57 protein-coding genes (1 of these 57 only partly in view) are annotated in these 55,948 nt (G+C 70.8%); 26 read left to right on the forward strand and 31 right to left on the reverse strand.

Features of this window, described 5'->3' with window-relative positions:
* Positions 1-117 precede the first annotated feature (117 nt).
* Positions 118-375, reverse strand: coding sequence for a hypothetical protein (locus AB0H43_RS23710; protein WP_360002424.1), 258 nt, complete (start codon positions 373-375; stop codon positions 118-120).
* A gap of 156 nt (positions 376-531) precedes the next feature.
* On the opposite strand from AB0H43_RS23710, the gene AB0H43_RS23715 reads away from it, so the two are divergent.
* Entirely contained in the window at positions 532-3,966 is a 3,435-nt protein-coding gene (locus tag AB0H43_RS23715) for an AAA family ATPase (protein ID WP_360003119.1), read from the forward strand.
* A gap of 8 nt (positions 3,967-3,974) precedes the next feature.
* Here the strand turns inward: AB0H43_RS23715 and AB0H43_RS23720 are convergent, their stop codons facing one another.
* Positions 3,975-4,679, reverse strand: coding sequence for a lysophospholipid acyltransferase family protein (locus tag AB0H43_RS23720; RefSeq protein ID WP_360002426.1), 705 nt, complete (start codon positions 4,677-4,679; stop codon positions 3,975-3,977).
* A 262-nt stretch (positions 4,680-4,941) separates the two neighbouring features.
* Here AB0H43_RS23720 and AB0H43_RS23725 point away from each other — a divergent pair, with 262 nt between their 5' ends.
* On the forward strand, positions 4,942-5,469 hold the full coding sequence (locus AB0H43_RS23725; protein WP_360002428.1) for a hypothetical protein: 528 nt from the start codon (positions 4,942-4,944) through the stop codon (positions 5,467-5,469).
* A gap of 90 nt (positions 5,470-5,559) precedes the next feature.
* On the opposite strand, the gene AB0H43_RS23730 is transcribed toward AB0H43_RS23725, so the two are convergent.
* The 10 genes from AB0H43_RS23730 to AB0H43_RS23775 form a co-directional block, all read right to left on the reverse strand.
* A complete protein-coding gene (locus AB0H43_RS23730; RefSeq protein WP_360003121.1) occupies positions 5,560-6,354 on the reverse strand; it encodes an alpha/beta fold hydrolase in 795 nt (264 codons plus the stop codon).
* Positions 6,345-7,742, reverse strand: coding sequence for an NAD(P)-binding domain-containing protein (locus tag AB0H43_RS23735; RefSeq protein WP_360003123.1), 1,398 nt, complete (start codon positions 7,740-7,742; stop codon positions 6,345-6,347). Before AB0H43_RS23735 ends, AB0H43_RS23730 begins: the two co-directional genes overlap by 10 nt.
* Positions 7,743-7,859: 117 nt before the next feature.
* On the reverse strand, positions 7,860-8,579 hold the full coding sequence (gene yidC, locus AB0H43_RS23740; RefSeq protein ID WP_360002430.1) for a membrane protein insertase YidC: 720 nt from the start codon (positions 8,577-8,579) through the stop codon (positions 7,860-7,862).
* Positions 8,580-8,642: 63 nt separating this feature from the next.
* On the reverse strand, positions 8,643-8,921 hold the full coding sequence (locus tag AB0H43_RS23745) for a DUF6412 domain-containing protein (RefSeq protein ID WP_360002432.1): 279 nt from the start codon (positions 8,919-8,921) through the stop codon (positions 8,643-8,645).
* A 32-nt stretch (positions 8,922-8,953) separates the two neighbouring features.
* Positions 8,954-9,841, reverse strand: a complete 888-nt coding sequence (locus tag AB0H43_RS23750) for a DUF2785 domain-containing protein (RefSeq protein WP_360002434.1) — start codon at positions 9,839-9,841, stop codon at positions 8,954-8,956.
* Between the two features lie 124 nt (positions 9,842-9,965).
* The gene (locus AB0H43_RS23755; RefSeq protein ID WP_360002436.1) at positions 9,966-11,399 is read right to left on the reverse strand and encodes a hypothetical protein; all 1,434 of its coding nucleotides are present in this window, start codon (positions 11,397-11,399) and stop codon (positions 9,966-9,968) included.
* 259 nt (positions 11,400-11,658) lie between these two features.
* A complete protein-coding gene (locus AB0H43_RS23760) occupies positions 11,659-12,327 on the reverse strand; it encodes an endonuclease/exonuclease/phosphatase family protein (protein ID WP_360002438.1) in 669 nt (222 codons plus the stop codon).
* A gap of 21 nt (positions 12,328-12,348) precedes the next feature.
* The gene (locus AB0H43_RS23765) at positions 12,349-13,293 is read right to left on the reverse strand and encodes an ROK family glucokinase (protein ID WP_360002440.1); all 945 of its coding nucleotides are present in this window, start codon (positions 13,291-13,293) and stop codon (positions 12,349-12,351) included.
* A 37-nt stretch (positions 13,294-13,330) separates the two neighbouring features.
* Positions 13,331-13,861, reverse strand: a complete 531-nt coding sequence (locus tag AB0H43_RS23770) for a hypothetical protein (protein WP_360002441.1) — start codon at positions 13,859-13,861, stop codon at positions 13,331-13,333.
* Positions 13,862-13,865: 4 nt separating this feature from the next.
* A complete protein-coding gene (locus tag AB0H43_RS23775; RefSeq protein WP_360002444.1) occupies positions 13,866-14,312 on the reverse strand; it encodes an SRPBCC family protein in 447 nt (148 codons plus the stop codon).
* A gap of 109 nt (positions 14,313-14,421) precedes the next feature.
* Here AB0H43_RS23775 and AB0H43_RS23780 point away from each other — a divergent pair, with 109 nt between their 5' ends.
* The 4 genes from AB0H43_RS23780 to AB0H43_RS23795 all read left to right on the forward strand — a co-directional run bounded on the left by AB0H43_RS23780 (position 14,422) and on the right by AB0H43_RS23795 (position 19,168).
* The gene (locus AB0H43_RS23780; protein ID WP_360002447.1) at positions 14,422-16,188 is read left to right on the forward strand and encodes an AMP-dependent synthetase/ligase; all 1,767 of its coding nucleotides are present in this window, start codon (positions 14,422-14,424) and stop codon (positions 16,186-16,188) included.
* 85 nt (positions 16,189-16,273) lie between these two features.
* A complete protein-coding gene (locus AB0H43_RS23785; RefSeq protein WP_360002449.1) occupies positions 16,274-17,908 on the forward strand; it encodes a GAF domain-containing sensor histidine kinase in 1,635 nt (544 codons plus the stop codon).
* Positions 17,909-17,952: 44 nt separating this feature from the next.
* Positions 17,953-18,621, forward strand: coding sequence for a response regulator transcription factor (locus AB0H43_RS23790; RefSeq protein WP_253761516.1), 669 nt, complete (start codon positions 17,953-17,955; stop codon positions 18,619-18,621).
* A 19-nt stretch (positions 18,622-18,640) separates the two neighbouring features.
* Positions 18,641-19,168 carry a diadenosine tetraphosphate hydrolase gene (locus tag AB0H43_RS23795; protein ID WP_360002451.1) on the forward strand — a complete coding sequence of 176 codons (528 nt, stop codon included), beginning with the start codon at positions 18,641-18,643 and terminating at the stop codon, positions 19,166-19,168.
* 2 nt (positions 19,169-19,170) lie between these two features.
* Here AB0H43_RS23795 and AB0H43_RS23800 read toward each other — a convergent pair whose 3' ends face one another.
* The 4 genes from AB0H43_RS23800 to AB0H43_RS23815 form a co-directional block, all read right to left on the reverse strand.
* Complete coding sequence (locus tag AB0H43_RS23800) at positions 19,171-19,854, reverse strand: hypothetical protein (protein WP_360002453.1); 684 nt, start codon at positions 19,852-19,854, stop codon at positions 19,171-19,173.
* Positions 19,851-20,573, reverse strand: coding sequence for an ABC transporter ATP-binding protein (locus AB0H43_RS23805; protein ID WP_360002455.1), 723 nt, complete (start codon positions 20,571-20,573; stop codon positions 19,851-19,853). Before AB0H43_RS23805 ends, AB0H43_RS23800 begins: the two co-directional genes overlap by 4 nt.
* Before the next feature lie 41 nt (positions 20,574-20,614).
* Positions 20,615-21,730, reverse strand: a complete 1,116-nt coding sequence (locus tag AB0H43_RS23810) for a glycosyltransferase family 4 protein (protein WP_360002457.1) — start codon at positions 21,728-21,730, stop codon at positions 20,615-20,617.
* A 187-nt stretch (positions 21,731-21,917) separates the two neighbouring features.
* Positions 21,918-23,162, reverse strand: coding sequence for a M48 family metallopeptidase (locus AB0H43_RS23815; protein WP_360002459.1), 1,245 nt, complete (start codon positions 23,160-23,162; stop codon positions 21,918-21,920).
* 146 nt (positions 23,163-23,308) lie between these two features.
* Between AB0H43_RS23815 and AB0H43_RS23820 the strand changes: the two genes are divergently transcribed.
* Positions 23,309-24,034, forward strand: coding sequence for an SDR family oxidoreductase (locus AB0H43_RS23820; protein ID WP_360002461.1), 726 nt, complete (start codon positions 23,309-23,311; stop codon positions 24,032-24,034).
* Between the two features lie 173 nt (positions 24,035-24,207).
* A complete protein-coding gene (locus AB0H43_RS23825; protein ID WP_360002463.1) occupies positions 24,208-24,447 on the forward strand; it encodes a hypothetical protein in 240 nt (79 codons plus the stop codon).
* Positions 24,448-24,449: 2 nt separating this feature from the next.
* On the opposite strand, the gene AB0H43_RS23830 is transcribed toward AB0H43_RS23825, so the two are convergent.
* Positions 24,450-25,853, reverse strand: coding sequence for an NYN domain-containing protein (locus AB0H43_RS23830; protein ID WP_360002464.1), 1,404 nt, complete (start codon positions 25,851-25,853; stop codon positions 24,450-24,452).
* A gap of 152 nt (positions 25,854-26,005) precedes the next feature.
* On the opposite strand from AB0H43_RS23830, the gene AB0H43_RS23835 reads away from it, so the two are divergent.
* The 6 genes from AB0H43_RS23835 (at position 26,006) to AB0H43_RS23860 (ending at position 32,376) form a co-directional block, all read left to right on the forward strand.
* The gene (locus AB0H43_RS23835) at positions 26,006-27,712 is read left to right on the forward strand and encodes a DEDD exonuclease domain-containing protein (protein ID WP_360003125.1); all 1,707 of its coding nucleotides are present in this window, start codon (positions 26,006-26,008) and stop codon (positions 27,710-27,712) included.
* Positions 27,713-27,845: 133 nt separating this feature from the next.
* Positions 27,846-29,765, forward strand: a complete 1,920-nt coding sequence (locus AB0H43_RS23840) for an HD domain-containing protein (protein WP_360002466.1) — start codon at positions 27,846-27,848, stop codon at positions 29,763-29,765.
* Positions 29,766-29,797: 32 nt separating this feature from the next.
* A complete protein-coding gene (locus AB0H43_RS23845) occupies positions 29,798-30,367 on the forward strand; it encodes an NUDIX hydrolase (protein ID WP_360002468.1) in 570 nt (189 codons plus the stop codon).
* Entirely contained in the window at positions 30,360-31,178 is an 819-nt protein-coding gene (locus AB0H43_RS23850) for an NTP transferase domain-containing protein (protein WP_360002470.1), read from the forward strand. Before AB0H43_RS23845 ends, AB0H43_RS23850 begins: the two co-directional genes overlap by 8 nt.
* Positions 31,175-31,456, forward strand: coding sequence for an Lrp/AsnC ligand binding domain-containing protein (locus tag AB0H43_RS23855; protein ID WP_360002472.1), 282 nt, complete (start codon positions 31,175-31,177; stop codon positions 31,454-31,456). Before AB0H43_RS23850 ends, AB0H43_RS23855 begins: the two co-directional genes overlap by 4 nt.
* An 80-nt stretch (positions 31,457-31,536) precedes the next feature.
* Positions 31,537-32,376 carry an alpha/beta fold hydrolase gene (locus tag AB0H43_RS23860; RefSeq protein WP_360002474.1) on the forward strand — a complete coding sequence of 280 codons (840 nt, stop codon included), beginning with the start codon at positions 31,537-31,539 and terminating at the stop codon, positions 32,374-32,376.
* A gap of 226 nt (positions 32,377-32,602) precedes the next feature.
* Here AB0H43_RS23860 and AB0H43_RS23865 read toward each other — a convergent pair whose 3' ends face one another.
* From AB0H43_RS23865 to AB0H43_RS23880, 4 genes are read right to left on the reverse strand one after another with little or no spacing between them, the layout of a single operon-like run.
* Entirely contained in the window at positions 32,603-34,204 is a 1,602-nt protein-coding gene (locus tag AB0H43_RS23865; RefSeq protein ID WP_360002475.1) for a ubiquinol-cytochrome c reductase cytochrome b subunit, read from the reverse strand.
* Positions 34,201-35,340 (reverse strand): Rieske 2Fe-2S domain-containing protein, encoded by a 1,140-nt coding sequence (locus AB0H43_RS23870; protein ID WP_360002477.1) that lies wholly within the window; start codon positions 35,338-35,340, stop codon positions 34,201-34,203. Before AB0H43_RS23870 ends, AB0H43_RS23865 begins: the two co-directional genes overlap by 4 nt.
* Positions 35,337-36,185, reverse strand: coding sequence for a cytochrome c (locus tag AB0H43_RS23875; protein WP_360002479.1), 849 nt, complete (start codon positions 36,183-36,185; stop codon positions 35,337-35,339). Before AB0H43_RS23875 ends, AB0H43_RS23870 begins: the two co-directional genes overlap by 4 nt.
* A gap of 38 nt (positions 36,186-36,223) precedes the next feature.
* Positions 36,224-36,841, reverse strand: coding sequence for a heme-copper oxidase subunit III (locus AB0H43_RS23880; RefSeq protein ID WP_360002481.1), 618 nt, complete (start codon positions 36,839-36,841; stop codon positions 36,224-36,226).
* Positions 36,842-36,972: 131 nt separating this feature from the next.
* Between AB0H43_RS23880 and AB0H43_RS23885 the strand changes: the two genes are divergently transcribed.
* From AB0H43_RS23885 to trpD, 3 genes are all read left to right on the forward strand, one after another.
* A complete protein-coding gene (locus AB0H43_RS23885; protein ID WP_360002483.1) occupies positions 36,973-37,965 on the forward strand; it encodes a cytochrome c oxidase assembly protein in 993 nt (330 codons plus the stop codon).
* 47 nt (positions 37,966-38,012) lie between these two features.
* Entirely contained in the window at positions 38,013-38,423 is a 411-nt protein-coding gene (locus tag AB0H43_RS23890; protein ID WP_360002485.1) for a hypothetical protein, read from the forward strand.
* A gap of 62 nt (positions 38,424-38,485) precedes the next feature.
* Positions 38,486-39,556: an anthranilate phosphoribosyltransferase gene (gene trpD, locus AB0H43_RS23895; protein ID WP_360002487.1), complete on the forward strand. Its 1,071-nt coding sequence runs from the start codon at positions 38,486-38,488 to the stop codon at positions 39,554-39,556.
* 68 nt (positions 39,557-39,624) lie between these two features.
* Here the strand turns inward: trpD and AB0H43_RS23900 are convergent, their stop codons facing one another.
* Complete coding sequence (locus AB0H43_RS23900) at positions 39,625-40,050, reverse strand: cytochrome c oxidase subunit 4 (RefSeq protein ID WP_360002489.1); 426 nt, start codon at positions 40,048-40,050, stop codon at positions 39,625-39,627.
* Positions 40,051-40,062: 12 nt separating this feature from the next.
* Positions 40,063-40,935: a cytochrome c oxidase subunit II gene (gene coxB, locus AB0H43_RS23905; protein ID WP_360003127.1), complete on the reverse strand. Its 873-nt coding sequence runs from the start codon at positions 40,933-40,935 to the stop codon at positions 40,063-40,065.
* Between the two features lie 165 nt (positions 40,936-41,100).
* Here coxB and AB0H43_RS23910 point away from each other — a divergent pair, with 165 nt between their 5' ends.
* Both AB0H43_RS23910 and AB0H43_RS23915 read left to right on the forward strand, forming a co-directional pair.
* Complete coding sequence (locus tag AB0H43_RS23910) at positions 41,101-42,273, forward strand: aminotransferase class V-fold PLP-dependent enzyme (RefSeq protein WP_360002491.1); 1,173 nt, start codon at positions 41,101-41,103, stop codon at positions 42,271-42,273.
* Entirely contained in the window at positions 42,270-42,503 is a 234-nt protein-coding gene (locus AB0H43_RS23915) for a sulfurtransferase TusA family protein (RefSeq protein ID WP_360002492.1), read from the forward strand. The genes AB0H43_RS23910 and AB0H43_RS23915 overlap by 4 nt, the downstream gene beginning before the upstream one ends.
* A gap of 87 nt (positions 42,504-42,590) precedes the next feature.
* Here AB0H43_RS23915 and AB0H43_RS23920 read toward each other — a convergent pair whose 3' ends face one another.
* From AB0H43_RS23920 to AB0H43_RS23930, 3 genes are all read right to left on the reverse strand, one after another.
* Entirely contained in the window at positions 42,591-43,568 is a 978-nt protein-coding gene (locus tag AB0H43_RS23920) for a carbohydrate kinase family protein (RefSeq protein ID WP_360002494.1), read from the reverse strand.
* A gap of 156 nt (positions 43,569-43,724) precedes the next feature.
* A complete protein-coding gene (gene erpA / locus AB0H43_RS23925; RefSeq protein ID WP_360002496.1) occupies positions 43,725-44,084 on the reverse strand; it encodes an iron-sulfur cluster insertion protein ErpA in 360 nt (119 codons plus the stop codon).
* Between the two features lie 43 nt (positions 44,085-44,127).
* Positions 44,128-44,586, reverse strand: coding sequence for a MarR family transcriptional regulator (locus tag AB0H43_RS23930; RefSeq protein ID WP_360002498.1), 459 nt, complete (start codon positions 44,584-44,586; stop codon positions 44,128-44,130).
* Positions 44,587-44,673: 87 nt separating this feature from the next.
* Between AB0H43_RS23930 and AB0H43_RS23935 the strand changes: the two genes are divergently transcribed.
* Positions 44,674-46,182, forward strand: a complete 1,509-nt coding sequence (locus tag AB0H43_RS23935) for an MFS transporter (RefSeq protein WP_360002500.1) — start codon at positions 44,674-44,676, stop codon at positions 46,180-46,182.
* Here AB0H43_RS23935 and AB0H43_RS23940 read toward each other — a convergent pair.
* Positions 46,179-46,688: a hypothetical protein gene (locus AB0H43_RS23940; RefSeq protein WP_360002502.1), complete on the reverse strand. Its 510-nt coding sequence runs from the start codon at positions 46,686-46,688 to the stop codon at positions 46,179-46,181. The genes AB0H43_RS23935 and AB0H43_RS23940 overlap by 4 nt on opposite strands.
* 100 nt (positions 46,689-46,788) lie before the next feature.
* Positions 46,789-47,856 (reverse strand): glycerate kinase, encoded by a 1,068-nt coding sequence (locus tag AB0H43_RS23945; protein ID WP_360002504.1) that lies wholly within the window; start codon positions 47,854-47,856, stop codon positions 46,789-46,791.
* A gap of 64 nt (positions 47,857-47,920) precedes the next feature.
* Here AB0H43_RS23945 and nadA point away from each other — a divergent pair, with 64 nt between their 5' ends.
* The 6 genes from nadA (at position 47,921) to AB0H43_RS23975 (ending at position 53,031) form a co-directional block, all read left to right on the forward strand.
* On the forward strand, positions 47,921-49,090 hold the full coding sequence (nadA, locus tag AB0H43_RS23950) for a quinolinate synthase NadA (RefSeq protein ID WP_360002506.1): 1,170 nt from the start codon (positions 47,921-47,923) through the stop codon (positions 49,088-49,090).
* A gap of 430 nt (positions 49,091-49,520) precedes the next feature.
* Positions 49,521-50,867 carry a UDP-N-acetylglucosamine 1-carboxyvinyltransferase gene (gene murA / locus AB0H43_RS23955; RefSeq protein ID WP_360003129.1) on the forward strand — a complete coding sequence of 449 codons (1,347 nt, stop codon included), beginning with the start codon at positions 49,521-49,523 and terminating at the stop codon, positions 50,865-50,867.
* A 43-nt stretch (positions 50,868-50,910) separates the two neighbouring features.
* A complete protein-coding gene (locus AB0H43_RS23960; RefSeq protein ID WP_360002508.1) occupies positions 50,911-51,537 on the forward strand; it encodes a DUF3043 domain-containing protein in 627 nt (208 codons plus the stop codon).
* A 67-nt stretch (positions 51,538-51,604) separates the two neighbouring features.
* Positions 51,605-51,853: a helix-turn-helix domain-containing protein gene (locus AB0H43_RS23965; protein ID WP_360002510.1), complete on the forward strand. Its 249-nt coding sequence runs from the start codon at positions 51,605-51,607 to the stop codon at positions 51,851-51,853.
* A 2-nt stretch (positions 51,854-51,855) separates the two neighbouring features.
* Positions 51,856-52,368, forward strand: a complete 513-nt coding sequence (locus tag AB0H43_RS23970; protein WP_360002513.1) for a Clp protease N-terminal domain-containing protein — start codon at positions 51,856-51,858, stop codon at positions 52,366-52,368.
* Between the two features lie 9 nt (positions 52,369-52,377).
* Complete coding sequence (locus AB0H43_RS23975; RefSeq protein ID WP_360002514.1) at positions 52,378-53,031, forward strand: DUF2461 domain-containing protein; 654 nt, start codon at positions 52,378-52,380, stop codon at positions 53,029-53,031.
* An 81-nt stretch (positions 53,032-53,112) separates the two neighbouring features.
* Here the strand turns inward: AB0H43_RS23975 and AB0H43_RS23980 are convergent, their stop codons facing one another.
* The 3 genes from AB0H43_RS23980 to AB0H43_RS23990 form a co-directional block, all read right to left on the reverse strand.
* Positions 53,113-54,435, reverse strand: coding sequence for an MFS transporter (locus tag AB0H43_RS23980; RefSeq protein ID WP_360002516.1), 1,323 nt, complete (start codon positions 54,433-54,435; stop codon positions 53,113-53,115).
* 146 nt (positions 54,436-54,581) lie between these two features.
* Positions 54,582-55,556 (reverse strand): ATP-binding cassette domain-containing protein, encoded by a 975-nt coding sequence (locus tag AB0H43_RS23985; RefSeq protein ID WP_360002518.1) that lies wholly within the window; start codon positions 55,554-55,556, stop codon positions 54,582-54,584.
* A protein-coding gene (locus AB0H43_RS23990; RefSeq protein ID WP_360002520.1) for an ABC-2 family transporter protein crosses the window boundary here: on the reverse strand, positions 55,553-55,948 show its end. 402 nt of this gene lie beyond the right edge of the window; the window shows 396 of its 798 coding nt (coding positions 403-798); the start codon falls outside the window, past its right edge; the stop codon is at positions 55,553-55,555. The genes AB0H43_RS23985 and AB0H43_RS23990 overlap by 4 nt, the downstream gene beginning before the upstream one ends.

The raw sequence follows: 55,948 nt of genomic DNA on the forward strand, positions 1-55,948 counted from the left end.
GGGGCGGGTTGGCCCCCCCCCTTCCTCAACGCGCGGGGCCCCCCCCCACCGGCGTGCGACTCCACCCACACCCCGCGGGGGGGCGCCAGGCCGATCGGCCTGGCGCCCCGCTGTCAGTCACTCTTCCGCGGCATCCTCGGACTCGCCGGCGTCGCCGTCGGCTTCGTCCGCGCTGCCCGGGCCGTTCCACTGCGGCTCGGCCTGCTCTTCCTGCTCGCCTGGCCCGTTCCAGTCCTCCGGAACGCCGTCGACGTCCTCAACCACTCCCTGCTCCTCTAGCTCAGCGAGGGTGATTGCGTCGATGTCAACGACATCTCCGGCGTAATGAGCGATCCCGAACGGATCCGTCCACTCTGCCGCAAGTCGCACCAGCACCGCGCAGCCTCCCTCGCGCATGATTTGCCCATCGGGCTGGCAGAACTGTAACCATCACGGCGGATCTGTGCTGCACCTTGTCGTTTTACCTACACACCTGCTGGCTCGCGGCGGGGGTATCGCGGATACTGGACGCCCACCCCCTTGGAGTGAAAGATTTCCCTCACCTGCCCAAACTGCTCGCGAGTGGCCGGAGCGGAGGACGCCTTCTGCGGCGGCTGCGGATCGAGTCTGTCTGTTTCCTGCTACCAATGTGGCCGCAAGCTCTCGCCCGGCGGCGCGTTCTGCACCGGCTGTGGCGCCCGGATCGGGGTCGCCCTGACGGTCCCCCGGGAGGACCGTCGGCAGGTCACGATCCTGTTCGTCGACATGGTGGACTTCACGCCCTATGCCGAGCATCTCGACCCCGAGCAGGTGCGGGGCACCCAGAACGAGTATTTCGCCGCGGTGCGCAAGGTGGTGCGGCAGTATGGCGGCGTCCTGGAGAAGTACATCGGCGACGCCGTGATGGCCGTTTTCGGAGCGCCGGTCGCCACTGAGAACGACGCGCTCCGCGCCGTGCGCGCCGGCCTGGAGGTCCAGCGGGTGCTGGGCGGCCGCGAGGGCGCGGTCGCCGACCTCACCTTCCGCGTCGGCGTCGCCTCCGGCCAGGCCCTGGTCGACCTCGACGCGGCCCGGGAGGGCGGGCAGGGCTTCGTCGCCGGCGACGTCGTCAACACCGCCTCGCGGCTGCAGGCGGTCTGCCCGGTCGGCGGCGTGGTCGTCGACTCGCCGACCTTCGACGCGACGCGGAACGAGATCGACTACCAGCAGCAGCCGCCCGCTCTGCTGAAGGGCAAACGCGAGGCGAGCCAACTCTGGCTGGCGAAGGCGGCGCGGCGGGTGCGGCTCGGCGAACGCGACGAGTCGACGCCGATGATCGACCGCGACCACGAACGCGGCATCCTGACGACCGCGCTGCACCGCATGCTGAGCGACTGCTCGCTGCAGTTGGTCACGGTCTTCGGCAACGCGGGCATCGGCAAGAGCCGCCTGCTCCGCGAGTTGTCGCGCTACGCGCGGCGACTGCCCGGCCCGCCGGTGCGCTGGCTCACTGGTCATTGCCCGCCGTTCGGTGAGAACGTCACCTACGCGGCCCTCGCGGAGATCGTCAAGTCTCAGGTGAGCATCCTGGACACCGACGACGACACGACGGTACGCGTCAAGCTGTCCGCCGCTCTGCACGCTCTGGCCGAGCCACTCGAAGCGGCCCGGCTGGCCGAGGCGATGGGTCCATTGCTGGGTCTGCCCGCGGCTCGGCTCGCACCCGCGGAGACGGAGTCGGCCTGGCGCCGATTCCTGCAACTGCTCGCCGCCCAGGGTCCCACCGTCGTGGTCTTCGAGGACATGCACTGGGCCGACGAGGCGATGCTGCGCTTCGTCGAGATGCTCTGTGGAGCGGGCAAGGACCTGCCGCTCATGGTGATCACCACCGCCCGCCCCGAACTGCGTGAACGCAATCCCGCCTGGACCAGCGCGATCACGGGCTCGTTCTCCATCTCGCTGGGCCCGATGCGCGACAGCGACATCTCCACCATGTACGCGCAGATGTTCGGCCAGGCGGTGTTCCCCTCGACCGGGCTCGAACCCCTGGTGGAACTCGCCGGCGGCAATCCCCTCTACGCCCACGAGTACGCGCGGATGCTGGTGGACCGCGGTGACCTCCAGCCGGAGAAGTCCACTTTCCCGCTGGAGCCCGGCGCGGCGAATCCGATGCCGCAGACCGTCCAGGCCGTCATCGCCAACCGGCTGGACCTGCTCGATCCCCACGACCGCACGGTCCTGCAGGCGGCCGCGGTCGTCGGTACGCAGTTCTGGCCCGGCGCGATCGCGGCCGCGGTCGGGGTGACGGCGGAGGCGGCGGCCCGCTCACTGCATCGCCTGGAGCAGCGCGATCTCGTTCAGGAGCGGCCAGTCTCCAGCATGTCCGGCGAGCAGGAGTTCGCCTTCCGGCACATCCTCGTCCGCGACGTCTGCTACCAACGGCTGCCCCGGGCGGAGCGGGTGGTGCGCCATCAACGCGCCGCCGACTGGCTGCAGTCCATGAGCGACGGTCGCACCGACGAACTGGCCGAGGTGCTGGCGAACCATCGGTGGACGGCGCACGAGATCGCCCGGACCATCGGCCTCGATCCGTCTCCGTACGCACCGACCGCACGCGACGCACTGCATCTGGCCGCCCGTCGGGCGTACGCGCTGCACGCCCTGGATCACGCCCGCACGATCGTCAACCGGGCGTTGAGCCTGAAGCTGGACCCGGATCTGGCCGTCGAGCTGTTGTCCCTCGAGCTGGAGCTGTTCGCGGACCGCGACGCCTTCCTGGACACCGGCGGCCCGCAGCGCCTGAGCGACCTGTTGACGCGACTGGAGGCGACGGGCGACGTCGGCGGCATGGCACGGGCCTGCACGCTGCTCGGGACGGCCGCCTGGTTCCGCGCGGACCGCGACGAGACGCTGCGCTGGCTCGACCGGGCCGCGGCCTATTCCGAGGTGCTGCCGGACAGCCCGGAGAAGGCCGAAGCGCTGCTCGAACTCGCCCGCGTCCGGATGATGGACTACGAGTCGGCCGACGCCCTGGCCGCCGCCGATCGCGCGCTGGGCATCGCCGACCGGCTCGGGCTGGTCGAGGCGCAGGCCAACGCGCGCATCACGATCGGCCTGGCCAAGTATCTGAAGGGCGAGGACGACGGGCTCATCGAGCTGACGGACGTCACCGGCTTCTGCCGGGAGAACCGGCTGAGCAGTTTCCGCCGGGCGGCCGGCAACCTCGCGTGGGCGCTGACCGAGGAAGGCGACGTCGCCGGCGGCGACCGGTTGCTGGCCGAGAGCCGGGGGACGTCGTCGAGCGGGCACGGATTGGCCCCCAGCTTCAACGAACAAGCGCAGAACGCGTACATGGCCGGGGACTGGCCGAGCGCCATCTCCGCCACGACAGCGGTGATGCGCCGGCCGACGGACGAGTGGGACCTGCACACCATCGCCATCGCGGCCTGGATGCGGGTGCTGCGCGGGGAACCCGTCCTCGCCGACGGCGAAGACCCGGTCGAGACCGTGACGGCCGCCGCCCGCCGCTCGGGCTTCCATCGCGTACTGCGCTCGACGGTGGCGCATGCCGCCTTCTGCCGGGTGCTGCAGGGCCGCCCCGACGACGCCGCAGCCCTGCTCGCCGAGCTGAAGGCGGATTGGGCCATCACCGAGATGATCGGATTCGGCGAGTGGGTCGCCGGTGCGGCGCACGCGGCCGCTCTCCTCGGCCCGGCGGCGGCCGCCGAGGCGCGGACCATGTTCGAGCGGTCCACCCGGCGTACGCCGTGGATCGAAGCGGCCCTGGCGACCGTCGCGGGTGCGCTCGCCGAGGACCCGGCCGAGTCCGGAGGGCACTACCTGGCCGCCGCCGCGTGCTACGCCAAGATCGGTACGCCCAGCGACGAGGTGCTGGCGCTGTCGGCCGCGTTGCGAGTGCTGCCGACCCGAGATCCACGCCGATCCGAGGTGGAGCACCAAGTACGCGCCTTCGCCGAACGCAACGGCGCGCCCCGGCTCCTGCCGTGACTGCCCGGCTACACCACGGCCGGTTGCACGGGGGCGGCCACCGGCTGGGACTTCACCTTGGCGGCGTAGAGGTCGACGTATTCGCGTCCGGACAGCTCCATCAGCTCGTACATGATCTCGTCGGTGACGGCCCGTTCCACGAACCGTTCCCCCGCCATCCCCGCGTACCGGCTGAAGTCCAGCGGCGCGCCGAAGCGGATCTTGACCCGCATGATCTTCGGGAGGACCTTGCCCGGCGGCTGAACCTCGTCGGCGTTGAGCATCGCCACCGGGATCACCGGAGCGCCGCTCTCCAGCGCCAGCCGGGCGACGCCGGTCTTGCCGCGATAGAGCCGCCCGTCGGGCGAGCGGGTGCCCTCCGGATAGATCCCGGCCAGCTCCCCGGACCGCAGTACGCGCAACTGCGTGTCGAGCGCGGCCTGGGCGGCCCGCCCACCGGACCGGTCGACCGGGATGGTGCCGGTGCCGACGAAGAACATCTTCTTGAGCCGGCCCTTGATGCCCTTCTCCGTGAAGTACTCCGCCTTGGCCACGAAGGTCACCTTCCGCGGCACGACCAGCGGCATGAAGATGGAGTCCGAGAAGGACAGATGATTGCTGGCCAGAATCGCGGGGCCCTGCCTGGGCACGTTGTCGAGTCCCTCGACCTGCGGCCGGAACACCAGCCGCAGCACCGGCCCGAGGATGACGTACTTGAGCAGCCAGTAGAACACGTGGTCCTCTCCGTGACGTCGGCGTGCCTCAGTGCATCCTCCCGCCTGGGAGCCGCCGCAGGGAAGGGCTTGCCCGAGCCGCCAGGAGTGCGGTCGGTCGACCGCCAGGAGTGCAGTCAGAGCCTATGCAGCGGATGCGACCCGCCACAACGCACTGCACAATCTCGGTCCCCCCGTGTCACACTGAAATGTCCCCGCGTCCACCGCCCCGTCTTCCCGCGGCCGGTCCGGCGCGACCACGTTCGACCTGAGGGAGGGCCTGATGTCTGTGGTCGGCGACCCTGACGGGCGCTCCTCGGATCAGGTAGATGCCGCTTTTGCGCAGATTGTCGCTAGTTACGACGCTGCGCCCGCCGAGGTGACCTGGCCGGAGAGCGAAGACATCGCTCCCGCCCCCGCCGCCTCGCCGTCCCCGGCCGCGCCGGCCGAACCAGCCGGGCCGACCGGACCCGTCTTCCCGGCGAACGGGCCGATCCTCAACCGGCCCGAACCGTCGCTGCTCGACGGGCTCGACACGTTCGGCGCCGACCTGCCGGACGACGAAGAACCCTTCGTCCCCCCACCGCCGCCCCCGCTGCCGCGCATCTCGGCGCAGGCGATCATCGGCGTCATCGCGATCATCGCCGGACTGCTGCTGTTCTTCAAACCGGACCTGCTGCCGCTCGGCGACCAATCCGGCATGGTGCTGGGCCTGCTCGGCATCATCGGCGGCGCCGCGCTGCTCATCATGCGGCTGCGACCGGGCGGCCCCGACGAGCCGGACCTGCCCGACGACGGCGCCGTCGTCTAACCCGTCACCCTCCACCTCGCGCCCGCCCGCCTCCCTCGCCCACCGTCCCCGTCTGCGCGATCATGAACTAGCGGTCGTGATCACGCGGGGTCAGTGGGACTTTTCGAGCCAGTCGAGGATGGCGTCGATCGGCTCTCGCCAGCGGCCGTCCAGCATCAGGTCGTGGCCCATGCCGGGGAAGAGCAGCGGGGCTCCCCCGTACGCCCGGGCGGCGTCCTTCAACGCGGCGGGTGAGACGATCTTGTCGTCGGGGCTGCCCACGACCAGCACGGGCGGGTCGCCGACGGCTCGTTCCGGGGTGACTCCGCGCAGCAGTTGCCACTGCGCCCGCGTACTGGCTCGGCCCATGCGTTTGGCGTACGCGCGCGCGGCGGCGGCCGGAAGTTCGCGGCTGAACAGCTGACCGGCGGGCAGCCGCAGTCCGCCGCCGAACAAGGCGGGCAGCACCAGTCCGGGGTTGCGCAGTGCGGCGGAGACTCCGCCCAGCACCGGCGAGAGCAGGACCGCCGCCCGGGCGGGATACCGGGCCAGCGCGTGCGTGACGACGAGCGCTCCGGCGCCGTGCCCGGCGAGGACCGCCTTCCGGGGCAGACCGGCGGCGACCTGCACGACGTCGTGGGCGTACGCCCGGAGGTCCGCCTTCGGGGCCGCTTCGCTCGCCCCGTGCCCGCGCGGGCTCACGGCGTACGCCGGGAAGCCGCGCGCCGCCGTGTGCTCCAGCCAGTGCTCGGCGTACGCCCAGGCGCCGTGGCCGAAGCCGGGCACGAACAGCACCGGCGGCCGGCCTTCGTCGAGTTCCGGCGTGGCGCTGAGCACCTCCCGGCGTACCGGGGTGACCGGGTGGGCCCACTCCTTGAGCCGCAGCACCGAGACGGTCATCGCGATCCTTCCAGGGTGTCGATGGCCCGCTGCAGCTCGCGCAGGTAGAGACCGTGGCTGACCTCGAACCAGTGCCGGGTCGAGTCGGTGGTACGCCCTTCGTGCCAGGTGCCGGCCGCCTCCTTCTCCACGCGGCGGCCGAATTCGGCGGCTCGCTGCGGCGCGGTCTGCCGGGCGCGCAGGTAGCGGGCGAAGACGACGGCCTGCCAGTGGGCGAGCGGGAAGACTCCGGCGTCCGGCTGCACGAGTCCGGCGACCGCGAGGGTCGGGTGGCGACGCGGGAAGGTGTGCAGGTAGAGCGTGGGTTTGCCGCGCTGGTCGATGCCGAGCAGCTCCGGCTCCAGGAAGTCGAACCGGGGCAGGTAGCCGGTGGCGAGCACGACGAGGTCCGGCTCGATCTGGCGGCCGTCGGTCAGCTCGACGGAGTTCCGGTGGAACCGGGCGATCTCCGGCACCGGCGTGATCCCGCCGTGCCCGACGTAGTAGAGCAGCTGGCTGTTGACGACCGGGTGGCTCTGGTAGATCTTGTGGTCGGGCTTGGGCAGGCCGAATCGGGTCACGTCGCCGACCGCCAGTTTCAGCGTCCGGTGGGCGAACCACTGCCGCAGCCGCATCGGCGCCCGCAGCGCCAGCAACTGGTCGTTGACCTGGTCGGTCGGGCGGCCGAGGACGTACTTCGGGGCGTACCAGTAGCCGCGGCGGGTCGAGTGCCAGCAGCGGGCCGCCTGCTGCGCCGCTTCGACCGCGATGTCGCAGCCGGTGTTGCCGCCGCCCACCACGAGGACGCGGCGACCGCGCAACTGGGCGGAATCCTTGTAGGCGCTCGCGTGCAGCACGTTGCCGCGATAGTCCTCGATCCCCTCGTACGCGGGCATCTTCGGCGACCAGTTGTGCCCGTTGGCCACGATCACGCCGGCGTACCGGTGGATGCGTTCGGCGCCGCCGTACTTGCTGGTGCTGCGGGTCGTGACGTCCCACTTGCCGTTGTCGGCCGGCTCGACCTTCACGACCTCGGTGCCGAACCAGATGTGCGGCCGCAGCTCGAAGTGGTCGGCGTAACGCTCCAGATAGGACAGAACGAGCGCGTGGTGCGGGTAGTCCGGCCAGTCGTCCGGCATCGGGAAGTCGGGGAACTGGGTCAGCGGCTTCGACGAGATCAGGTGCGTGCTCGCGTACACCGGGCTGCGATCGTGGCGCCAGTTCCACGCGCCGCCGACGCCGGTCTCCCGCTCGTAGCAGTCGACGCCGAACCCGGCCTCCTTGAGGTTCTTGATCGCGGTCAGCCCGCTCGGCCCGGCTCCGACGACGCAGACCGTCTCCCCGCGGTCGTAGACCGGCCAGCCGTCGCGCCACAACGTGGTCCCGGTGTGATCGCCGCCGAAATCCTGGTCCACGCTCACCGGTTCGCTCCCTCTCGCCGCGCGGGCAGGGGTGAGGGCAGGACGCTCGCGCCCCGCCGCGTTTGCGCGACGCGAGGCATTTTCGCGGGCGAGCGCCCTGTTTGTCCACCCCTACCGGCGCGCCGGAGGCGCTGTTGGCATGCCTCGCTTGAGCAGTGTGTTCTCGGCCGCCGTCCAGGCCGTCGTGGTCAGCAACGCCAGGACCGCGGCCAGCGGCAGCCAGATCGCGCTGATCAGCACGGTGAAGGGCAGGACGCGCGGCAAGGCCGCGAGCAGTCCGGTGGGCGGCGGGTCCGCCAACGCCAGCAAGCGTGCGGACCGCCGGGACATCAGCCACGCGACCAACGCCAGGGCCGCGAAAAGTCCGGCGAAGATCCAGATGGATACGCCGAGAGCACTGAACTGGGCGAGGAACCGGGCGCTCAGCGGCGCCCCGAACAAGGTGTCGGAGAGCAGCGCATTCGGCCGGCCGCCGATCTTGGAGCTGTTGTAGAGGTGGAACAGGACGATGAAGAAGGGCGTCTGCGCCAGCAGCGGCAGGAACCCCGCGAACGGCGAGATCCCCTCCGCCCGGTGCAGTTCGAGGGTCTTCTCCATCAGGGTCGCCGGATCATCGGCGTACTTCTTGCGGAGGGGTGCGAGCTTCGGCGCGAGCGCTGCCTTCGCGCGCTCTGTGCGTACCGCTGAGCGGGTGAGCGGATGCAACGCGAGCCGGAGGAGGACCGTGGCCAGGACGATCGCGGCGGCCGTGCCACCCACCGGGGTGAGCAGGGCCGCGAGGTGGACGAGCAGATTTTGCGCGGCCTGAGCCGCGCTGTCGATCGGATGCATGGAAAGAGCCCCTTGACGGGAGAGAAAGCCTGACGGTGGACGCGGAACGCCCCGGTGGGGCGGTCAGGCGGACGGGGCTCGGGGGCGGGCGCGACCGGGGGCGTCGGGGTCGGTCAGCCGCAGCGGGGTCTCCCGGCGCTCCCAGTGCCGCATCGTCTGGCGGGCGCGGACGGGAGCGGGAACGGACCGGTGGGCGAGCTGGACGACGACGATCGAGACGACGGCCGCCGCGGCCAACCCGCCGACGATCGCGCCGACGGCGGTGGGGCCGGCGAATCCGGCCGCGGCCACGGTGACGCCCAGCAGGGCGAACAACCACCGGTACGCGGCCACGACGGACATGCGCACTACGGTAGCGCCTCGCGGCAAGACCGTCAGCGGTCGGCGAACCAGCTGGAGTACTCCCGTAGTGCCGTCTCGACCACGGCGAGCATCTGCTCCCGCTGCGGAATCAGGCGGTCGAAGTGGTTGTCGGGCGCGTACCAGGGCATCGCCTGTACGCCGAGACTGAGCTGCAGGTGGAGCGCCCGCAGCCAGTTCAGCGAGTTGATCCAGGCACAGGCCTCCGGATCGAGGTCGACCCGCAGACGCTGCCGGCCCAGCGTCTGCAGCGGGGCGATGACCTCGTCGAGGTCCGCCGCCGACAGATCACCCCGATGGAGGAGCGCCATCGTCGCGTACGCCAGCCGGTCGTCCTCGGAGGCGAGCAGGGCCCAGCCGTCGGTGGTCCGGAGCCGGATCACGATGCTGCCCAGGAGCGCCCGCGCCTGGGCGGTGCCGAGGAGGCGACTGCGAGCCAGCGAGGCGATCGCGTCCGCGCCATGGGCGAGCGCGTGCGCCCAGCCCCGCTGGGCGTCGACCGCGCCGCGCAGATCGCCCTCCAGCTCCCACCACATGGTGAAGCCGCCGATCCAGCGGCTCAGGTCGGCCGGGCCGAGGCGGTGCACCGCGTTGTCGCGTTCCACCACGAGGCCCAGCACGACGGCGGAGAAACTGCGCCCGAAGACGGAGTCGGTGCCCACCTCGCCGATGCCGCGCAGCAGCCCGGCCGCCATCCGGTCGCCCAACCCGGGCAGATCGTGATCGCACACGCCGAGCTGAATCCACTCGCCGAGGATCTCGAAGGCGAGATCGTCGCGCAGGCGGGAGTCGGCGTACGTGAGCATGTGCTCCAGCTCGGCGATCAGCTCGTCGACCGGATACCCGGCGGGCGGCCGGAAACCATCGTCCTTGATCCGCTGCCACAGCGTCACGTCGGCCATGAGGCAGCACATTAGATGATCACCCGGCTGGCGTATAGAGCGCTGGATCAGGGTTCTGGGTCGAATCTTGAGGCAAGATTCGACCGCGAACCCTGATCCAGCCCGAACGCGGCAATCGGGTGGTCTATCGGGCTCCGCCGATGCCGATCACCGCCGCGAGACCGAGCGCGCTGCGGGGCGCGTACGCCGTCCGCCAGAGCCCGCCGTGCGCGGCCGAGTGCGCCTCCTCCTGCCAGACGTGCTCCTGAGCCGGCAGCGGACGGTGCAGATCATGCACCAGAAGCGCCGCCATCAGGGTGTTCGCGGTCGCCGGTTCGAATACTTCGACGCCGAAGACGTGCGCCCCGGCGTACGCCGCCGCCAGCGCCCGGTTCTTCACCACTGATCGCGTACGCGTCGGCGGGGCGACGGTGAAGCTGACCGTGGTCCCCTCCGACCGGGCGACCGCGGCCCGCCACCGCTGCAGGCGCTTGGCCAGGGCGTAGTTCGGCCCCTGCTGCGAGACGAGGCTGTCGCAGATCCCCGGATCGGCCCCGGGCGCGTAGTTCCGCCGCAGCAGCTTGCCCGCCGAGAGCAGTCGCACCGGCTGCCGCAGCGTCTTGAGCAGCGACGACTGCTGATAGTTCCGCTCCGCCTGAGCCACCGCCGCACCCGGGACGGCGAACGCGTCCGTCGGCGTCGCGAGGAACGCCAACGCCAGATCGTCCCGCTCGTCGAGCAGGTACGTGGTCAACGCGTCCACGGCCACCGACACCCGGACGTTCGTCGCGCCGTCGGCGTACACGTAGTTTCCCAGCACCAGGTCGCCCTCCTGCCCGGCCAGCCAGCGGGCCACGGCGGGCAGGTCGTGCAGCAGGTCCGCGCCGGTGGCGCCGTCGGGGCCGACGGGCACGTGCAGGCGGCCGGCGTACCGGTGGGCGGTGGCGGCCAGGCGCTCCCAGATCGCCGGACGCGGCAGATCCACCGCGACCACGTCAGCGCCCCAGCGCAGCAGCGAATGCACCGGACCCATCTCGGCGCCCGCCCCGAGCACGGCGATCCGCCGCCCGTCGACGGAGAGCCAGTCGGGATTGGCCAGCACCGTCCGCACCGCCTCGGCGCACGACGGCTCGATGACGCCCGCCTCGACCCACTTGTCGAGCTGCCGCCGCAGGTCGTCCCCGGCGAGCCGGGCACCCCGGTACGGCAGCGTCAGCTCCTTCTCCCGCCCGCCGACGCCACGCTGCACGGCGGTGGTCAGCTCCGTCCCCGGCGTCCCGAAGACCTCCCGGAGTCCGACCTCGGCACCGTCGGGCGTGATCACCCGCATGCGGTCGTGCAGTTCCCGCAACCCGTCGTACGCGCTCCGCCGGGCCGCCTCCCCCGACGGCAGCCCGGCCTCGATCTGCCGCCGGAAATGGGCGATGTAGTGCGACCGCCAGACGGTCTCCTGCTCGGCCGCCCTGGAACCCACCGGGTCGACCTCCCGCAGCGCGGCCGCCATCACCGCCCGGCCCAATGCGGACGTGCTGCGGTTGCCCGCGTCGTCGCTGACCGGAAACACCACACCACTCGTCACGGGGGCACCCTATCCGTACGCCCCGGCGCCGGCCTCGCCTTCCCCGCGCGATCCTCCGCCACGTCCGCGCGCCCTTTCCGCGCGATCATGAACCTTGGGCCATGATCGACCGGTAGCCGGGTGTTGACATCACCGCAGGTCAGACGTATTTTGAAGGTGAAGCCCGACATTTCTGGAAAGTCAGAAAAGCCGGGCTTCCCGCTGTCCGGAGTGCGAGCCGCCGAGCGAGCGGAGTGCGACCGCGAGCCTCTGGAGGTCCTCAGAGGGTCAGGTCCGCGACGAGCGGCAGGTGGTCCGACGCCTGCGCCGTCAGCGGCCCGGTCTCGACCCGGTACGCCGCCACCCCGACGGAGGGGCTGACCGCGATGGTGTCGATCCGCCGGTTCGGGGCCGCGCACGGGAACGTGCAGCCGCCCTCGATCCCCACGTCGACGAGGTCTTGGTGCACGAGGTTCCAGCTGACCGACCCCGGGACGTCGTTGAGGTCGGCGCCGAGGATCACCGGCCCCGCCAGCCCGGCGATCGCGTCGCGCAGCAGAGCGGCCTGGGACGGCCGCTCTTCGTCGTCAGTGGACAGATGCGAGCCCACGAGGGTGAAGCTCACCCCGCCGGCCTCACAGCGCGCGAACGCCGCCCCGCGCATGTGCCGGCCCGGCTTCAGCGGAAACCGGACCTCCCACGAGTCGCGGCGGCGTACTCGGAGGCTGGTGAGGATGACGTTGCCCAGCGCGGGCAGGCCGCCCCCGACCACCACCAGCCCGAACGAGCTGGCGAGCGCCGCGACCTTGGTGCGCCAGCGAAAGCGCCGCGGTCCCTCCTGCATGATCAGGACATCCGGCTCCAGGCCGCGCACCACGGCGGCCAACGCGCCGAGATCGTCCCGTGACGAGTGGATGTTGTACGCGACCACGCGCAGACCGACGCCCATGGCGGCAGCCTAAAGCGTGAGTCAGCTGCGGGCGAGGTCGGCCGCGCCGACGATGCCGGCCGTGTTGCCCATCTTCGCGGGGCGTACCTCGGCGATCGGCGACTTCGCCCGCTGCGCCAGCTGATCCTGATAGGACAGGAGAGTGGGCTTCATGAGCAGGTCGCCGGCCTCGACGACGCCGCCGCCGATGACGATCACCTGTGGATCGAGGATCTGCACCATGTCGGCCATCGCGACGCCGAGCCAGGTACCGACCTGCCGGAAGGCGTCGACGGCGAGCGCGTCGCCCGCCAGCGCCGCCTCGGTCACCATCGGGCCGGTGATCGCGCCGATGTCGCCACCGGCCTTGTCCAGCAGCGTCGCGCCGGCCGCGGTGTCGTCCTTGACGCCGGTCTGGGCGTACCGCACCAGGGCGCTGCCGGAGGCGTACTGCTCGATGCAGCCGTGCCGGCCGCAGCCGCAGGGGTGCCCGTCCGGCACGGCCTGGACGTGACCCAGCTCCGCGGCGATGCCGTGCGCCCCGCGGACGAGGCGGCCGCCGAGGATGATGCCGCCGCCGATGCCGGTGCCGATGGTGAACAGCACCATCGAGTCGGTGGCGTCCTCGGCCGCGCCGTAGCGGAACTCGGCCCAAGCGGCCACGTTGGCGTCGTTCTCGACGATGACGGGCAGCCCGGTGCCGGCGCTGACGGCGTCGCGCAGCGGCTCGTCGCGCCAGGCGAGGTTCGGGGCGAACAGCACGGTGGAGCGATCGGCGTCGATCCAGCCGGCGGCGCCGATGCCGACCGCCTCGATCTGGTGGTCCTGGGCCAGTTCCCGGACGACCTCGACGATCACGTCCCGCGTACGCGCCACGTCGTCGGCGGGCGTAGGGCGGCGAGTCGTCGCGAGCACCTTGCCGGTCTCGTCGACGACGCCGCCGAGCACCTTGGTTCCGCCGATGTCCACGCCGATGGTCAGTCCCACGCCAAGCCCCTCATTTCTGCGATTACGCGCGTTCACCTTATCCGTTGTCGTCGGGACGCGGCCTGGGCATGGCCTTCTTGGCGGCCTTCTTGGGAGCGGCCTTCTTCGGCGGGACTTTTTCCTGGTCAGTGGGCGAAGCGCCGGAGGTCTTCCGGGGTGCGACCGCCTTCTTCGCGATCGCCTTCTTCGCCACTTTCTTCGGTGTTGTCCGGCTCGCTGGGCCTTCCGGGGCCGGCTCGGTCCCGGCGGGCCTACCCGATTCCTCGGCGGACTCGGCGGTCGCCGATCGCCACGGGTCGGCCTCGCCCGGCTCCCGCGTCCCGGACAGGCTGCGCAACAGGCTGGCCAGCCCGACGGCGAGGTCGCCCGCACCGGTGGCCAACCGCTCGACGAACTGCGGATCGGGGTCGCGAACCGCCTCGATCAGCTTGCAGAAGGGGCAGACGCAGCAGGCGGCGCTGCCGGTGGCCAGCTCAGGATGGTTGCCGGCGGCCAGGGAGGCGACGGCAAGGGCCGCCGCGACCAGCCGCTCGGCCTCCTGACGGGCGGTCGAGGGCTCGGTGAACACCGGTTCACCCCCGGCTCTCGACGCGCTTCTTCAGCCCGCCCAGCGCGGCGTCCATGATCGCCTTCTCCGCCTTGCGCTTGAACATGCCCAGCACCGGCATCGTGAGGTCGACCTCCAGCGTGTAGGTCACGGTCGTCGTGCCGTCCTCGTTGTCCACGAGGTCGTACGCGCCGTTCTGCACCTTCAGCATCTTGGAGGGGTGGACGAGCCGCCACTCGATCCGGCTGAGGTCCTCGGCGTACTCGTAGAGCACGGTGTACTCGTCGGAGACGACGCCCGCGTCGAGGGCGAAGGTCACCTCGGCGGCGTAGCCGTCCTCGTACTCCGTGAGCACCTCCACCCGCTTCATCGCCGGGATCCACTCCGGGTACGCCGGGAAGTCGCAGATCACCTCGGCGATCCGGGCGGGTGTGGCGTCGATCACGATCGACTGCATGGAAGAGTCGGCCATGATGAGCAGGCTACCGCCCGGCCGGATTCCGCGCGGAGCAGGTAGCTTCGATAAGCGGAGTCGTGGCGTTCCCCCGGCTCGTGGACCTCGCAGCACCAAGGAGGGCGCCGTGCGGGAGATGGCGGTACCGCCGGTCGTGACCGTCGGCGACGGTGACAGTCTCACCGATCCGGTCTGGACCAACGCCGAGCGGCATCCCGATGCCGTGCAGTTCCTCCTCGACGACCGTCAGGTGACCTGCGCCCAGTTCCGGGCGGAGGTCGTCGCGCTGGCCCGGGGGCTGATCGCGGCCGGCGTCGGCCCGGGCGACCGGGTGGGCCTGATGAGCCGGACCCGCTACGAGTGGACCCTCACCGACTACGCGATCTGGGCGGTCGGCGCGGTGACCGTGCCGATCTACGAGACCTCCAGCCCCGAGCAGGTCCGCTGGATCCTGGCCGACTCCGGCGCGGTGGCCTGCGTCACCGAGTCCGCCGCGCACACCGCCACCGTCCGGGAGGCCGCTCCCCTGCTGACCGAGGTGTGGCAGATCGACGCGGGCGCGCTCACCGAGGTCGTGACACGGGGGTCGGCGATCGAGCCGGGCGCGGTCGACGAGCGCCGGGCGGGCGTACGCGCCGACGACACCGCGACGATCATCTATACCAGCGGCACCACCGGACGGCCCAAGGGCTGCGTGCTCAGCCACCGGAACATGCTGGCCGACATCGGCAACGCCGTGCCCGAGCTGAGCATCCTGTTCCACCAGGGTTCGACGACCCTGCTGTTCCTGCCGCTGGCCCACGCCTTCGCCCGGCTGCTCCAGATCGGCGCGGTCGCCGCCCGGGTGCAGACCGCGTTCGCGCCCGACGTCAAGAACCTCGTCGCCGACCTGGCCCGCATACGCCCGACGTTCGTGCTCGCCGTGCCCCGCGTGTTCGAGAAGGTCTACAACAGCGCCCGGCAGAAGGCGCACGGCGACGGCAAGGGCAAGATCTTCGACGCCGCCGAGGCCACCGCGATCGCGTACTCCCGGGCGATGGAGACCGGCGGTCCCGGCCTGGGTCTGCGCCTGAAGCACGCCCTCTTCGACCGTCTCGTCTATGGCAAGCTCCGGGCGGCGCTGGGCGGCCGATGCACCGCCGCGATCTCGGGCGGCGCCCCGCTCGGTGAGCGGCTGGGCCACTTCTACCGGGGCATCGGCCTGCTGGTGCTGGAGGGGTACGGGCTGACCGAGACCTCACCGGCGATCACCTTCAATCGCGAGGGCGCGCAGAAGGTCGGCACGGTCGGCCGCCCGCTGCCCGGCGTCACGGTACGCATCGCCGACGACGGCGAGATCCTGGCCCGCGGCGACATCATCTTCCGGGAGTACTTCAACAACCCCGTCGCGACCGCCGAAGCCAGGACGGACGGCTGGTTCCACACCGGCGACCTCGGCGAGCTGGACGACGAGGGCTATCTGCGGATCACCGGGCGCAAGAAGGAGATCCTCGTGACGGCGGGCGGCAAGAACGTCGCCCCGGCCGTGCTGGAGGATCGCGTACGCGCGCATCCGCTGATCAGCCAGTGCATGGTCGTCGGCGACCAGAAGCCCTTCATCGCCGCCCTCGTGACGCTGGACGAGGAGGCGTTGCCCGACTGGCTCGACGGGCAGGGCCGGGCGGGTGCCACCATCGACGACCTGCGGGACGACCCGGCGGTCCGGGCCGCGATACAGTCTGCTGTGGACGAGGCGAACAAGGCGGTCTCCAAGGCCGAGGCGATCCGCGTCTTCCGCATCCTGCCCCGTGACTTCACCGAGGCCACCGGCGAGCTGACCCCGTCCATGAAGGTCAAGCGCGCGGTCGTGATGAAGGAGTACGCCGACGAGATCGACGCCATTTACCTCCGCTGAGCGGAGCCGCTCCGAGTCGACGGCGCTCGGTGCGGCACAGCAGCCCGGCGGCCGGACGGCCGGCGGGCGCGCGGCCTTTCTCGCCATGGCGATGCGGGTCACGCTGCTGGTCCTGGTGGCGGTGCTGACGCTGCTCGCGACCCGGGATCCCCAGCAGTTGGTCTGGGTGGGCCTGCTCGCCCTGGCCACCGCGGCGGTCCCGGCGAGCGCCCGCTGGCCGGTCGTCGGGACTCTCGGCCGGTTCGCCGAGGTCCTCATCATCGGCGTGGGCGCGACCGCGATCGCGATGGCCGCGGTCGACGCCGGGACGGTCACGGGCGGCTTCGGCGCCGGTGCGCTGCTGCCTTACCTGGCGGTGCCGCTGACCGCGGCGACCTTGAACAACCGGCCGGTCGAGGCGGCGACCCTGCTCGCGGTGACCGCTGGGACCCTCGTCGTCGCCGGTTTGGTGACCGATCTGGACGGGCGGCCGCTACTGGCCTCGTCCGGCTTCGTCATCGTCTGCGCGCAGTGGCTGGTGCTGGTCGCGCTGGGCACGGTCACCACCGGCGCCCTGCAACGAGCCGTGCTGGCCCGCCGCGAACCGCAGCCCTATGTGGAGGCGACCCGGCTGCTGACCCAGCTCCGGACGGTGGCCCGGCAGCTGCCCGGCGCCACCCTCGACCCGGGCGGCATCGCCGAGCATTTGCTGGAGGAGGCGCGAGCGGTCGCCAAGTCCGACCGCTCGGCCGTGCTGACCGCCAGCGGCGGGGGCCGGCTGATGGTGCTGTCCCAGGCGGGACTCGCCCACGACGGCAGCGAGCAGCACGACTGGGAGACCATGCTCGACACCGACACCGGGATCGCCGAGGCGTGGGCCAGCCAGCTCCCGCACGTCGCGACCCGGTCCCAAGTACGCGACGCGCCCCGGGACGCCGACGTCACCGCTCTGCTGATCCCCCTGGTCGCGGGCGTACGCACAGTGGGCGTGCTGGTGCTGGAGCGCGACGACGCCGGCGGCTTCGCCTCCCCGGCGATCGCCCGCATCCGGCACGCGGCCGAGCAGGCGGCGCTCCGCCTCGAAGCGGCGCTCCTGTTCGACGAAGTACGCTCCCTGGCCACCAATGAGGAGCGGCAGCGCCTGGCCCGGGAGATCCACGACGGGGTGGCCCAGGAACTGGTGATCATCGGCTACGGCGTGGACAACGCGCTGGCCAGCCTGCCCGAGGGGGCCACCGAGACCGCCGACGAGCTGCGTTCGCTCCGGGAGGAGATCACCCGGGTCGTCACCGAGCTGCGGCTGAGCCTGTTCGAGTTGCGCAGCCAGGTCGACCGGCACGGCAACCTGACCTCGGCGATCGCCGAGTTCGCCCGGATCGTCGGCGCGTCGGCCGGACTCCGGGTGCACCTGTCCTTGGACGACTCGCCCGGCCGGCTCCCCTCGGCCATCGAGGCCGAGTTGCTGCGCATCGCGCAGGAGGCCATCACCAACGCCCGGAAGCACGCCGGCGCCAGCAATCTGTGGGTCACGTGCTCCGTCGACCCCCCGAACGCCCATATTGAAGTGTCGGACGACGGACAGGGAATCGCTGACCAGCGGGTTGACGGACGGTACGGTCTTGCGATCATGGCAGAGAGAGCGGAACGTATCCGTGGCAGGCTGGAGATCCGGCCCCGTCACCCCCATGGCACAACGGTCGCGGTGGTGTTGGGTCCGGCCGGTCGGCGCGATAGCGTGTGAGCACGCCGTCACAACCGGCGGCCTTGAAGGGGAGAGCACCGAGCATGTCCACCAGCACCGTACCGGCGGGCCGTACCAAGGTACTACTCGTCGACGATCACGACCTCATCCGTAAAGGTTTGCGGCATGCCTTCGAGCGCGATCGCCAGTTCGAGGTCGTCGGCGAGGCCGGGACGGCGGCCGAGGCCGTCCGTCAGGCCGGTGCCCTCCAGCCCGACGTGGTGATCATGGACCTGCGGCTGCCCGACGGCAGTGGCCTGGAGGCGACCCGCGCGCTGCGCAAGGCCAGCTCCACGATGGGCATCGTGGTGCTCACCATGTACGCCGGCGACGACCAGCTGTTCGGCGCGTTGGAGGCCGGTGCGTCGGCGTTCGTGCCGAAGACCGCGCCGGCCGACGAGGTCGTAGCGGCCGCCCGGCACGCCGCTTCCGCACCCAGCGCCTTCACCGCGGCCGATCTGGCCGAGGCGATGAAGCGCCGGCTGGCCCCGGCCGGTCCGCAGCTGAGCCCGCGGGAGGGTCAGGTGCTGCGGCTGCTCGCCGACGGCATGAGCGTCAACGGGATCGCCAAGCAGCTGTTCGTCAGCGAGTCGACCGCCAAGACGCACATCTCCAAGCTCTACGAGAAGCTGGGCGCGGCCAACCGCGCGCAGGCTCTGATGACCGCTCTGCGCCTGGGTCTGCTCGAGGCCCCCGACGCGCCCAAGTTCTAGGAAGAGGTCAGCCTCATACATGGGACGGCACTCCTCCACGCCCGCCGACGAGCTGGCTGTCGACTGGCGCTCTGACCGGGTGGGTTCGGCCCGCCGCGGCGAGAACCCGATGGTCATGGCCAAGGTTCCCAGCGGCTACGTGGTCTTCGGCGACACGCAGCACCTACCGGGCTACTGCGTACTGCTCTCCGACGTCGACGACGCCGATCACCTCACGGACCTGACCGGCGCTCAGCGTACGCAGTTCCTCGAGGACATGGCGTTGCTCGGCGACGCGGTCTTCGCCGTGTGCGGTGGCCGGGACCCGGCGTTCCGGCGGCTCAACTACGAGATCCTCGGCAACTCCCTGCACCACTTGCACGCGCACGTCCACGCCCGATACGCCTGGGAGCCCGCCGAGTTCCGCAAGGGCCCGGTCTGGCGCTACGCGTACGAGGACCGGTTCGCCGAGCAGCACGATCCGCTGAGCTCCCCCGAGGCGGAGGAGCTGGACGAGCTGCGGACGGCGATCACCACCGAGATCCACCGCCTGCTCAAGGCGCGCTGAGGCTACGCCCGGTTCCGCCGGAGCCGGGCGTAGACCAGCAGTCCCACCGCGACCCAGGCCACCGCCAACGCGGTGTAGCCCAACGTGTTCGCGGCGGTCAGCGTGTGCCGGCTGACAGTCTTCGCGACCGCTGTCATCGGCGGCAACACCCAGGCCAACGGGGTCTTCGGCAGCCCGAGAACGATGGCGAGCGCGCTGCCAGCGGCGAGGACGGCGACGCCCTTCCCGGCCGACTCGGTCACCGCCCGGCTGCTCAGCGCGCCCAAGACGAGTCCGGCGAGCAGGGCCAGCAGGTGCGCCCAGAGGCCGATCGCCAGCTGTTTCGCCAGCGGGTCGTGTTCGGCCTCCACCGCGCCGATCAGCCAGGGCAGCGCCATCGACACCCCGGTGACCACCAATCCGGCGGCGGTCGCCGCGAGCAGTCCGGCCGCCTGTTCCCGCCGGGCCGAGCCGACCGCGACGGTCGCCAGGCGACGCTGCACATCGGGGTCGCCGTCGAGGATCATCCGGGTCTGCCAGGCGTACGCCGGGAAGAGGATGAGCGCGCAGACGGCGTACGCCTCCGCCGCCTCGCTGCGCCCGCCGCCGTGGAACAGCAGGAGCGCCAGCAGCACCACGAGCCCTGGGGCCAGCACGCGCCCGGTCTTCAGGTACGCGGTCAGCCGCATCTTCGCCAACGCGATCATGACCGCACCTGTCCGCGTACCCCTTGGGCTGCCAGCGTCGCGAGGAAGGCCGTGACCTGACCCGCGGGCATGACCACCTCCACGACGCATTGTTCTTCGGGATCGGCCCGGACGGCCGTGACCGTGCCGTCGGCGACCGTCCACCGGGTGGCGCCCGGCAGCCGCGCGGTCTCGCCGCGATGGTCGCTGACCAGGACGGTGGCGCCGCTCGCGGCAGCCTCGCTGACGATCGCCGGGACCAGCGCGCGGGCCGCGGCGTCCAGGCCCTCCCACGGCTCGTCGAGGATCAGGAGGCGCGGCGGGACGAGCAGCGCCTGCGCGAGCCCGACCTTCTGCGCGGTGCCTTTGGACAGTTCGGCGAGCCGGACGTCGCGGAACGGCTCGAGCCCGAGGCGCTCGATCCAGCCGGTGGCGGCCTGGGCCGCCGCCGACGCGCGCAGGCCGCGGATCTCGCCCATCGCGATCAGATAGTCGTACGCGGAGAAGGGCTGGTCGGCGGGGAACCGCTCGGGCACCCAGCCCACGATGGGCGGGCGACCGCGGACCCGGCCCTTGCCCGGCCGCAGCAACCCGGCCATGAGCTGCAGCAGAGTGGATTTACCGGCGCCGTTGCGACCCTGGACGGTGACGACTTCGCCGGGGTGGGTCTCCAGCTGGATCCCTTGGAGCACCCAGGGGCCGGAGCGGTGGTACCGCAGCCACACGTCCTCGAGGAGCATTCGAGAATTCTGCCAGGCCGAACCGGCGTCCGGCTGCCCCGTCAGCCGTGCAGGAGGTCCCGCAGCCGCTGGGCCTGGAGGTCCCAGCCCCATTCGCGTTCCACCCAGGACCGTCCGGCCTCGCCCATCCGCCGAGCCAGCGCCTCGTCGGTGAGCAGCTCGACCAGCCGGTCGACGAGCGTGGTGAGGTTGCCGACGACGTACCCCGTCTCGCCTTCCAGCACCGCGTCCGGCGCCCCGCCCGAGTCGCCGGCGATCACCGGCAACCCGGTCGCCGAGGCCTCCAGGTAGACGATGCCCAGCCCTTCGACGTCGAGGCCGCCCCAGCGCGTACGGCAGGGCATGGCGAACACGTCCCCGGCCGCGAAGTGCGCCGGCAACTCCGCCCACTCGACGCCGCCGGTGAAGACGACCGCGTGCTCGACCCCGTTCTCCCGGGCCAGCCGTTCCAGCGCCGCCCGATGCGGTCCCCCGCTGACGATGAGCAGAGCGGCGTCGGGGACCTTCTTCAGCACGTGCGGCAACGCCCGGATGAGACTGTCCTGACCCTTGCGCGGCACCAACCGGGAGACGCACACGATCACCGGACGGTCCCGCAGGTCGTACCGCTTGCGGACCTCCGTGCCGTCCACGTCCGGCCGGTACGCCTCGACGTCGACCCCCGGCGCGAGGCGGCGCAACGAGGTCAACGATCCGATCGCGGGCTCCAGCCGCTGCCGGAAGTACTCGCCCAGGTAGGTGATGACGTCGCAGCCCCGGGCGATCCGCTTCAACGCCGCCCGGGCGCCGGGCAGCGCGGCCCAGCCCGCCTCGTGCCCGTGGGTCAGACCGACGGCACGCTCGATCCCGGCTTTCTCCCGCAGCCCGTGGGCGAGCAGCCCCAACGGCGCGGTCGCCCCGAACAGCACCCGGTCGCAGTCACGGGCCCGGGCCAGCTCCTGAGCGCGCTTGGCGACCGCCCGGGTCGGCAACAGCATCCCGGTGTCCTCACGGACCACCTCGAACGGCTGCTCGGCGTCGAACGCGGCCTGCCCCTGCCACGACGACGCGTAGACGACGACCTCGTCCGGCGGCAAGCGCAGGGCCAGGTTGTGCACGAACTGCTGGATTCCGCCGGGGCGCGGGGGAAAGTCGTTGGTGACCAGCAGTGTCCTCACCCTGGCAGCCTACCCGCGGGCTTTCCGCGCTCGGCGCTGGACCGCGCTCAGCGCTGGACCGCTCGGCGCTGGACCGCGCTCGGCGCTGGACCGCTCGGCGCTGGACCGCGCTCGGCGCTGGATCAGGGTTCCGGGTCGAATCATGGGTGATGATTCGACCGAGAACCCTGATCCAGCGCGGGAAGGGCTATCGGGGTGAGCGGGCGTACGCCCGGGCGGCCGCGATCCGCTCCACAGTCGACGGATGGCTGCCGAACAACGTCTGCTCCCAGGCGGGCGGATCCGGGTCGCCGAGATTGACCAGGGCGAGGCGTTTCTGCATCTCCTCGAAGGTCCGCGGATCGCCGGTCACGGTCAGGGCGTGCTCGTCCGCCCGCGCCTCCACGGAGCGGGAGACGTACGCCTGGATCGGCCCGCCGACGAGTCCGGCCACGGTGCCCAGCGCCAGCAGGAGACCGATCGCCCGCGGGTCGGTCAGCGACTCCACTCCCGCCCGGCGCAGCAGCCCGGTCCATCCTCCGATGAGGAACAGCAGCACCACGAGGGTGGCCGAGCCGAGCGCGCCGATGAGCGTACCGGTGAGGACGTCGTTGCGCTTGGCGTGGCCGAGTTCGTGCGCCACCACGCTGACCACTTCGTCTTCGGGGGCCTCCCGCAACAGCGTGTCGTAGACGACCACCCGTCGGGTCGGCCCCAGGCCGGAGACGTAAGCGTTGACCGCCCGCGTCCGCCGTGACGCGTCGGCCACCAGCACATCGCGTACCGGGACGCCGTCTTCGGCGGCAATCGCGACGATCCGGGTGCGCAGCGGGCCGTCTTCCATCGGCGTGAACTTGTTGAACACCGGCTCGACCAGCAGCGGGAAGATGAACGACAGCAGCACGACCAGGCCGGCCGCGCCGGCCGCCGCCCACGCCCACCACCAGTTCGGGGCAAGGCGGGTGACGCCGAAGAAGACGAACAGGACTATCGCTCCTAGGATCGCCGTTATCGCGTACCCCTTGAGAAGATCGAGGGACCACGCGCCCCAGCCCTGCGTCGACAGCCCGTAGCGCACGGAGATCCGGTGGCCCACGGCCGCGAGCGGCAGCGTCACCAGGTCTGCGAGGAACAGCACCAGCAGGCCGCCGCCGACCGCCTTGACCCACCACGGTCCCGGCACGAGATCGACGAGCTTCGCGCCCAGCGGCGTCAGACCCAGGATCAGCGCCGCGACGATCCCCAGGATCATGCTCGGGTACGCGATGAGCCGCAGTTCGGCGCGGTAGTGGCGGGCGCGGGCGACCTTGTCGGCGGGCAGCTCGGCCAGGGCCGCGAGCTGGTCGGACCGGGGCGCCGGCGGCCGGTGCCACGGGACGAGCAGAGCGGCCGTGACGACGAGCCCCGCCACCAGCACCAGCAGCGTGACCCACGCCCACCCTCGCACGCTCATCCGCCCACCCTAATTCCCACCCCCTGTTCCCCGCGATCATGAACTATCGGTCGTGATCGACCGGCGTGGCGTGTCCGCAGCGCCCTGATCATTCGCTCACCACCATGATCAACGCGACGAAGTCCGCCCGAGATAGGGTCGCGATCATGAGTGCGAAGCTGGCTGTGGTGAGCGGTGGCGGAACGGGCATCGGCGCGGCGATCACGCGGGCGCTGGCCGAGGACGGGCACGAGGTGATCATCGCCGGGCGGCGCGAGGACCCCCTGGCGAAGGTGGCGGCCGAGGTTCCGGGCGTGACCGCGGTCGTCGCCGATCTGGCGGATCCGACGCAGGTCACCCGGGTCGCCGACGCGGTGGGCGACCGGGCGGTCGACGTGCTCGTCAACAACGCGGGCGGGTTCGTCATGTCCGAAGGCGACTCGCTGGCCGACGAGGCGGCGATGTGGCGCCGGACGTTCGACGTCAACGTGCTGACGGCGGTGTTGCTGACGACCGCGCTGGAGACGTCTCTGCGCCGGCCGGGCGGCCGGGTGATCCTGCTCAGTTCGATCGCCGCGCAGCGTGGCGGCGCTGGGCCGTACTCCGCCGCGAAGGCGGCCCTGCACGGCTGGGTGTTCGACCTCGCCGCGCGGCTCGGCCCGGACGGCGTGACCGCCAACGTCATCTCGCCCGGGTACGTGGCCGAGACCGAGTTCTTCGGCACGCGGATGACCCCGGAAGGGCACGCGCTGCGGGTCGGGCAGACGCTCGTCGGCCGGGCCGGGGTGCCGGACGACATCGCCGCGGCCGTGCGCTGGCTCTCCGGCGCGTCCGGCGGCTATGTGACCGGGCAGATCATCGGCGTGAACGGCGGCTCTGTCCTCGGCCGCTGACGCCCGCCCTCGCCCGCCCGGCGTGGTGATCATTGCGTCAGCCAGGTTGTTTCATCGGACATTTCGCCGTGGGAAACAGCGTGACTGACGCGATGATCACGAGCGGCGGGAGGCCGAAGCGCTGCGGAGATCCGGAGTTCGTCCTAGCGTAGGGGGAACGAAGGAGGCAAGCCGTGAGCAATACCAGGAAGGCCGGCAATTCGAAGAACCACCACAAGCCGGATGAATTGGCCTTTGATCTCGACCTGCGTGACCCCTCCGACGACCACGGGTACGCCGGGGAGCAGGCGCGGGAGGAGTCTCGCCAAGCGGCGATGGCCGCCCGGGAGAAGTCCATGCGGACGAAGATGTCGGTCGGTCAGGCGAACACGATGCGCCTCAAGCGGGGCAACCAGCCGCGCGGCGGCCGGTGACCCTAACCGCGCGCGACCCGGCGTAGCAGCGAATCCGCCGCCATGGGGTACGCCCCGTGGCGGCGTACGCCGTCGGCGACCTCCCGATCGGAGGAGACGACCACGATCGGGCGCCCCGCCGGTTCGGCCCGGACCAGCCGCCGGACCAACTCGTCGGCGGTCTCTCCCTTGCGGGAGAACAGCACCCGCAGCCCACGCGGGTTCGGCGGCAGCCCGTGCACCTTCTCGGCGCCGTCGAAGACCACGGTGACCTCGGCCCGAGTCTGCGCGCCGAGCGCACCCAGCGCCGTGATCAGCCGCGTACGCTGCTGCTCCAGCGACATCTCGGGATAGCCGCGCTTCGTCACGTTGTAGCCGTCGACGATCAGATGCACCTTCGGCAACGCCAGCAGCTGATCGAGGCGGCCGGGATCGTCCTGGCTCTGGGCGCGCGCGGACGGGCCGGCACCGGCCGGGCGGTCGGCGTACTGCTCCGCCGTCGCGTCGGCCGGCAGGATCGTCGCCGGGTCGAGGGCCAGTTCCCGGCGCAGCCCGACGGCGGCCTGCCCGATCGTCTCCAGCAACAGCCACAGCCGCGCCTCGTCCACCGCTCGCTGCTGCCGGGCGTCCTGCCGGGCGGTGGAGGTCGACGCCTCCGCCTCGGCCAGCTTCGCCCGCAACCGGCGCAGTTCGGCGTCGTGGTCGGCGGTGTTCTTGGCTAGCCGCCCGCGTTCGGCCGCGAGCGAGTCGGTGGCCTTCTTCAGGGCCGCCTGCGCCTCCCGCAGGGCCTTCGCGGTGCCCCGAGACTCCTCCCGGACCGCGCTCAGCTCCTGGTGCGCCTTGGCCAGCTCGTCCCGCAGCTTCTCCACTTCGACGCGGGCGACGGCGCGATCGTGTTCGGCCCGCTGTGCCCTTGATTCGGCCGCCTGCAGCACCTCGCCGACGGCGGCGCTCTCCGCCTCGAGGCGTACCGCGTGCTCGGCGGCGTCGAGCAGGTCGCGCCAGCCGGCCGGACGAGCGAGGTACGCCAGCGCGGCGACCTCGACGGGGTCGGCCGCCGCGGGCGACACTCCGTCGACAACGGCGGCGCCCAGGTCTCCGGCCTCGGTGACGACCCGCTGGCTGACCCGCTGGCGGAAGATGGGATCGGCGGTGAGGTGAGCGGCGATGACCGGGCCGCCCATCCGGGCGCGGCGGTTGGGGGCGAACTTGGCCACCTTGCGCAGGGGGACCGACAACTCGTCCTGCGGAATGCCGGCGAGCACCGCGGCGGTGAGCGTGATCACTCGCTGGCGCACCGGCTCGGGCAGAATGGGCTCCGGCTGAAAGTCCAGGTCGTCGCCGGTCTCGTCGGGTGCGGCGGGGTCGGCGGGCACGCCGGAGACGCCGCCCGGATCCGGGCGGCCGGTCAGCTCCGGCTCCGACATCTCTCCAGTCTCCCACCTCGGCGGGCCGCACGACGAGGCATCTTCTGTCACACCCGCCCCATATGGTGCGCTGCGTGCCGTCCGGACTCCCCCGTGCCGACCCGTCGGGTCGGACGAGCCGCCCGATCCCCGAGCAGCTCACCGTCGACCTTATCCTCGATGATCCGTTCGCGCAGGATCTGATCCACACCACGTTCGTCGTCCTCGACCTCGAGACGACCGGGGGCAGCCCGCACGACGGCGACGGGATCACCGAGGTCGGCGCGGTCAAGGTGCGGGGCGGCGAGGAGCTGGGGCGGTTCGCCACATTGGTCAATCCGGGTCATCCCATTCCACCGTTCATCACGGTGCTGACCGGGATCACCACCGCGATGGTCACCCCGGCGCCGAAGATCGAGGCGGTGCTGCCGGGGCTGCTGGAGTTCCTCCGGGACGCGGTCGTCGTCGCCCACAACGCGCCCTATGACGTCGGGTTCCTCAAAGCCGCCTGTGCGCGGCACGGCTACACGTGGCCGAATCCGCGGGTGCTCGACACCGCCGCGCTCGCCCGCCGGGTGCTGATCCGCGACGAGGTGCCCAACCGGAAGCTGGGCACGCTGGCGGCCTACCTGCGGACCGAGCACCAGCCCAACCACCGGGCCTTCGACGACGCACTGGCCACGGTGGACGTCCTGCACGCCCTGATCGGCCGGCTGGGCAGCTTCAAGGTGCGGACACTCGGCGACGCCATCGAGTTCACCAAGGCGGTCACGCCGACGCAGCGGGCCAAACGCGGGCTGGCCGACGGGTTGCCGCACGCGCCCGGCGTCTACATCTTCCGGGCCGCCGACAACCGGGCGCTCTACGTCGGCACCTCCGGCGACATCGCGACTCGCGTACGCACATATTTCACCGCCGCCGAGAAGCGGGCCCGGATGTCGGAGATGATCCACATCGCGGAGCGCGTGGAGGCGGTCGTCTGCGCGCACGCCCTCGAAGCCCAGGTACGCGAACTGCGCCTCATCGCAGCGCACGCGCCGCCCTACAATCGGCGGTCGAAGTTCCCCGAGCGGGCCTGGTGGGTCCGGCTGACCGACGAGCCGTTCCCCCGGTTGTCCGTCGTACGCGAGCCGGGCGGCGGCCGGGCGAGCCTCGGCCCCTTCGCCGGACGGCAGGCGGCGCAGGCCGCAGTGGACGCCTGTCACGAGGCGCTGCCGCTGCGGCAGTGCACGGCGAAGTTGTCGGCGCGTAAGCCGTCGGCCACTTGTGCGCTGGCCGAGCTGGGCCGGTGTCCCGCGCCCTGTGAACTGCGAGTCGACCCCGACGAGTACGCGACGCTGGCGGCCGACCCGTTCGCCACGTCGGTGACCGGCGACCCCGGTCCGGTGGTCGACCGGCTGATGGCGCGGCTGAAGGTGCTGGCCGACGCGCAGCGGTTCGAGGAGGCGGCGGCGTTGCGCGGGCGGCTGGCCGCGTTCCTGCGGGCCGTCATCCGGATGCAACGGCTCTCGGCGGTGACCCGCATCGACGAGCTCGTCGCGGCTCGGCGGGACGCCAAAGGCGGCTGGGAGATCGCGATCGTCCGGCATGGGCGGCTCGCGGCGGCCATCACGGCGCCGGTCGGGACGCACCCGAGGATCAGCCTGGAGACGGCCCGTCTCACCGCCGAGACCGTACGCCCCGCGGCCGCCGGTCCGATCCCGTGCGCCACGGCCGAGGAGACGGAACGGATTCTGGATTGGCTGGAGCGCCCGGAGACCCGGCTCGTCGAAGTCTCCGCCGACTGGGCGTCACCAATTGGTGGCGCAGCGCGACTAAAACCCCTGTTGGCGAGGCTCGACGCCGCTTCCACGACACGGATCGTGAACGAAAGCCCATGAGGTATTGACCGAAAGTCCGACACGTTCGTTACTAGTCTTAAGAACGCGAGGAGCCCCCGTTCCGAAGGAACTCTTGACGCACCGTTGCGTAGGAACGTCATGAGCACCGTCCGCCACAAGGGAGGTGTCCATTATGGATGTCAATGCCACCTTGGGCACCACGCCGATATCCGGCCGGGTGCGCTCCTGGTTCGCGGCCCCGGACCGGTTGGGCCGGCCCGCGCCCAGCATCAGTCCCATGGCCGCACTGGTACGCGCGCATCGGCAGGTGCACCCGGGAGCGGACACGACGGTCGTGCGGAAGGCATACGTGACGGCCAAGCGGTCGCACGACGGCCAGTTCCGCAAGAGCGGTGAGCCCTACGTCACGCATCCGGTCGCGGTCGCCCAGATCCTGGCCGACCTCGGGATGGACACGACGACCCTGGTCGCCGCGCTCCTCCACGACACCGTCGAGGACACGCCCTACACTCTGGAGCTGCTGCGCGAGGACTTCGGCGACGAGGTGGCGCACCTGGTCGACGGCGTGACCAAGTTCGACAAGGGTCACTTCGGAGCGATCGCCGAGGCCGAGACCATCCGGAAGATGATGGTGGCCGCCCGCCGCGACGTCCGGGTCCTCGTCATCAAGCTCGCCGACCGCCTCCACAACATGCGAACGCTCGACGCCCGCTCCCCCGCCTCTCGCGCCCGCATCGCGGGCGCGACGCGTGAGGTGCTCGTCCCACTCTGCGACCGACTCGGCATCCAGGTCCTCAAGCGGGAGCTGGAGGACGTCGTCCTGGAGTACCTGGAGCCGGAGACGTTCGCCGAGATCGACAAGGTCGTCCAGGAGCGTCCGCTCTGGAAGGACTTCCTCGACCACATCATCCTGACCACCGAGCACGCCCTGCGCGTCGACGAGGTCCGCGGCGAGGTCCAGCCCCGGCACCGGCACCACTACACGATCTGGCGGGACACCCGCGCGGTCGGGGACAACATCAAGCCCCTGGACATGCCCCGCATCGTGGTCCTCCTCGAGGGACCGGACACCGAGTGTTACACCGCGCTGGGCGCCATCCACCGCACCTTCCGCCCGGTGCCGGGCCGGTTCAAGGACTACATCGCGTCGCCCAAGAACAACCTCTATCGCTCCCTGCACACGACCGTGCTCGGCCCGGACAGCCGCCCGGTCGAGGTGCTCATCCGCACCCAGCAGATGCACCGCGACGTCGAATACGGCATCATCTCCCGGTTCCGGTTCCCGCCGAACCGCGTACTGTCCGACAAGGTCAGCGCCTCCATCGGGCAGGCCCTCACCAGTGCGCCCGTCATCGCGCTCGGCAAGCGACTGCCGGACGCCCTGCGCCGTCCCCTCGCCGGTGCGCTCGGCAAGCTGACCGGCGACGCTCAGGACGCCCGCGCCGCCGCCGCGGAAGCCGCCGAGACCGCCGACCTCGAATGGCTGCGCCGCGTACTGGACCTGGAACAGGACACCTCCAACGCCGCGCACTTCGTGCGATCGCTGCGCAGCGACCTCGCCGAGACGCAGATCCAGGTCATCGCCCGGGGCCGCACCGTCGTCCTGCCCAGCGGCTCGACCCCCGTCGACGTCGCGTACGAGTTCGGGCCGACGGTCGGCGACCGCATCCTCTCGGTCGCGGTGAACGGCGAGATGGCCGCCCTGTCGACGGCGCTGGTCGACGGCGACGTCGTCGAGATCATCGAGGCCGCCCCCGGTCAGCCGTGCGGGCCCTTCGAGGAATGGCTCACCTTCGCCAAATCGCCGAAGGCCCGGGTCTACCTGCGGAGGCGGTTCCGCTCCTACTCCGCCGACGACGTCCCCTCGGGCACCATCACCGACCGCATCGCGATCGGCCGGGCCGCGCTCGGGTTGGCGCTGCGCCGCCGATCCCGGGGGCTCGCCGACGACGAGTGGCTGGTCAAGCTGGCCGAGCACCTCGACTTTCCCGACCTCGACACCATGCTGGTGACCATCGCCGAGCACCGGATGAGCGCCGACACCGCCGTCGACAAGCTCATCCAGCTGGTCGATCACGGTCCCACCGGCTGAAGCCGCGGCCCGAGATTCGCTACAGTCTCCCAGTGAGCCCACGCCGTTCCGCCCTGCGTACCCGGCTGACCGCGATCGGCTACGGGATCTTCTACCGGCTGCCGCACAAGACCCGCCTGCGCCTCGTCCGCCTCGCGACCCCGAAGTACACCGTCGGCGCGGTCATCCTCGTCTTCGACGTGGGCGCCGACCCTGACGGCCCCCCGCGACGCATCTTGTTGCTGCGCCAGCCGCCTGGCCGGGGCTGGACGCTGCCGGCCGGGTTGCTCAACCGGGGCGAGACGCCGCTCGAAGGGGCGGTACGCGAGGCCGCCGAGGAGACGGGGATCGAGTTCAGCCCGGAGCAGCTGGTCCCGGCCGCGCCGAACGCCGTCGTGCACACCAACGGGCGCTGGATCGACACGGTGTTCACCGCCCGGGTCGACGCCGAGGCGGTCAAGCTCTCGGTCGACGGAGCCGAGGTCTGGGAGGCCGCCTGGCATCCGCTCGACGAGCTGCCGAAACTGACCGTCGCGACTGGACGGCTCCTGAGCAACTACGGCGTCGTCCCGGCCGACCGGCCTGCCGGTGGCTCGCCGGAGAGGCTCCCCGGCCATGGCTGAGCTGGCCGCGATCGTGCTCGCCGCGGGCGAGGGCAGTCGCCTTCGTCCACTGACGACGCTGCGGCCGAAGGCCCTGTGCCCGGTCGGCAACGTCCCCATGCTCGACCGCGCGCTCGCGCTGCTGGACGAGATCGGCCTGGCCGGCCCGGATCGGGTCGCGGTCAACGCCTGCTGGCTGGGTGACCAGATCGCCGAGCACGTCGGCGACCGTGCGCACGTGAGCGTCGAGAAGGACCTGCTCGGCAGCGCGGGCAGCGTCGGGCACCTGCGCGACTGGGTCGACGGGCGACCGGTGCTCGTGATGAACGCCGACGCGTACTTCTCCGCCGACGTCACCATCTCCGCGCTCGTCGAGGACTGGGACGGCGAACGCCTGCGGATGCTCGGCCAGCGGCACGTGGGCGGCGTCGGCGAGTTCGGGGCCTATGACTTCGCGGGCATGTCGCTGCTCCCGGCCGCGACGGCGGCGTCCCTGCCCGCGGACCATGGAGATCTGGTACGCCTGGCGTGGCGACCGGCCGAGGCGGCGGGGACGCTGGACGTGATCCGGTTGCACGGCCTCTACCTGGACTGCGGCACTCCCCGCAGTTACCTGCACGCGAATCTGCTCGAGGTCGAGGAGAGCCTGATCGCCCCGGACGCGGTCGTCACCGGCGATGTCCGGCGTAGCGTCGTCGGCGAGGGGGCCACCGTCCACGGTGACGTCAGCGATTGCGTCGTCTGGCCCGGATCGCAGGTCGCCGAGGGCGAGCGCCTGAGCCGGGCGGTACGCGCGCAGGATCTCACAGTGCGAGTAGAGTCACGCTCGTGATCACCGCGATTGTTCTCATCGACTGTGCCACCGACTCGATCCCTGAGGTCGCCGCGACGCTGGCCGATCTGCCCGGGGTGAGCGAGGTCTACTCGGTGGCGGGCAGCGTCGATCTCATCGCCGTCGTGCGGGTGAAGGAGTTCGAGCAGATCGCCGAGGTCATCGCCGCCGGCATCTCGAAGACTCCGGGAGTGGTCGGCACCGACACGCACATCGCGTTCCGGGCGTACTCGCGGCACGACCTCGAGGAGACGTTCTCGATCGGCTTCCCCGCCTGACCCTACCCGTCGGTAACATTTTGGGCTGACTGCACTCCTGGCGGCTCGGCCGAGAGCCTCCCCGGCATACGCTGGTCGCCATGCAGTTGTTCCTCGACCGCGGCGCGGACCGCCTCTCGGTCGGCGTCACCCCCGCGGCCGACCCCGACGCACCCTTCTTCGTCGTCTTCCCGGCGATGGGCGTTCCCGCGCGGTACTACAGCCAGCTCGTCACCCGGCTGACCGCCGACGGCTGTGGCGTGGCCGTCGCCGACCTGCGCGGCACCGGGGAAAGCGGGCCGAAGGCCACCCGAGCCGCCCGGTACGCGATGACCGACCTCGCCGACGACGTCGGAGCCGTCCTGGCCGCCACCGCCGAACTCCGCGCGGGACGGCGTACTTTCCTCCTCGGGCACTCCCTCGGCGGGCACGCCAGCGTCATCCATCTCGCCCGGAGTGCTCCGGAGAATCCGGTCGACGGCTTGATCCTGATCGCCTCCGGGCTACCGCTGTGGCGGCTGTTCGGGGCGCGCTCGCTCGGCGTACTGACCTTCGCCGAGGGCATCCGCGCGGTCAGCGCGCTGCTCGGCCACTGGCCCGGCTGGGGCTTCGGCGGGCGTCAGTCTCGCGGCGTCATCCAGGACTGGGCGCACACCGCCCGGCGAGGCGAGTTCGCACCCCGGCTCGGGGTGGCCGACCGGCTCGGCGACATCACCGTCCCGGTCCTGGCGATCAGCGTCGACACCGACCAGTACACCCCGCCGCCCACGATCGATCTGCTCGTCGGCAAGCTCACCGGAGCGAAGGTGACCCGCGTCCACGTCACCGAGGACGAAGCCGGCGCTCCCCTCGACCACTTCCGCTGGGCCCGGACGCCGGGCGCGATCGTCGACCGCGTCACCGCCTGGCTCCCCGTCGCCGCGCCCGCCGACCTGTCCTAGCCGGATCAGGGGTCTCGGTCGAATCTTGCTCCTTGATTCGACCGAGACCCCTGATCCAGCGCCCGCGGTCCAGCGCCCACGACCCAGCGCCCCCGGTCCAGCGCCCGCGGTCCAGCGCCCACGACCCAGCGCCTGCGGTCCAGCGCCCACGGCGCGACCATTTCCAGCGGCGGACAGCGAGAGGCCCCCACCGGATCGGTGGGGGCCTCTTCGCGTACGGGTGCGATCAGACGCCGGTCTTCTCGCGGTCCTTCTCGGGAGCCGGCGGCAGCTGCGGCTTGACCGGCACCTCGATCGGCCGGAAGAAGCCCCGGATCGCCGGGCCGAGCGCCCCGAGCCGGTTCATCTTCTTGGGCACCGTCCAGTTGACGTACGGCAGCTCTTCCGGGTGCCCGTGGTCGTCCACCGGGGCCAGCGGCTGGTGGACCTCGACGAAGGCGCCGTTCGGCAGGCGCTTGATGATGCCCGTCTCGACACCGTGCGCCAGCACCTCCCGGTCGTGCTGCTGCAGGCCGAGGGCGATGCGGTGGGTGATGTAGTACGCCAGCGGCGGGATCACCAGCAGCCCGATGCGGCCGGCCCAGGTCATCGCGTTCAGGCTGATGTGGAACTTGTCCGCGATGATGTCGTTGCCGCCGGAGATCAGCAGCACGACGTAGAACGAGATCGCCATCATGCCCAGCGCCGTACGCTGCGGGACGTCCCGCGGCCGCTGCGCCAGGTTGTGGATGGACTTGTCCTTGTTCTTCCGGGCCTCGATGAACGGCCACGCCATCGGCAGGATCGTCAGGATGCCGGGCAGCACGACCGTCGGCCAGAAGATGCCGGGGATCATGTACTGGTGACCGGCGATCGAGAAGGTCAGCTCCCAGGCGGGCATCAATCGGGTCGAGCCGTCGAGGAACATGACGTACCAGTCGGGCTGGCTGCCGGCGGAGACCACCGCCGCGCGGTAGGGGCCGAAGAGCCAGATCGGGTTGATCTGGAACAGGCCGCCCATCGCCGCGATGACCGCGAAGACGAGCATGAAGAACCCGCCCTGCTTCATCACGTAGCGCGGGAAGAACCGCTCGCCGACGACGTTGGTGTTCGTCCGGCCCGGGCCGGGCCACTGCGTGTGCTTCTGGATGAAGACCAGCGTGATGTGCACGGTGATCAGGGCCAGCAGCACCAGCGGGATCAGGAACACGTGCACGATGTACAGGCGGTCCAGGATCACGTGGCCGGGGAACTCCCCGCCGAACAGCGAGCTGGTCACCCAGGTGCCGATCACCGGGATGGACAGCATGATGCCGGTGGCGATCCGCAGACCGGTGCCCGACAGGGCGTCGTCCGGCAACGAGTAACCGGCGAAACCCTCCAGGAAGGCGAGCCAGAACAGCAGCAGGCCGATGATCCAGTTCGTCTCACGCGGCTTGCGGTACGCGCCGGTGAAGAAGATCCGGAACATGTGCACGATGATCGCCGCGACGAAGAGCAGCGCCGCCCAGTGGTGCATCTGGCGGACGATCAGGCCACCGCGGACGTCGAAGGAGAGGTCCAGCGACGAGGCGTACGCGTGGGACATCTCCTGGCCGCGCAGCGGCACGTAGGAACCGTTGTAGGTGACCTCGGTCATCGACGGGTCGAAGAACAGCGCCATGAAGGTGCCGGTCAGCAGCAGGACGATGAACGAGAAGAGCGCGATCTCGCCCAGCAGGAACGACCAGTGGTCGGGGAAGACCTTGTTGAGGATCCCCCGGATCGGACCGGCGACCTTGAACCGCTCGTCGACGGCGTTGGCCGTCGCCCCGGGCAGGGCCTTGAGGTCTACTTTGCGTCGCTTCATTTGGATGGCCTCTCCCAGTACGCGGGCCCGACGGAGACGTCGAAGTCGCGCCGCGCGAATAGGTATCCCTCATCATCGACTCCGATGGCGAGCATCGGCAACCGGCGGGCGGCCGGGCCGAAGATCGGCCGGGCGTTGTCGGTGATCAGGAACTGCGACTGGTGGCACGGGCAGAGCAGCCGGTTGGTCTGCTGCTCGTAGAGGCTGGCCGGGCAGCCGGCGTGCGTGCAGATCTTCGAGTACGCCACGTAGTTGTTCCACATCGATCCGCCGTCCTCGGCGTTGACCGGGTACTTGTGGAGGTTGTCGCGCAGCGTCTGCGCGTCTTCGTCACGCAGGTGAATGAGCAGCACCGGGGAGTCGGCGAACTCGTTGGTGACGCCGATCCCGCCCGGCAGCCCCGGGAAGACCGTGATCTGGCCGCCGGTGCTGATGTCCTCCGGGCGTACGTAGGTGTTGTCCTCGAGGACCATGCGCACCGGCTTGCCGTCGTTGAAGGCGGGGTTCCAGCCGGTGGTCATGTACGGGTCGGTGTCGTCCGGGCCCTCGTGCGGGTCCTTCAGCAGCATGCCGACCGGCACGACCAGCGCGGCCGCGCCGAGCCCGAGGCCGCCGAGGCCGAGCGCGCCCTTGATGAGCGGCCGGCGCTGGATGTTGAACTCGCTGCCGATGAAGCCGAGCGTGCCCGCGGCGAGCGCCCGGTCCTCCGGCGACGACGGGTCGTTGTGCCGCTGCTGGATCGCGATCTCGTGCGGCAGGAGCTTCTTGCCGTAGACGAGGATCGCCATGCCGATGCCGAACAGCGACAGCCCGAGGGTGAAGCCGAGCAGCGGGGTGAACCAGTCCTGCGCGGTCGAGCCGAAGTGGTACTCCTTCGGCTGGCCCAGCGGCGACACGTAGATCACGACGAAGGCGATCGCGGCCAGGCCGCACAGCAGGAGCAGCAGGGCGACGAGACGCTCGACCCGCTTCTCGGCCTTGGTCCCCGGCACCGGGAACTGCGGCTCGTAGTGCACGATCTCGATCTCGTCCCGCCGCAGGCCCTCGTCGAGGACCTCACGGTAGGTGAGGTTGGGGTCCGTCGGGTCGACGGCTTTCACGCCGCCCGGAACCTCCGTGGTCTCGTGGGTGCTCATGACTTCCCCGCAATCCAGAGGGTGGCGAAGACCAGTGCGACGATGCCCACCAGGAAGATCGCCAGACCTTCGGTCACCGGGCCGAACCGGCCGAGACCCCAGCCGCCCGGGTCCTGGTCGCTCTTCAGGCCCTGCACGTACGCGATGATGTCCAGCTTCTCCTGCGGGCTCAGCTGGTTGTCACCGAAGACCGGCATGTTCTGCGGGCCGGTCAGCATCGCGGCGTACATCTGCCGATCCGTGGCCGGCTCGAGGCTGGGGGCGTACTTGCCGGACGACAGCGCGCCGCCACCGGCCGAGAAGGCGTGGCAGGAGGCGCAGTTCACGCGGAACAGCTCGCCACCGGTGGCGATGTCGCCCTTGCTGGGGTCGATGTTCGCCGGCAGTTGCGGACCGCCGCCCAGTTCCTGGATGTACTGCCCGAGCGACTCGGCGTTCTGCTGCAGCTGCTCGCCGGACCAGAACGGGGGCTTGCGCGGGATCTGAGCCTCCTGGCGCGCGGCCGGCATCCGGCCGCTGGTCACCTGGAACTCGACCGACGCCGAACCGACGCCGATCAGGCTCGGTCCCTTGCCGTCCACACCTTGCGCGTTGCGACCGTGGCAGGTGATGCAGTTCTGGTCGAACAGCGCCTTGCCGTCCTCGGCCGAGCGGGACAGTGTCGCGGCGTCGGCAGCCTGTGTGGCCGGCGCGACGGCGACGTAGAGGCCGCCCGCGAGGATCAGCGCCGCGAGCATGCGGATGGTGGCACCCGTACGCCGCGCGACCTTGCCTCGCCGGCGCGGCGCCGCCAACCGCCGCATGCGGGCGGTGAGTCCGCCGCCCTTGCCGGTTTCAGTTGTCATGGCCATACCTTTGTCGTCTGCATCCGAGGCGCGCCGGGTCATGACAGGCCGCCCAGGCGCTCCAGCAGATAGATCATGAAGAAGAGGGCGATCCACACGACGTCGACGAAGTGCCAGTAGTACGACACGACGATGGCCGAGGTCGCCTGCGCCGGCGTGAACCGGCCCAGGGTGGTGCGGATCATGTAGATCACGAAGGCGAACAGACCGCCGATGACGTGCAGCCCGTGGAACCCCGTCGTGAGGTAGAACATCGAGCCGTAGCCGTCGCCGTTGATCTTGATGCCCTCCTCGACCAGGCTGCGATACTCGTTCGCCTGCCCGAGCACGAACACCAGGCCCATCAGGAAGGTCAGCGTGAACCAGCGTCGCAGCGCGTACACGTCGCCGCGCTCGGCGGCGAAGACGCCCATCTGGCAGGTGACCGAGGAGAGCACCAGGATGATCGTGAAGGTGAGCGCGTAAGGCAGGTTCAGCGTCGGGAAGTGGTGTTCCCACTGGCTGTAGTCCGCCGCGCGGATGGAGAAGTACATCGCGAACAGCGCCGCGAAGAACATCAGTTCACTCGAGAGCCAGACGATGGTCCCTACGCTGACCATGTTGGGTCTGGTCAACGAGTGGATCCCGCTCTTGGCGATAGCTGGGGCCGCAGTCACGCGGTCATTATTATCCTCGACCAGCATCGAACGGCGTCGGGGTGCCTGTTAAGGCGGCGTGTCGTGATCCGCCGGTCCGCTCGCGACCGCCCCGCCGTGCCGCCGACCTGCGGCGGGACTAGCCTCAAGGGGTGTTCTCCAGCCTGATCGACGCCGTCACGGGCGGCCTGCCGCCGTTCACCGCGGGCACGATCTTCAGCCAGACCAGAGTAGACGGATGGCTCGCCGCGATGCTGCTCCTCGCGGCCGGCTGCTACTTCTACGGCGTACATCGGCTGAAGGCGCGCGGGGACAAGTGGCCGGTGAGCCGCACGATCATGTTCGTCGGCGCCGGGCTGGGCTCGATCGCGCTGGTCACCCTGACCGGCATCGGGGCGTACGACACCACCCTGGTCAGCGTGCACATGGTGCAGCACATGGTGCTCGGCATGGTCGCGCCGATCTTCCTCGCCCTCGGCGCGCCGGTCACCCTCGCGTTGCGCACACTGCCCAAGAAGCCTCGGGCGCTGCTGCTGTCCGCGGTGCACAGCCGGGTCGCGCGGGTTCTGGCGTTTCCCCTGGTCGCGTACGCCATCTTCGTCGCGAACCCGTTCGTCTTGTACTTCAGCGACCTCTACCGGCTCACGCTGGAGCACCCGTGGCTGCACGAGTTCATGCACGCCCATTTCATCGCGACCGGGTGCCTGTTCTTCTGGCCGTTGGTGGGGCTGGACCCGTTGCCGGGGCGCTGGCCGTATCCGGCGCGGGCGCTGCTGATGATCCTGAGTGTGCCTTTTCACACCGTCCTCGGGCTGACCATCATGCAGCAGAAGGAGCTGCTGGGCGGCGATTACTACCCCTCACTCGGCCTGACCTGGGCGAATCCCGCGTCGGACCAGGTGACCGCGGGCGGCATCCTGTGGGCCGGCGGCGAACTGGTCAGCGTGACGATGCTCGCCGTGCTGGTGGTTCAGTGGATCCGTGCCTCCGAACGAGAGGCGGCCCGGGTGGACCGGCAGCTCGATCGGGAGGAGGCCGAGGCCGAGCGCCAGTCGGCAGCCGCCGCGGGCGCTCCAGCGGCCGACATGACCAGTCTCACACCGCATCAGGCGCCCGAGTACGATCAGCGGGCAGCAACCAGCTAGCGGCGCAGCACGGCTGCGCGCAGACCCACAGCGCGGGAGCCCTCGACATGACCGAAGCACCCATCCAGCGGCACACCGTCCTGCTCTACAGCGACGACCCGGCGGTCCGCGAGAGCATGCGCCAGGCCATCGGCGTACGCCCCGCCGCTGACCTGAGCGTCGAGTTCGTCGAGGCCTCGACGTACGCCGAGTGCGTCAAGCTGATCGACGACTACGAGATCGACCTGGTGGTGCTCGACGGCGAAGCCGCGCCGGGCGGCGGCCTGGGCATCGCCCGCCAGCTGCACGACGAGATCGCCGACACTCCGCCGACGGTGCTCGTCATCGCCCGCGCCGCCGACCGCTGGCTCGCCGCGTACGCCAAGGTGACCGCGACCATCATGCACCCGCTCGACCCGGTGACCACCGGGCGTACCGTCGCCGAGCTGCTTCGCGAGAAGGCTCCGGCGTCGGCCTGACCCCTTCCTGACCCGCCAGCGCAGCCGGGTCGGCCCCGCCTACGTGTAGGAGGAGACCCGCCATGGGCGAACGCACCTGGCCCAGTCTGTTGTCCGCGCTGACCCGCGCCCAGGAGATCTCCACCGACGACGCGGCCTGGGCCATGGAGGAGATCATGGCCGGGTCGGCCACCTCCGCCCAGATCGCCGGGTTCGCGCTGCTGTTGCGGGCCAAGCGGGAGACGCCCGCCGAGCTGGCCGGGCTCGCGGCCACGATGTTGCGTAACGCGCCCGCCGTTCAGTTGTCGGCGGCCCAGCGCGCGCAGGCGGTCGACATCGTCGGCACCGGCGGCGACGGCGCGCACACGGTCAACATCTCGACCATGTCGGCGCTGGTCGTGGCGGGTGCCGGGGTGCCCGTCGTGAAGCACGGCAACCGGGCCGCCTCGTCCCTGTGCGGCGGGGCGGACCTGCTGGAGCATTTCGGGATCCCGCTGGATCTCGGCCCGGAGGACGTGGCCCGGTGCGTCGAGGAGGCCGGCATCGGCTTCTGCTTCGCCGGCCGTTTCCACCCGGGCCTGCGGCACGCCGGTCCCACGCGGCGGGAGCTGGGCGTGCCGACGGCGTTCAACCTGCTCGGGCCGTTGACCAACCCGGCCCGGCCGCGCGCCGGCGCCGTCGGAGTGGCCGACAGCCGCCTGGCGTCGACCGTCGCGGGCGTGTTCCGCGACCGGGGTGACTCGGTGCTCGTGGTGCACGGCGAGGACGGCCTCGACGAGTTCACCACGGCCGCGCCGACCACCGTGCACGTCGTACGCGGTGGCGCCGTCCACACGACCACGGTGGACGCGGTGGACCTCGGTCTGCCCCGGAGCGCCCCCGGCGATCTACGGGGCGGCGACGCGCCGTTCAACGCGGCCGTGGCTCGGCGTCTTCTCGCGGGCGAGACCGGTCCCATCCGCGACGCGGTCCTCGTCAACTCGGCGGCCGCCCTCGTCGCCGTGGCCGGCGTGGACGCTCCCCCGTTCGCCGATCCCGGCGTGGAACTGCCGGAGGCGTTGCGGGCGGGCATCGAGCGGGCCGCCGCGGCCATCGACTCCGGTGCGGCGGCGAAGGTCCTGACGACCTGGGTCGAGGTCGCCAACACCCGCTGAAGCAGGGCCCAAGGCACACGCGAAAGCGCCGCCCGGCTTGCCGGGCGGCGCTTTCGTCGGTCAGACCGTCAGTGCTCGGCCGTACGCCGAGTGCCGGTGTAGTACTCGAACAGCATGGCGCAGGCGGCGAAGATGACGCCGATCAGCCCGAGGCCGATCAGCCAGGGCATCCAGAAGACCATGCCGATCCCGGCCAGCGTGGCGAACGCCGCGATGCCGAACGGCCAGTAGCTGCCGGGTGAGAAGAAGCCGATCTCGCCCGCGCCCTCGGCGATCTCGGCGTCGGGCCGGTCCTCCGGGCGCAGGTCGATGCGCCGCGAGACGAACCAGAAGTATCCGCCGCACATCGCGCAGAGCAGCGTCGACATGATCAGGGCCACGGTGCCGACCCAGTCGACGTGGCCCAGCGAGTGGTTGCTCCACCAGGCGTACACCGGCGCGCAGAGCGCCAGGAAGAGTGCGACGCCTCCGAAGATCCGCCATTCAGACTTCATCGTGCGTACTCCTTAGTTGCCCACGTTCACGGGGACCTGCTGCGCGTTCTTCTTGAAGTCGAACGGCGTGGTCGTGGTCGCGTACGGCGCGGATCCGATCGCGGTCAGCGCCTGCGGCGTGGTCTGCCCGGCCTTCTTGGCGTCGAGGAACTTCTGGTAGTCCGCCGGCGAGACCGCCCGGACCTCGAAGTTCATCATCGAGTGGTAGGTACCGCACAGCTCGGCGCAGCGGCCCACGTAGGAGCCGGGCTCGTCGATGGTGACCTCGAAGACGTTCCGGACGTTGCCCGGGAAGACGTCGCGCTTGAAGAGCATCTCCGGAACCCAGAACGAGTGGATGACGTCCTTGCTCGTCTCCTCGATCCGGATCGTCTTGCCCGTCGGCACGACCAGGACCGGGATGTAGTCGCTGGCGCCCGTGGTCGTGGCGACCGTCGTGGCGTTGGCGTCGGTGTCCGGCGCGGTCTTGTAGTTGAACTGCCAGTTCCACTTGAACGCCACGACCTCGACGGTGACGTCGGGGTTCGCCGAAAGCTTGTTCACGTTCGTCTGGATCACCGCGGTGTAGTAGAAGAGCACCGCGATCACCAGGAACGGCAGGACCGAGTAGAGCACCTCGATCGGCAGGTTGAACCGCGTCTGCGTGGGCAGTTCGGTGTCGCCCTTGCGCTTGCGATAGGCGATGATGCACCAGAAGATCAGGCCCCAGACGAAGAAGCCGACCGCGAGCGCCGCGACCACCGACCAGATCCACATCTCGTACATCTGATTGGCCTGCGGCGTCTTGCCGCCCTGCGGCCAGCCGAACCCGCCGAACGGCTTGCCGACGTCGTAGGCATCGCATCCGGTCAGGAATGCCAGAGCTCCCACGGCGAGTGCGCTCAGACCGAGCGCCCGTGACCGACCCTTTGCCACCTAGATCTGCCTCCCTTGCCGCCGCTCCGGGCGTTGACCGGCGGAGCGTCTGTCGACGCGTCGCACACTACTCGACCATGCGTCCCGTTTCGGTCTGGGGGTCGGCGTGTCTGGCGCGGGCAGTAGGTTGAAGACATGTCTGAGCAGGCAAGGCTGGGCGCGTACTTCGATGCCGCGACGGCGTCTCCCCTGCACCCGGCCGCGCGGGAGGCACTGATCGCGTCGCTCGCCGACGGCTGGGCGGACCCGTCACGGCTCTACACGCAGGCTCGCCGGGCCCGCGGGCTGCTCGACGCGGCGCGGGCCGCGACCGCTGAAGTCCTAGGGGTACGCCCAGCGGAGCTGACCTTCACCGGCAGCGGGACGGCCGCAGCGCACCTGGCCGTCCTGGGTGGACTGGCCGGGCGGCGGCGGGCGGGGCGGGTCTTCGTGCATTCGGCGATCGAGCACTCGGCCGTCCTGCACGCCGGAGAGGACCACGTTTCCGCAGGTGGCGAGGCAGTCTCCGTGCCGGTCGACCGATTGGGCCGGCTCGACGAGCAGGCGTGGCGGACAGCGGTCGGCGCCGATGGTGTGGCGTTGGCCGCACTCATCGCCGCCAGTCATGAGGTGGGAACGCTGCAACCGGTCGCCCGCGCCGCCGAGGTCTGCGCTGCTCACGGCGTACCGCTGCTGGTCGACGCGGCCGTGGTCGCGGGCCGGATGCCGCTGCCCACCGGGTGGTCGATGCTGACCGCGAGCGCCCGGAAATGGGGCGGCCCACCCGGGGTCGGCGTCCTCGCCGTACGCACCGGCACGAGGTTCGACCCGCCGCAGTCGGCGCACTGGTCGCAGCCCGAGCGGGCGGCCGGGCACGGGCCGGGCGCGCCGGATCTTCCGGCGATCGTGGCGGCCGCCGCCGCGCTGCGCGCCGTGTCGAACGAGGCGGCCGCGGAGGCGGCGCGGCAGAGCGCGCTGGTGGATCGCATCCGGGAACGGGTCCTCGCGACCATCCCGGACGTCGAGGTCGTCGGCGACCCGGTCGACCGGGCGCCGCACCTCGTCACCTTCTCCTGCCTCTACGTCGACGGCGAGTCGTTGCTGCGGGAGCTGGACCGCCGGGGGTACGCGGTCTCCTCAGGCTCCTCCTGCACCTCTTCGACGCTGGAGCCGAGTCACGTCCTGGTCGCCATGGGCGCGTTGTCTCACGGCAACATCCGGATCTCCCTGCATCGGGAGGCGACCGGGGACCACGTGGACCGGTTCCTCGCCGACCTGCCCGGGATCGTCGCCCGGCTACGCGAGGAGGCGGGGGTGACCGGACTGTGAACGCCACCGTCCCTCCGGCGTACGAGCTGGACTGTCTGGGGCAGCGCTGTCCGCTGCCGGTGATCGCCTTGGCCAAACGGTTGCCCGGCGTGGCCGTCGGCGAGGTGATCCGCGTACTGGCCGACGACCCGGCGGCTGCCCTCGACATCCCCGCGTGGTGCCGCTTGCGAGGACAGGAATTCGTTGGGTCTCCGGCGCAATACACCTTCGACGTGCGCCGAAGCAGTTAGCCGCAACCTGAAAGGGCGCTGGATCAGGGTTCTCGGTCGAATCTTGGGTCAAGATTCGACCTGGAACCCTGATCCAGCGCCGGAAAACTACGCCGGGAGGTGGGGCCGGACCTCGGCGGCCGCCTCGTCGCCGTAGGACTCGGCGAGCCGCTTGGCGAACATGTCCGAGCGGACCTCGTACTCCTGGGTACCGACGGTCTCCAGGACCAGAGTGGCCAGCAGCGCGCCGACCTGGGCCGCACGCTCGAGGCCGAGCCCCCAGGAGAGGGCGGCGAAGAAGCCGGCCCGGAAGCCGTCGCCCACCCCCGTCGGGTCGTACGCGTGGATCTCCCGCGCGACGGGAACGTGGATGCGCGCCATGTCCCGGCCGGTGATCTCGACGCCGTTCTTGCCGAGCGTGGTGACCCGCACCTTCACGCGGTCCAGCACCTGGTCGCCGGTGAGGCCGCTCTTCTGCTCCAGCAGCGACTTCTCGTACTCGTTGGTGAGGAGGAACTCGGCGCCCTCGATGAGCTGGAGGACGTCCTCACCGCCCATGCGCGCCAGCTGCTGGGACGGGTCGGCGGCGAAGCGGAAGCCCCGCTCCCGGCACTCCTGCGAGTGACGAATCATCGCGTCGGGGTCGTTCGCGCCGACCAGCACCAGGTCGATGCCGCCGAGCCGGTCGGCGACGGGGGCCAGCTCGATGTTGCGCGCTTCGCTCATCGCGCCCGCGTAGAACGAGGCCACCTGGCACAGATCCTCATCGGTCGTGCAGACGAAGCGCGCGGTGTGCGCCACCTCGCTGATGTGCACCGAGCCGCAGTCGACGCCGTGCCGCTCCAGCCACGAGCGGTAGTCGGCGAAGTCGGCGCCGACCGCGCCCACCAGCGTCGGGCTCAGGCCGAGCTGACCCATGCCGAAGGCGATGTTGGCCGCCACTCCGCCGCGCCGGACGACCAGGTCGTCGACCAGGAACGACAGCGACACCTTGTCGAGCTGGTCGGCGATGAGCTGGTCGGCGAAGCGACCCGGAAAGTGCATCAGGTGATCGGTGGCGATCGAGCCGGTGACGGCGATCTTCATTGGCTGCCCTCGATAGGTCGGCGGACGTGAGCGGCCGGGGGACACCGCATGGCGTGCCCGGCGCCGGGCCAGCCTACCGGCAACGGAAAGGAAAACGGCCGCCACGTCGCCAAGACGACGTGGCGGCCGAATTCACCGCACGATGGAAGGGGTGGCTCAGTGGAACGAGTCACCGCACGCGCACGAGCCCTGCGCGTTGGGGTTGTCGATGGTGAAACCCTGGGCGTCGATCCGGTCGGCGAAGTCGATCGTGGCGCCCGAGAGGTACGGCGCGCTCATCCGGTCGACGACGACCTCGACCCCGTCGAAGTCGGCGATGACGTCGCCGTCGAGCTGACGCTCGTCGAAGAAGAGCTGGTAGCGCAGGCCGGAGCAGCCACCGGGCTGCACGGCGACGCGCAACCGCAGGTCGTCGCGACCCTCCTGCTCGAGCAGCGCCTTGACCTTGCCGGCGGCGACGTCGGTGAGGAGGATGCCGGTCGCGGTCTCCTGCGACTGGGTGGTAGGACTGGTCACGAGTGCTCCCTGATCTGTTGCGATCGTCGTCTCAAAGCCAACGCTAGCTCGCCGGCGACGATTCCTGGTCGGCGACCCGGCCGTGGGGTGCTAAATCACGGCCGAAATCCTCGAGCGTCTCCGCCAGCACCGCTCGCTGCGTCGGGCAGGCCTGCCGCCAGCGCTCGCGCCCGGTGTCGGTGATGTGCACGAAGACACCCCGGCGGTCGGTGGCGCACGACTGGCGCAGCACCAGACCCTCCCGTTCCAGCCGGTCGACCGCGCGGGACAGCGCGCTCTGGCTGAGGTGGACCTCCTCGGCAAGCTCCTGCATGCGGGCCGCGCCGGGGCACTCCCGCGCCTCGGCCAGCCGGTCGAGGATCTCGAACTCGCTCATGCCGAGCCCGTGCTTGTCGTGCAGGGCCTTGTCGAGCTGACACGAGGTCGACGCGAACAGGCGCGCCAGATCACGCCACTGCCGGACGTGCGGTGGCGCCTCCCGTTGCACGATCTCGAGGCTCACGAGGCCGAATCCTAGCATGCGCCTGCACAACATGCGAAAGCATTTTATGTTTGCGCATTCAATGCGGCTGCATGTAAGTTACCCCGCATGATCGTCACCGAGTCATCGGCAGAAGCGAAGAACAAGCGCGGCCGGCACGCAGGTGTGCCTGGTCCAGTCCCTGATACCCAGCCCGGCGCCCGGTGGACCCCCCAGCTCTGGGGCACCCTGCTGGTCCTCTGCACCGTCCTGTTCCTCGACGGCCTCGACGTCTCGATGGTCGGCGTGGCCCTCCCCGCCATCCAGTCCGACCTCGGCCTGTCCACCGCGTCGTTGCAGTGGATCGTCAGCGGCTACGTCCTGGGCTACGGCGGCCTGCTGCTGCTCGGCGGGCGTACGGCGGATCTGCTCGGCCGGCGCCGGGCGTTGCTCGTGGCGCTCGCGGTCTTCGCGGCGGCGTCCCTGCTGGGCGCGCTCGTCGACGACGGCGGACTGCTCATCGCCACCCGGTTCATCAAGGGGCTGGCCGCGGCGTTCACCGCACCGGCCGGGCTGTCCATCCTCACGACCACGTTCCCGGAGGGCCCCGTACGCAATCGCGCCCTCGGCATCTACACCGTCTTCGGCGCGAGCGGCTTCTCGTCGGGCCTGATCCTGGGCGGCCTGCTCACCGAGATCAACTGGCGGGCGACCTTCCTCCTGCCCGCTCCCCTGGCGCTGATCGCGCTGGCGGCCGGCCTCAAGCTGATTCCCCGCACCAGTGAGCGCGCCGCCGGCGGGCACGACATCCTGGGCGCCGTCACTTCGACAGCCGCGTTGCTACTGACCGTGTTCACCGTGGTGAACGCACCTGCCGTCGGCTGGGGCTCGGTGCGTACGCTCGGCTCGTTCGCGGTCGCCGTCCTGCTGTTCGCGACGTTCATCACCGTCGAGCGCCGGATCAAGCACCCGTTGGTGCGGCTGGGCATCTTCCGGAATCGCACCCTCGTCCGGGCCAACATCGCGGCGGTCACGGTCGCCGGGGCGTACATCAGCTTCCAGTTCGTGCTCGGGCTGTTCCTGCAGGCCGTCCTCGGCTGGTCGCCGCTCCAGATGGCGCTGGCCCTCCTGCCGGCCGGGCTCATGGTCGCCTCGTCCGGTTCGCTGATGGGCCGGCTGATCACCCGCTACGGCACCGGCCGGTTGATCGCGGGCGGCATGGGCGCGTTCGTGCTCGCGTACGCCTTGTTCATCGGCGTCGACGCCACGTCGTCCTACTGGCGGATGCTGCCGACGGTGCTCCTGCTGGGCGTCGGGTTCGCCCTCGCCTTCTCCTCGATGAACGTGCAGGCCACCAACGGCGTGGCCGACGAGGAGCAGGGCCTGGCCTCCGGCCTGGTGCAGACCTCGTTCCAGGTGGGCGGCGCCCTGGTCCTCGCCGTCACCACGGCGATCGTGGGCAATGAGGCGATCCAGCCCGGCCGGGTGCCGTCGGCCTTCGGCCCGGCCATCGCCGTGATCACCGCCGTCACCCTCGCCGGACTGCTCGTGGCGCTGCTCGGCGTACGCCACCGGGCGAAGCCGGAACCTTCGGTCGAGGAAGTCGCCGCCGAGAAGGCGCTGGAACCGGTCTTCTAGTAGCAGTCCTGGTTCTTGACCTGCACCGCCAGCTGGACGACCCGGCCGCCGTACACCTCGATGAGGTAGACGGCGGCCGGGTTGCCCGGCACCGCTGTCTGACCCCGGCCGTCCCGCTCCGCACCGCCGGCCGGCTTCCACTCCGGGTACGCCTTGTGCAGCTGTCCGTAGGAGGCGCCGACCCCGACGCCTTCCGGAGTGCCGACACCGGCGTATCCGAAGATGGCCGCGAGCCCGAGTTTCCTCGAGAAGTACAGCCGCCCCTCGGTTCCGTTCGAGGCGGCCCCCTTCAGGTACGCGTACCGGCCGCAGGCGCCGGTGGCCGAACCTGCCGGGTCGCTGATCAGCCCGGTGGCCTTGGCCTGGTCCGGGGTCATCCCCAGCGTCAGCTCCCCGTACCCGGCCGGGCCGAGCGTCACCGCCGTGGCGACGGACGAGGAGGTCAGGGCGGGCCCGGCCGCCGGAGTACAGGCGGCCAGCGGCAAGACGGTCAGGAGCAGACACACCACACGACGAGACACCTTCATGACGAACCCCCGTTCGAAATGTTTCGATGGAGAAGACGTCACTCGCCGCGCCCGGGTTGCCGACGGCTTTCCGACTGCGCTATTCCCCTGCCAGGCGCGTCGCGGCCGCCCGCACACAGCCCCGCGCGTCGCCCAATGCCCGCTCCAGGCCGAACTCCTCGGACAAGGACAGCGCACGCGTCACCCCGGCCGCGCGCCAGGCCGCCGGCTCCGCGGTGACTCGGCCGGCGATGACCACGACTGGTACGCCGAGAGCAGCGCCCGCCCCGGCGACCCCGTCGATGACCTTTCCGTGCAGGGACTGATCGTCGAACGAGCCTTCGCCGGTGATCACCAGGTCGGCTTGGCGAAGCTCGTCGTCGAGGCCGATGGCGTCCCGGACGAGCTGGATGCCGGAGGTGAGCCGCCCGCCGAGGGCCAGGATGGCCGCGCCCAGTCCCCCGGCCGCCCCGGCGCCCGGCGTCTCGGCGATGCCTTCGGGCAGCACACTCGCGACCCGGATCAGGGCCGCCTCCAATTCCTCGACCGCCGCCGGATCGGCGCCCTTCTGCGGGCCGAAGACATGGCTGGCCCCTCGGGCGCCGGTGAGCGGATTGTCGACGTCGGTCGCCCCGATCAGCTCGATGCCGTCCAACGTCGCGGTTCCCGCTTCGACGCCCTGCCCGTTTCCCGCGTACGCCGCCAGTGCTTCCGGCCGGCCGAATCCGGCGAGGACGCGTACGCCCGCGTCGTTGGTGGCGCTGCCGCCCAGTCCGATGACGATCCGGCGGACGCCGTGGACCTCGGTCGCCGCCGTGAGCAGCGCCAGCAGGCCCGCCGAGCGGGCGCGTCGGGGATCCCGTTCGGCCGGGCTCAGATGGTGCAGCCCGCACGCGTGCGCGCTCTCCACATATGCCGTCTCCCCGACGACCAGGATCTCTCCGGTCACCGGGCGGCCGAGCGGATCGGTCGTCGGCACCGGAAAGCGCTTTCCTTCTGGGTGCGCCGCCGCGAGGACGTCCACGAAACCGGGACCGCCGTCGGCCAGCGGACGCAGCACGAGTTCGTCGTCCGGGCGTACCGACCGCCAGCCGTCGGCCACCGCTTCGGCGGCGTCGGGCGCGCTCAGGGTCCCGGCGAACTTGTCGGGGCAGATCAGCAGACGCATGTGCGGTGCCTATCACATCGCGCGGACCTCTGTCACACCCCGCGCCGCGTGGGACGATTGCGCTGTGACGACCACATGGGTTGAACCGAGCAACACCGCCACCGCGCTTCTCCTGCTCGGCCGGGGCAGCGATCCTGCCTCCGAGCGTGGCGTGGAGTGCCCCGGCGAGCTGCCCCCCGCGAGCGACCCCGACCTGGTCGCGCGGGCCGAGGCGGCCAAGGCCGCGCTGGGCGACCGGGTCTTCGTCCTCGGCCACCACTACCAGCGCGACGAGGTCATCCAGTTCGCCGACGTGACCGGCGACTCGTTCAAGCTCGCCCGCGAGGCCGCCGCCCGGCCCGACGCGGAGTTCATCGTCTTCTGCGGCGTGCACTTCATGGCCGAGTCCGCCGACATCCTCACCACCGACGCGCAGAAGGTCGTGCTGCCCGACCTCGCCGCCGGGTGCTCGATGGCCGACATGGCCGTGCTGAGCCAGGTCGAGAAGTGCTGGGACCTGCTGCAGGACCTGGGCATCTCCGAGTCGGTCGTGCCGGTGACCTACATGAACTCGTCGGCCGACATCAAGGGTTTCGTCGGCCGCAACGGTGGCGTCGTCTGCACCTCCTCCAATGCCAAGCGCGCCCTCGACTGGGCGTACGAGCAGGGCGAGAAGGTGCTCTTCCTGCCGGACCAGCACCTCGGGCGCAACACCGCCGTCCTCGAAATGGGCTACAGCCTCGACGACTGCGTCCTCTACGACCCGCACAAGCCGAACGGCGGGCTCACCGAGCAGCAGATCCGGGACGCCAAGATGATCCTGTGGCGCGGGCACTGTTCGGTGCACGGCCGGTTCACCCTCGACTCCGTCGAGGACGTGCGCGAGCGCGTACCGGGAGTCAACGTGCTGGTGCACCCTGAGTGCCGCCACGAGGTCGTGACGAACGCCGACTACGTGGGCTCGACCGAGTACATCATCAAGACCATCGAGGCCGCGCCGGCCGGCTCCGCCTGGGCCGTCGGCACCGAGTTGAACCTCGTCCGGCGGCTCGCGCTGGCCCACCCGGACAAGCAGATCATGTTCCTGGACAAGGCGGTCTGCTACTGCTCGACGATGAACCGCATCGACCTGCCCCACCTCGTCTGGGCGCTGGAGGAGCTGGTCGCGGGCCGGGTGCCCAACCAGATCACGGTCGACCCGGAGACCGCGCACAACGCCCGGGTCGCCCTCGACCAGATGCTCGCCCTCCCCTAAACCGCCCACCTTGCCGTTGATCATGGAGTTAACTGTCGTGTCGGGACCGGAAACTCCATGATCGACGGGCGACGCTTTTCGCCGCCTGTCCGCAATAGACATGAGGCGGATCGAACGATTCCGACTGCGCGCGCAGGGAACATCGGCGGTTCGGAAAAGGCGCTCGTCAATGTTTCGCCCGCGCCATCTGAACTGCGGTAATCGGCCGACTCCGGGCTGTCACCGAATCGAGGATCGGCAAGGTCCACTCTGGACCGGAGACGGCCGGGAGAATGCCGAAAGGGACACGGCGCGCAACATTGTCGTTCCAGTGCGTGATCAGTGATTCCGGCTATTCCCGAATCGGCGTGACTCCTCTGACGCCGACCGATTCCGGGAGTATGCTTCGGCGGTTCGTACGCCCGACCAACTCTTCGCGCCCATGGAGGTCGTGTTGTCTGACCTGCTCGTCGTGACCGGTGGCACTCCCCTGACCGGCGAAGTCCGGGTCCGGGGCGCGAAGAACCTCGTCTCCAAGGCGATGGTGGCCGCGGTGCTCGGCCACACGCCCAGCCGCATGTTCGACGTCCCCCGCATCCGCGACGTCGAGATCGTCCGGGGTCTGCTGGAGTTGCACGGCGTACGCGTCACCGACGGCGACCTCGACGGCGAGCTGATCTTCGACCCGTCGAACGTCGAGCGGGCCGGCATCGACGAGATCAACGTGCACGCCGGGTCGAGCCGGATCCCGATCCTGCTCTGCGGCCCGCTGCTGCATCGGCTCGGCCACGCGTTCATCCCCGACCTGGGCGGCTGCCACATCGGCCCGCGCCCGATCGACTTCCACCTCGAGGCGCTGCGGCAGTTCGGCGCGATCGTCGACAAGACGCCGGAGGGGCTGCACCTGTCCGCGCCGAACGGACTTCACGGCATCAAGTTCACCCTCGACTACCCGTCTGTCGGGGCGACCGAGCAGATCCTGCTCACCGCCGTCCTCGCGGAGGGCGTGACCGAGCTGGCCAACGCCGCCGTCGAGCCCGAGATCGTCGACCTGATCTGCGTCCTGCAGAAGATGGGCGCGATCATCAAGGTGCACACCAACCGCGTGATCGAGATCGAGGGCGTACCGCGGCTGACCGGGTTCAGCCACCGGCCGATCCCGGACCGGATCGAGGCGGCCAGCTGGGCCTCGGCCGCGCTGGCGACCAAGGGCGACATCCTCGTCCGGGGCGCGCGGCAGGCCGACATGATGACCTACCTCAACGTCTTCCGGTCCATCGGCGGCAGCTACGAGGTCGACGACGACCCGGTCGCCGGGGGCATCCGGTTCTGGCACCCCGGCGGCGACCTCCGGCCGGTGGTCATCGAGACCGACGTCCACCCCGGGTTCATGACCGACTGGCAGCAGCCCCTGGTCGTGGCGCTCACCCAGGCCAACGGCCTGTCGGTGGTGCACGAGACGGTCTACGAGAACCGGTTCGGCTACACCAACGCCCTCAATCAGATGGGCGCCACGATCCAGGTCTACGGCGAGTGCCTCGGCGGCGCCGCCTGCCGCTTCGGCCGCCGTGGCTTCCGTCACTCGGCGGTCATCGCCGGCCCGGCCAAGCTGCACGCCCACGACCTGGTCATCCCGGACCTGCGGGCCGGGTTCAGCCACCTGATCGCCGCGCTCGCCGCCGAGGGGACCTCCCGGGTCCACGGCGTCGACTTGATCAACCGGGGCTACGAGGACTTCGAGGCGAAGCTGGCCGGCCTGGGCGCGCGGGCCGAGCGTCCAGTGACCCAGGCGGCATGACGGGCGGCGGGAAAGTCCCGTCCCCGTCGGCTACTCTTGTCGCGTGTCTACGCTCTTCCGCCGCAAATCCGCCGACTCCCCGACCGAATCAGCCGAGGAGTCGGTCACCTCGGTGACCGTTGAGGAGTCTCCGGAGGAGGCGAGTTCGAAGGCGTACACGCCGGGCAAGGGCAAGGCCACCCCGAAGCGCACCGACGGCCGCCGCAAGCCGGAACCGCCGCCCGCCAACAAGCGCGAGGCGTACAAGCGGATGAAGGACAAGCAGCGTGCCGAGCGGTCCGAGGCGATGGCCGGCATGAAGGCGGGTGACGAGCGGTACCTGATGCCCCGGGACAAGGGCCCGGAGCGGCAGCTGGTCCGCGACATCGTCGACTCGCGGCGGACGATCGGCACCTGGTTCTTCGGCAGCGCCTTCGTCGTGCTGCTCGGCACCGGCACCGGCAACCCGGCCTTCGTCATGTACGCCCAGCTCGTCTGGTTCGCGATCGCCTTCGCGACGCTGGTCGACACCATCCTGATCTGCCGCAAGGTGAACCGCCTCGTCCGCGAGCGCTTCCCCAAACCGGGGGTCTCGATGCGGACGCTCTACTTCTACGCGTTCATGCGCGCGATCACCTTCCGGCGGCTGCGGATGCCGCAGGCCCGGAAGAAGTTCGGCGAAGCGATCTGACGCGAGAACAAAGCCCGCCTGAGTGCGGGCTTTGTTTTCGTCCGCCGTGTCAACTAGAGTTGACAGCATGAGCGAGACTGATCGCGCAGCCACCGAACGGCTGACCGCGGCGGCGAGCAGCCCGGACCCGGCCGTCGGCCTACGCGCGGTACGCGCACTGCGCGAACTGGCCGAGCGGCTCGAAGCCGTCCAGGTGCGGCACGCCCGCAACCTCGGCTGGACCTGGCAGGAGATCGCCGCCCAGCTCGGGGTGACCCGGCAGGCGGTGCACAAGAAGTTCGGCGGCGGCCGAGGACTGTTCGGGAAGGAGAAATAGCGATGCCGTTCCAGAGGTTCCACACCGACGCCCGGCAGGCCGTCGTCCACGCCCAGGAGGCCGCCCGGCAGCTCGGCGCCGGCCAGGTCGGGCCGGAGCATCTCCTGCTCGGCCTCCTCGACTCCCCCGACGGGGTCGCCCGGCGCATCCTCGCCCGGCACGGACTCACCCGGCTCTCGGCGTACGAGATGATTCGACGAAACGGCCTGGACGCGCAGGCGCTGGCCGCCATCGGCATCGACCTCGCGGTCGTGCGCGACAAGCTGGAGGAGGCCTTCGGGCCGGGCGCGCTGGACGGACCGGGACCGGTACGCGGCCGGCTGGGCTTCGCCCCGGCGGCCAAGAAGGTGCTGGAGCTGAGCCTGCGCGAGGCGATCCGGCTCAAGCACGACCACATCAGCGACGGCCACCTGCTGCTGGCGCTGATCCGCGAAGGCGGCACCGCGGTGGACGTCCTGCGATCGGCGAGCATCGACCCCGAGGCCTTGCGCGACGAAGTCGTCGCCGCTCTCTAGGCTGGCGAGATGGGGTTCGATGGCTTCCCGGACGAGGCACTGGTCTTCTACGAGGGACTCCTCGCGGACAACTCGAAGACCTACTGGACCGAGCACAAGGACGTCTACGAGCGTGCGATCAAGGCGCCCATGAGCGCGCTGATCGAGGAGCTGGGCGACTCATGGGGCGCCGCCAAAGTATTCCGGCCGTATCGGGACACTCGCTTCTCCGCGGACAAGTCACCCTACAAGACCCACCAGGGCGCGTTCTGCGAAATCCTCGACGGCATCGGATACTACGTGCAGATCGACGCCGACGGGCTCACCACCGGCGCCGGATTCCACGCGCACACCCGCGAGCAGACCGCGCGCTACCGGGCCGCCGTCGACTCCCCCGCCACCGGCCCCGAACTGGCCACGCTCGTCGCATCCCTGGTGGACAGCGACTTCGAGCTGGCCGGAGACAAGATCAAAACACGACCCCGCGGAGTGCCGGCCGACCACCCGCGCCTCGCGCTGATGCGGCACGAATCACTGGTCGCCCTCCGCCACCACGAACCCACGGCGTCTCTGCACACGGCCGCATCGGCCACCGTCGTACGCGGAGACTGGCAGGCCCTGAACCCGCTGGTCGAATGGGTGGCTACCCACGTCGGCGCGTTCACCGCGCCACCCCGCCGCTGACCTCGTCTCCACACACGCGTCACGGGTAAGCCCCGCGCGTTATCCCGGATAACGCCGTCTCGATCACTGTGCGAGCCGGCGTTATCCGGGATGACGCGAAGTCTCCCGCGCCCGCGGGCGCCCGTGGGACGTCGCGAAGGAAGCGGGAGCGACGCCCGCGGAAGCGGGAGCGACGCGCGCGGCGGAGCCGGGAGCGGATGCGCCAGCGGGAGCGGGGCGCAGGGCGGGCGCGAGCAGCCGCCGGGAGGCGGCGGCGAGCGCCAGCCCGGCGAGCGTGGCGAAGGCGGGCACGGCGAAAGCACCGGAGTATCCGTGCGCGTCGGCGAGGCGGCCCGCGACGGCGGCTCCGGCGGCGACTCCGGCTACGACGCCGGAGGCGACCAGCGTCATCACCGCCGACGCCCGCCGGGCTGGTCCGATCGCGCTGGCGAGGGCGTTGACGGCGATGAGGTAGGGCGCGCTGACGACGCCGAGCACGGCCATCGCCACCAGGACGCCGGCCAGCGACGTCCCGAGCACTGCGAGTGCGATCGCGCCACCGGCGAGGGCCACGGCGGAGGTGGCGTACCGGAAGATCGGCCCCCACCGGGCGGGCAGCCAGGCGGTGGCGACTCCGGCGGCCGCGCTGCCGACGCCGAGGACCGCGTAGATCAGTCCGGCCGCGCCGGGCAGGCCTGTTTCCTCCGCGTACGCCGTCACGCCGGTCTGGGTGGCGCCGAACAGGACGCCGATGACGGCCATCGCCGCGACCAGCAACGACACCGCGCCGATCGGGAGGCGGTCGCGGTGATGGAACGCCGCGGCGACGCGTACCGGTGGGGCTGTCGGGTGCAGCGCGAACGGGACGGCGGCGACCAGCAGGAGCACCGCCGCGATGATCAGCGGCAGTCCGCTCGGTCCGGCCAGCGCGATGATCCCGACCAGCGCCGGACCGGCCATATAGGACAGTTCGTCGGCGGCGCCTTCGTAGGAGAACGCCGTGGGCAGCGTCCGGGTGCGTGCCGGGTCACGGAACAAGGCCGCCCACCTGACGCGTACCAGCGGACCCACCTGGGGATTCGCGAAGCCCGCGAGCGCGGCGACCAGGGCGACCACGACGGGGGCCGCGCCGGAGGTGACCGCGAGCACGATCGCGGTCAGGGCGACCGCGTCGACGACCGCGGCCGTGACCCCGATCGGCCGCTGGCCGTGCCGGTCGGCCAAGGCGCCGACGACCGGGCCGCCCACCGCCGCGCCCAGCCCGAAGGCAGCGGCCACCGCTCCGGCGACGGCGAAGCTGCCGGTCGAGGCGGCGACGAGGGTGACCACGCCCAGCGGGCCCATCGCCGCGGGCAGCCGGGCGAAGAACGCGGTGACGAGGAAGAACGGTCCGGTGGTCTGGACGAGCGCACGATAGCGAGACAAGCAGGGACTCCAACGTAAGAGGTGCGCGCACCGTCCCACCCAACCGGTACGCCCCTTACGGCCCTGTACATCGTGCTCAAGGTCGGGGACGGCGCCGTCCCACACGGAGAACCAGCACGCCCCTTACGGCCCTGAACTCGGCAAGGCTACCCGACGGACGAGGGTGACGGGGAGGTGTAGAGGCGGGAGATCACATCCTCGATTTCGGGCTCGGCGATCGTGACGTCACGCAGGCCGCCGACCGCGACCAGCCGGGCCAGCAGGTCGCCGACCTCGGCCGTGCTTTCGAGGGCGAATTCGAGCCGGGCGCCTTCCACTCGTTCCAGGGTGACGCCGGGCACCTCGATCGAGAGCCCCGTCACGGGCGCCGAGAAGTCGACGGTCACCCGGCGGCGGGAGCCGTAGCGGGCGTGCAGCTCGGTCAGCGAGCCGTCGTGGACGACCCGGCCGTGGTCGATGACCACGATGCGTTTGCAGAGCCGTTCGATGTCCGCGAGGTCGTGCGTGGTGAGGACGATCGTCGTGTCGCCCCGGGCGCCGAGCTCCGCGAGGAACTGCCGGACCGCCTGCTTGCTCAGCACGTCCAGGCCGATGGTCGGCTCGTCGAGGAAGATCACCTGCGGCTGGTGCAGGAGCGCGGCCGTCAGCTCGCCGCGCATCCGCTGCCCGAGCGACAGCTGCCGGACCGGGGTGTCGAGAAAGGCGTCCAAGTCCAGCAGGTCCCGGCAACGCCGCAAGGCCGCCTCGTGATCACCCGGTGGTACGCGATAGACGTGGCGCAGCAACGCGAAGGACTCGCGCAGCGGGAGGTCCCACTGGAGTGCCGAGCGTTGGCCGAAGACGACGCCGATCCGCGCGGCGAGCCGCCGCCGCTGCGGCACCGGGGTGAGGCCGCAGACGCTCAGCTCACCGGCGGTCGGGGTGAGTACGCCGGTCAGCATCTTCAGCGTCGTGGACTTCCCCGCGCCGTTGGGGCCGAGGTAGCCGAGCAGTTCGCCGCGGTCGACCGTCAGATCGACCCCGTCGACCGCGCGTACCTCGGTGGACTCCCGGCGGAACCGGCCGGTCTTCTTGCGGACGGTGAAGTGCTTGCGCAGGTCGCGAACCTTGATGACAGTCATGATCCCGTGCTCCTGTAATGCCGCACCCCGGTACGCCAGATGAGCGCCGCGACGGCGGCGGCGAGCGGACCGGCCAGCGGGGCGACCCAGCCGGTCCAGGCCGGCAGCCCGACCGGGTCCGGCTGTCCCAACAGGGCCAACGCCGGATAGTACGAGATGAACCCGAGTCCGAGGACGAACCCGAAGAGCCGCCGGAACCACGCCCCGTAGATCGACATCGGATACGAGGTGAAGTCCCGGCCGCCGTAGGTGACGATGTTGCCCAGCTCGCCCGACTCGATCCACCAGAACGCCACGGTCGCCGTGGCGACGAAGAGCGAGGCGAAGAAGAGCGCCCCGGACACGATCGCGATCAGCAGCAGGAGCGCTTTCGGCACCGTCCAGGCGACGTG

The organism is Hamadaea sp. NPDC050747, from assembly GCF_040654195.1.
Taxonomy (GTDB): Bacteria; Actinomycetota; Actinomycetes; order Mycobacteriales; family Micromonosporaceae; genus Hamadaea.

Coding starts and splice junctions, on each gene's coding strand:
- AB0H43_RS23725 (WP_360002428.1), top strand. CDS start 4,942: ATGTCTGTGGTCGGCGACCCTGACGGGCGCTCCTCGGATCAGGTAGAT.
- yidC (WP_360002430.1), bottom strand. CDS start 8,579: ATGCATCCGATCGACAGCGCGGCTCAGGCCGCGCAAAATCTGCTCGTC.
- AB0H43_RS23745 (WP_360002432.1), bottom strand. CDS start 8,921: ATGTCCGTCGTGGCCGCGTACCGGTGGTTGTTCGCCCTGCTGGGCGTC.
- AB0H43_RS23750 (WP_360002434.1), bottom strand. CDS start 9,841: ATGGCCGACGTGACGCTGTGGCAGCGGATCAAGGACGATGGTTTCCGG.
- AB0H43_RS23760 (WP_360002438.1), bottom strand. CDS start 12,327: ATGGGCGTCGGTCTGCGCGTGGTCGCGTACAACATCCACTCGTCACGG.
- AB0H43_RS23775 (WP_360002444.1), bottom strand. CDS start 14,312: ATGGCCGACTCTTCCATGCAGTCGATCGTGATCGACGCCACACCCGCC.
- AB0H43_RS23785 (WP_360002449.1), top strand. CDS start 16,274: ATGGCGATGCGGGTCACGCTGCTGGTCCTGGTGGCGGTGCTGACGCTG.
- AB0H43_RS23790 (WP_253761516.1), top strand. CDS start 17,953: ATGTCCACCAGCACCGTACCGGCGGGCCGTACCAAGGTACTACTCGTC.
- AB0H43_RS23795 (WP_360002451.1), top strand. CDS start 18,641: ATGGGACGGCACTCCTCCACGCCCGCCGACGAGCTGGCTGTCGACTGG.
- AB0H43_RS23800 (WP_360002453.1), bottom strand. CDS start 19,854: ATGATCGCGTTGGCGAAGATGCGGCTGACCGCGTACCTGAAGACCGGG.
- AB0H43_RS23805 (WP_360002455.1), bottom strand. CDS start 20,573: ATGCTCCTCGAGGACGTGTGGCTGCGGTACCACCGCTCCGGCCCCTGG.
- AB0H43_RS23815 (WP_360002459.1), bottom strand. CDS start 23,162: ATGAGCGTGCGAGGGTGGGCGTGGGTCACGCTGCTGGTGCTGGTGGCG.
- AB0H43_RS23820 (WP_360002461.1), top strand. CDS start 23,309: ATGAGTGCGAAGCTGGCTGTGGTGAGCGGTGGCGGAACGGGCATCGGC.
- AB0H43_RS23830 (WP_360002464.1), bottom strand. CDS start 25,853: ATGTCGGAGCCGGAGCTGACCGGCCGCCCGGATCCGGGCGGCGTCTCC.
- AB0H43_RS23840 (WP_360002466.1), top strand. CDS start 27,846: ATGGATGTCAATGCCACCTTGGGCACCACGCCGATATCCGGCCGGGTG.
- AB0H43_RS23850 (WP_360002470.1), top strand. CDS start 30,360: ATGGCTGAGCTGGCCGCGATCGTGCTCGCCGCGGGCGAGGGCAGTCGC.
- AB0H43_RS23860 (WP_360002474.1), top strand. CDS start 31,537: ATGCAGTTGTTCCTCGACCGCGGCGCGGACCGCCTCTCGGTCGGCGTC.
- AB0H43_RS23865 (WP_360002475.1), bottom strand. CDS start 34,204: ATGAAGCGACGCAAAGTAGACCTCAAGGCCCTGCCCGGGGCGACGGCC.
- AB0H43_RS23870 (WP_360002477.1), bottom strand. CDS start 35,340: ATGAGCACCCACGAGACCACGGAGGTTCCGGGCGGCGTGAAAGCCGTC.
- AB0H43_RS23875 (WP_360002479.1), bottom strand. CDS start 36,185: ATGACAACTGAAACCGGCAAGGGCGGCGGACTCACCGCCCGCATGCGG.
- AB0H43_RS23890 (WP_360002485.1), top strand. CDS start 38,013: ATGACCGAAGCACCCATCCAGCGGCACACCGTCCTGCTCTACAGCGAC.
- trpD (WP_360002487.1), top strand. CDS start 38,486: ATGGGCGAACGCACCTGGCCCAGTCTGTTGTCCGCGCTGACCCGCGCC.
- AB0H43_RS23900 (WP_360002489.1), bottom strand. CDS start 40,050: ATGAAGTCTGAATGGCGGATCTTCGGAGGCGTCGCACTCTTCCTGGCG.
- AB0H43_RS23910 (WP_360002491.1), top strand. CDS start 41,101: ATGTCTGAGCAGGCAAGGCTGGGCGCGTACTTCGATGCCGCGACGGCG.
- AB0H43_RS23920 (WP_360002494.1), bottom strand. CDS start 43,568: ATGAAGATCGCCGTCACCGGCTCGATCGCCACCGATCACCTGATGCAC.
- AB0H43_RS23935 (WP_360002500.1), top strand. CDS start 44,674: ATGATCGTCACCGAGTCATCGGCAGAAGCGAAGAACAAGCGCGGCCGG.
- AB0H43_RS23945 (WP_360002504.1), bottom strand. CDS start 47,856: ATGCGTCTGCTGATCTGCCCCGACAAGTTCGCCGGGACCCTGAGCGCG.
- AB0H43_RS23965 (WP_360002510.1), top strand. CDS start 51,605: ATGAGCGAGACTGATCGCGCAGCCACCGAACGGCTGACCGCGGCGGCG.
- AB0H43_RS23970 (WP_360002513.1), top strand. CDS start 51,856: ATGCCGTTCCAGAGGTTCCACACCGACGCCCGGCAGGCCGTCGTCCAC.
- AB0H43_RS23975 (WP_360002514.1), top strand. CDS start 52,378: ATGGGGTTCGATGGCTTCCCGGACGAGGCACTGGTCTTCTACGAGGGA.
- AB0H43_RS23985 (WP_360002518.1), bottom strand. CDS start 55,556: ATGACTGTCATCAAGGTTCGCGACCTGCGCAAGCACTTCACCGTCCGC.